Here is a 52400-nt window from a genome sequence, read left to right as displayed (position 1 = left end):
ACATCAAAATGGATTCCGGCTTTCGCCGGAATGACGGGGTGGGAGTTTCGGGTCTTCGGGGGAGTTCGGCGGAGCTGCGTCGCTTCGGTTGGTCGCGACTTGCGTCGCTCCTACAGGGAACTCCGGCAAGCTTCGTGTCCGACTGTAGGAGCGGCGCAAGCCGCGACCGCGACAAGCAGCCAAGACGAACGCTCCGCCGCAGCCGCAATCCCCTCAAGAGCGCACCGCCCCAAGCCCTCAGTACGCAAACTCCCGAAACACCCGATCCACATTCCCGTCCCACTCGCCGTGGAACAACTCGAGCTTGCGCTCCGCCGGACTCTTACCCATCGCCACGAACTCCATCAACGGCTCCAGATAGATCGACTCATCCGCCCCATTACCGTTCAAACGCCCACGCCGCTTCAACCCGTGCGCAGAAATCTCCAGCGCGCGCCGCGCCAGCTCTAGCACCTTGCCGTCGCGGAACGGCAGCTGGAACCCATGCCGCGGCACGCCGTCGCGCAGCGCATGACGCTCTTCGGGCGTGAAGTCGAGCACCAGATCCCAAGCCGCATCCAGCGCCTCGGCGTCGTACAACAGCCCGACCCAGAACGCCGACAGCGCACAGATCCGATTCCACGGGCCCGAATCGGCGCCGCGCATTTCCAGATACTTCTTCAAGCGCACTTCCGGGAACGCGGTGGTGCTGTGGTCGGCCCAGTCCTTCAAGGTCGGGCGCTGGTCCGGATACGCCGGCAGGCGGCCGTCCATGAAATCGCGGAACGACTGGCCGCTGGCGTCGATGTAGCGGCCGTCGCGGTAGACGAAGTACATCGGCACGTCGAGCAGGTAATCGACGTAGCGCTCGTAACCGAAGCCGTCTTCGAACACGAAATCGAGCAGACCGGTGCGGTCCGCATCGGTGTCGGTCCAGATGTGCGAGCGGTACGACAGATAACCGTTGGGCCGGCCTTCCAGGAACGGCGAATCGGCAAACAGCGCGGTCGCGATCGGCTGCAGCGCCAGCGAGACGCGGAACTTCTTGACCATGTCCGCTTCGTCGCGCACGTCGAGGTTGACCTGCACGGTGCTGGTGCGGGTCATCATGTCCAGGCCGAGCTGGCCGACCTTGGGCATGTAGTCGCGCATGATCTTGTAGCGGCCCTTGGGCATCCACGGCATGTCCTCGCGCCGCCACTTGGGCTGGAAGCCCATGCCGAGGAAGCCCAGGCCCATCGGCTCGGCCACCGTGCGCACTTCACGCAGGTGGGTGGCCGCTTCCACGCAGGTGTCGTGCAGCGTCGCCAGCGGCGCGCCGGACAGTTCCAGCTGGCCGGCCGGCTCCAGCGAGACCGACGCCTGGTCGCGGGTCAGCGCGATCACCCGGCCGTTCTCTTCCACCGGCGCCCAGCCGAACTGGACCAGGCCCTTGAGCAAGGCCTCGATGCCGCGCTCGCCGTCGAAGGTCGGCGGGCGCAGGTCGTCGGTGCGGAAGCCGAACTTCTCGTGCTCGGTGCCGATCTTCCAATCCGATTCCGGGCGCGCGCCCGAAGCCAGGTAGTCGATCAGCACGGCGCGACCGCCGCCCTTGACGTCGGGAATCTCGAGATCCTTCACCTGGCTGGGACCGGACACATCCACCTCGCTTCGTAAACCTTGGGTCGTCGTCGGGACCGCTCGCACCGTCGCGCGGAGCGCGGCCAGCGCGCGCGGCCGGCCTCCCCCGAGGGGAAGCCGGCGCGGCGGCACGGTCCTACCTTGCAGCATTTCAGAGTCTGGATATGCGGCGGCTCGCCTACAATCGCAAGACCCCAGGCAGTGTAGAGCCCGTCTTGCCGCGCACAACGTCCGTCCTGCAACGCTATGGTTCGGCCCTGCTACTGGCGCTGGCGATGCCGGCCGTGCCTGCCCAGCCGGCGCACGCGGCCGCAGCGCAGCTCGAACGCGGCAACGGGCCCGAGCCGAGCACGCTGGACGCGCACCGCTGCCAGGAGGTCGCCTGCGGCAACGTGCTGCGCGATCTGTACGAAGGCCTGGTGACCGAAGACGCGCAAGGCCGGCTGGTGCCGGGCCTGGCCGAGCGCTGGACGGTGTCGGCCGACGGCCGCACCTGGACCTTCGCCCTGCGCCCCGGCCTGCGCTGGAGCAACGGCGAAGCGCTCGACGCGGCGCAGGTGGTGGCCAGCTTCCGCCGCGCCTTCGCCCCGGCCACCGCCGCGCCGTTCGGCGAATTGTTCGACGCGCTCGACGGCGCCCAGGCGGTGCAGGCCGGCGATCTGCCGCCCGAGCGCCTGGGCGTGAGCGCGCCGGACCCGCGCACCGTGGTGTTCCGGCTGACCCGCAGCGCCTCGCTGCCGGCGCTGCTGACCTTGCCGATCGCGTTCCCGGTGTACCTGCCGGCGGTGCAGAACTACGGCGCCCAGCACACCCAGCCCGGGCGGCTGGTGTCGAACGGCGCCTACCGCCTGGCCGCGTGGACGCCGCAGGCGAACCTGGTGGTGGAGAAGAACCCGCACTTCCACGACGCCGCCCGCGTCGCGCTGGCGCGGGTGCGCTTCCACGTCACCGAGGACGCCGCCGCCGAACTGCAGCGCTTCGCCGCCGGCGACCTGCACATCACCGAGGTGGTGCCGCCGCAGCCGCTGGCCGCGCTGCGCGAGCGCTTCGGCGAACAGTTGCGGCTGTCGCCGTACCTGGGCGCGTTCTGGTTCGGCCTCAACACCACCCAGCCGCCGTTCCGCCCCGCCTGCGCCAGCGCGCGCTGCCGCGAGCAGGCGCTGGCGCTGCGCCGCGCGCTGACGATGGCGATCGACCGCGACAAGCTCACCCGCTATGTCACCGGCCTGGGCGAAACCCCGGCCTACGGCATCGTGCCGCCGGGCATCGCCGGTTATGCGCCGGCGGCGATGCCGTGGGCGTCGTGGCCGCAGGCGCAACGCGAAGCGCACGCGCGCGCGTTGTATCGGCATGCGGGTTACTCGCTCGAACATCCGTTGGTGCTGGAGCTGCGCTACAACACCTCCACCCCGCACCGCCGGCTGGCGCTGGCGGTGGCGGCGATGTGGAAGCAGACCCTCGGCGTGCAGGTACGGCTGCGCAACGAGGAATGGAAAGTGTTCGTGCAAAACCGCAAGCAGCGCGCGATCACCCAGGCCTTCCGCGGCGGCTGGATCGGCGATCTGCCCGATGCGCGCAACTTCCTCGCCGCGTTCGCCAACGACGGCCCGTTGAACTGGATGGGCTACGACGACGCCGGTTATCGCGAGCGCCTGGCCCGCGCCGACGCCGCGGCCACGCAAGCCGCGCGCAACGCCTGGCTGCGCGCGGCCGAGCAGCGCCTGCTCAACGACAACGCGGCGATTCCCTTGTACTTCTATACCTCCAAGCACCTGGTGTCGCGGCGCGTGCGCGGGTTCGAGCCCAACGCGCTGGACCGCCACGCCAGCCGCTGGCTGAGCCTGACGCCATGACCACGCAACCCGCGCCGTCCCCGCCCGCCCGGCCGCGCGCGCACGCGCGCAGCCGCCACCTTGAGGCGCACCGCTCCGAACGCGTGGGCTGGCTGCGCGCGGCGGTGCTCGGCGCCAACGACGGCATCGTCTCGGTCGCAGGGCTGGTGGTCGGCGTCGCCGCCAGCGGCGCCGACGCCGGCGCGATCCTGACCTCGGGCATCGCCGGCACGGTGGCCGGGGCGATGTCGATGGCCGCCGGCGAATACGTGTCGGTGCGCTCGCAGGCCGACACCGAGCGCGCCGACATCGCGGTGGAAAAGCGCGAACTGGCCGAGAACCCGCACGCCGAACTGGAAGAGCTGGCGCACATCTACGTGCAGCGCGGGCTCACGCCGGAACTGGCGCGCGAGGTCGCGCGCCAGCTCAGCGAACACGACGCGCTCGCCAGCCATGCGCGCGACGAACTCGGCATCACCGACACCTTGCGCGCGCGTCCGGTGCAGGCGGCGCTGGCCTCAGCCGGCGCCTTCGTCAGCGGCGCGGCGCTGCCGATCGCCGCGGTGGTGCTGGCGCCGCACGCGCAAGTGCAGCCGGCGGCGATCGCCACCACGCTGGCGGCGTTGTCGGTATCCGGCGCGCTCGCGGCCTGGGCCGGCGGCGCACCGGTGCTGCGCGGCGCGCTGCGGGTGATGTTCTGGGGCGCGCTGGCGATGGCCGCGGCGACCGCGGTCGGGCATCTGTTCGGCGTGCAGGTCTGATGCGTCCGCACCCGCGCCTGCTGCGCCTGGGCGGCCGCCTGCTGGAAGCGGCGATCACCTTGTGGCTGCTGGGCACGCTGTGCTTCGCCCTGCTGCGCGCCGCGCCCGGCGGCCCGTTCGACACCGAAAAAGCCGCGCCGCCGGAAGTGCAGGCGGTGCTCGATGCGCAGTACCGGCTCGATCAATCGCTGCCGATGCAATACCTGGGCTGGCTCGGCGATGCGCTGCGCGGCGATCTCGGCCCGTCGTTCCAGTATCCCGACTACACCGTCAACCAGCTCATCGCCAACGCGCTGCCGGTGTCCGCGCTCAACGGCGGATTGGCGCTGCTGCTGGCGCTGCTGTGCGGGGTGGCGCTGGGCGCGTGGGCGGCGTTGCGCGCCGGCGGCTGGAGCGACCGCGCGCTGATGTTCCTGGCCGGGCTGGGCCTGGCGATCCCGAAGTTCGTGGTCGCCCCGCTGCTGGTGCTGCTGTTCGCGGTGACCCTGCACTGGCTGCCGGCCGGCGGCTGGGGCGAATGGGACAACGTGGTGCTGCCGGTGATCGCGCTGGCCCTGCCCAACATCGCCTACTGCGCGCGGCTGACCCGCGCCTCGCTGCTGGACACGCTGTCGGCCGACTACCTGCGCGCCGCGCGCGCGCGCGGTCTGTCGGAAACCCGGCTGCTGTTCGCCCACGCGCTCAAGCCGGCGCTGCTGCCGGTGGCGGCATGGCTGTCGCCGGCGCTGATCAACGTGGTCACCGGCTCGGCGGTGGTCGAGCAGGTGTTCGGCATTCCCGGCATGGGCCGCTACTTCGTGCAAGGCGCGTTGAATCGCGATTACACCCTGGTGCTGGGCGTGGTGCTGGTGATCGGCGCGCTGATCGTGGCGATCAACGTGGCGGTGGACGCGCTGCGCGGCTGGATGGATCCGCGGCTGGAACAAGACTGAGCGCTACTCACCCACCGTCATTCCCGCGAAGGCGGGAATCCGGAGCGCTGTACATTCCCGCCCACGAGCCCGCCGTTCCGACTCGATGGATCCGCGGCTGGAACAAGACCGAGCGCTACTCACCCACCGTCATTCCCGCGAAGGCGGGAATCCAGAGCGCTGTACATTCCAACCCGCAGGCCCGCCGTTCCGACTTGATGGATCCGCGGCTGGAGCAAGACCCAGCGCTACTCACCCGCCGTCATTCCCGCAAAGGCGGGAATGACGGTGGGTGAGAGGCGTTGGGTCGGGTCGGGTCGCCGACGTAGACGCAGCCGCAGCGCCGGGCCTTCCGGCCCGGGCGCCGCCCGCCCCGACCCCGCTACACTGCGGCCCATGCGCAAAAAGACCAAAGCCACCTCGGTCGACATCGCCCACCTGGCCGGCGTCTCCCAGGCCACGGTCTCGCGCGTGCTCAGCGGCAGCCCGCTGGTCAACGCCGAGACGCGCAAGCGGGTCGAGGCGGTGGTGCGCGAGCTCAACTACAAGGTCGACCGCCACGCCTCCAGCCTGCGCCGGCAGCGCTCGGGCACGCTGGCGCTGCTGCTGTTCGAGGATCCGACCCCGGACGAGTCGCACATCAACCCGTTCTTCCTGTCCATGCTCGGCTCGATCACCCGCGCCTGCGCGCGCCACGGCCAGGACTTGCTGATCTCGTTCCAGCAGTTGTCCGACGACTGGGCCGCCGACTACGAGGACAGCATGAAGGCCGACGGCCTGATCCTGCTCGGCTACGGCGATTACCTGGCCTACCAGGGCAAGCTGCAGCGGCTGGTCGAACAGGGCACCCGCTTCGTGCGCTGGGGCGCGGTGCTGCCGGATCAGCCGGGGCTGTCGATCGGCTGCGAGAACCTCGGCGGCGGACGCCAGGCCGGCGCGCATCTGGTCGCGCTCGGGCGCCGGCGGGTGGCGTTTCTCGGCGACGCGTCCAGCCATTACCCCGAATTCCTCGACCGCTTCCTCGGCTGCGAGCAGGCCTTGCATGAGGCCGGGCTCGCGCTGGACCGCGCGCTGCAGGTCGATGCGGAAAGCTCCGAAGACGCCGGCCACGCCGCCGCGCTGGCGCTGCTCGCGCGCGGGCTGCCGTTCGACGCGGTGTTCGCCGCCAGCGATCTGATCGCGATCGGCGCGATGCGCGCGCTGACCGAACGCGGCCTGCGCGTGCCCGAAGACGTGTCGGTGATCGGCTTCGACGATCTGCCGACCGCGCGCTTCGCCCATCCGCCGCTGACCACGGTGTTCCAGGACACCAAGCAGGCCGGCGAGTTGCTGGTGGAGGCTTTGATGCGGCTGATCCGCGGCGAGCCGGCGCAGAGCCAGCGCTTGCCGACGACGCTGGTGGTACGCAAGTCCTGCGGCGGCTGAGGCGAGTCGAGGCGCGTTTTCGAGCCGCTGTTTCAGCGCAGACCGGAATCCCGTCATCCGGGCGAAAGCCAGGGGCCTACCACTTCGTCATTCCGGCGAAAGCCGGAATCCATTTTGACCTTGCTTCTTCGCTGGGTACGAGAGGCAAATGCAACGGCAAAATGGATTCCGGCTTTCGCCGGAATGACGGGGTCGGGGATTGGGGTTTCGGTGTGGGTTCGGCAGGGCTACGCGGCTTCGGTTGGTCGCGGCTCGCGCCGCTCCTACAGGGGGCGACCGGTCAGCGCTTGCGTGCGTGGGCCATCGCCTGGTCCAGCGCGGCCGCGAGGTCGGCGCGCCGCACCGGCGCATCGAGCAGATACACCTCGACGCCGTGCGCCGGCACCGACGCGCGCAATGTCCCGCCCTCGCCCATCACGATCTCGCCGCCGCCCAGCGCGGCGCGCCAGCGCCCGGCCTGCAAGTACTCGCTCACCGCGAACGGCGCCGGCGCATCGCCCTTGTTGAGCAGCACCAGGGCGATCTGCGCCGTGTCGCCGTGTTCGTACACGCGATAGAACGCGGCGCGCTCGCCTTGCAACGACACGTTCAATTGCAGGCCGCGCTGCAAGGCCGGCGACTGCCTGCGGACCTCGGCGATGCGCCTGAGCGCGATCCGGATCGGATGCGAGCGCGCGGCATCGACGCGCGGCTGGCCGAAGTAGTTGCGGTTGCCCGCGTGCTCGGCGCGTCCGCGCTCGAAGCCCACCTCGGAGCCGTAATAGATCACCGGAATCCCGCGCGCGGTGAACAGCCAGTTGTGTGCGTCGATGAAACCATCGTCGCTGGCGTCCAGCCGCGGCATGTCGTGGTTGTCGTAGAAGGTCATCAGCTCATACGGGTTGGCGTACGGGCCGTCTTGCAAATATAGGCGCTCGTCCAGCCGCGCGTAGTCGGCGCGGTTGCGCCCGAACACTTCGGCCAGTCGCTCCTTGAGCGGAAAATCCAGCACGCTGACGCCGCCGTTTTCGGCCCAGGTGAACGGCGCGATGTTCTCCGCCTTGTAATCGAAGGCCTCGCCGAACATGAAGAAGCCCGGCCGCTTGGCGCGGATGCGCTCGGCGAACCCGCGCCAGAACGCCAGCGGCATGTGGCGAATGGTGTCGATGCGGAAGGCGTCGGCGCCCTGGTCGATCCACTGCGAATAGGCGCCGACGAAGTACTCCATCACCTCGGGATTGGTGTCGTCGATGTTCGACAGCTGCACCAGGTCGCGTTCGTTATGGAAGAAGCGGTGCAGCGGGTTGTGCGCCGGATCGAGCCGTTCCGGCGGCAGGTTCTGGTGATCGGCCACCAGCACGCCGTCGCGATAGATTTGCCCGTATTTCGGCTGCGGCTTGCGCATCGTGAACGAGGGCGAGCCGTGGTTGGCGACGATGTCGAGCACGGTCTTGAGCCCGTGCTGCTTCAGCCCGCGGGTCAGCCCGGCGAAATCCAGGCCCGGACTCGGCAGATGCTCGTCGAGGCGATAGAAGTCCACGCCCCAGTAACCGTGGTAGCCGGTCTTGCCGCGATCCTGGAACGCGCCGCCCCAGGTCACCGCATCGCCGCCGGTGAAGGCCTGGTCGGGGTTGTCGACGATCGGCGTCAGCCACACCGCGCCGAAGCCCATGTCGCGGATGTAGCCGGCGTTGTCGAGCAGGCCTTTGAAGTCGCCGCCCAGGTAGCCGATGTTGTCGCTCTCGCCCGGCGGGCCGCCCGGCACCGGGCGGTCGAAGCTGCGCGTGTCCGGGTCCGGCCCGCCCTGTGCGCGCTGGTCGTTGCCGGGGTCGCCGTTGACGAAGCGGTCGGTGACCACGAAGTACACCGCCTCGCTCGCCATCGGCTCCAGCGTGCCGTAGTAGTCGCGCCGCGCCGCCGCTTCGCGCGCGGCGCCGCCGTGCACGCACGCGGCCAGGGTCAGGCTCAGCGCGGCCAGCGCCAGCGCCCTCATGCGCGCACCTGCGCGTCGGGCTCGCGCACCCACAAGGTGCAGGCGCCGGCGACGAACAGGCTGACGCCGCCGATCACCAGCGCCGCGACCGGATGGCCGCCGAACAGATGCCGGACCAGGAAGCCGAGCAGGCTCGCCGCGACCAACTGCGGAATGACGATGAAGAAATTGAAGATGCCCATGAACACGCCCATCTTCGCCGCCGGCACCGAGTCGGACAGCATCGCGTACGGCAGCGACAGGATCGAGGCCCAGGCGAAGCCGATGCCGACCATCGACAGCAGCAGCATCTGCGGATCGCGCACCAGCGCCACCGAAATCAACCCGGCGCCGCCGAGCGTCAGATTGAACAGATGGCTGCGGCGCAGCCCCCAGCGCCGCGCCATCGGCGCGATCGCGATCGCCGCCAGCGCGGCGAAGCCGTTGTAGGCGGCGAACAGCACGCCGACCCAGTTGGCGCCTTCGTTGTAGGCGGCCGAAGCGACATCGCTGGTGTGGTAGTGCAGCTGGGTGACCGCCGGCGTGGTGTAGATCCACATCGAAAACAGGGCGAACCAGGAGAAGAACTGGACCACCGCCAGCCGCGTCATCGCCGCCGGCATCGCGCCCAGGTCGTCCATCACCGTGGCGAAGCCGCCGCCGTCGCGGACGATGCCGCGCGCCAGCAGCGCGACGCCGAACGCGGCGATCAATGCGGCCAGCACGTACAGCTGGCGGTCGAGCCGGAGCATCGAGATCGCAGTCGCGCAGATGCCGCCGATCACCATCCACGAGGCGCCGAACAGCAGGCAGCGCACTCGGTCGCGCTCGGGCGAGGGCTCGATCGGCGGCGCCTCGTCGTAGGCCTGCAATTGCTGCGGCGGGTATTCGCGGCTGCGCAGCACGGTCCAGCCGACCGACAGCAACAGCACCGCGCCGCCGAAATAGAACGAGTAACGCACGGTGTCGGGCACCTCGCCGGCGGCGGCGGTGTTGCCGACGCCGAAGTGCGCCAGCAGGTACGGCAGCAGGCTCGCCACCACCGAGCCCACGCCGATGAAGAAGCTCTGCATGGCGTAGCCGGCGGCGCGCTGCTGCTGCGGCAGCTGGTCGCCGACGAAGGCGCGGAACGGCTCCATCGATACGTTGATCGAGGCGTCGAGCATCCACAGCAGGCCAGCGGCGATCCACAGCGTCGGCGAGTTCGGCATCGCGATCAGCGCCAGCGTGGCCAGGATCGCGCCGACCAAGAAGTAAGGCCGGCGCCGCCCCAGTCCCGTCCAGGTCCGGTCGGACAAATACCCCACGATCGGCTGCACGATCAGCCCGGTCAGCGGCGCGGCGATCCACAGCATCGGGATATCGTCGATCGGCGCGCCCAGGGTCTGGAAGATCCGGCTGACGTTGGCGTTCTGCAGGGCGAAGCCGAACTGGATGCCGAGAAAGCCGAAGCACATGTTCCAGATCTGCCAGAACGTCAGCGTCGGCTTGCGGGGCGTGGCGTCGGGGCGATCGGTCATGGCAGGGAGTCTGTCACGAAGCGCGCGCGGGGGATTGGCGATGCGGCCGCGAAACGGCGCGCCCGCCGCCGCGCGGCCTCAGGGGCGATAACGGCTGCGGCCCCGCTTCTGCGCGAGAAGACGGGGCCGCGCGACGGTCAGAACTGCGAAGCGAAGCGGATCCCGTACATCCGCGGCGTATTCAAGTAACGGATGTTGGTCGCGTTGTTGACGAAGCCCTTGCCCGAATACACCTCGTCGGTGAGGTTGGAGACGAAGCCGTCGACGCGGAACTGGTTCTCGCTGCCGAAGTTCAGGCCGGCGGATACGTTGACGGTGAAGAAGCCGTCCACGTCGTCGCGCATCGCCAGCCCGTTGGCCGGGCCGCCGCCGGCGGCCGGGTTGGAGCCGTTGTTGAACGCCATGTCCTTGAGCGGGATCTCGATCACTTTGCCGTTCGCATCCAGGCCGAAGCCGCGGCTGTTGAACGCGGTCAGGTAGTAGTCGGAGCGGTAAGTCAGGTTGATCGTCCAGTCGAACGAGTTCAGCGCGCCGCGGCCGATGTCGATGGTCTGCGACAGGCTGACGTTGGCGTTGTACTTGGACGTGTTCGGCAGGCGGTTGCCGTCCAGCGGCACGATCAGGCCCAGGCCGCCGGAGCGGGTGTCGAGCACCTTGGAATCGTCGAAGGTGGCGTCGAGGTAGGTGAAGTTGTAGCCGATGTCGAACCCGTGCGGCAGGCCGACCTTGCCTTCCAGCTCCAGGCCCAGCACGCTCGCATTCGCCGCGTTGTCGTTGAACACCTGGCGGCTGGTCGCGTTGGGATTGGTCGGCGTCGGCGCCGGCACGTCGATCAGGTTCTGCAGCACCTTGTTCTTGTAGTCGTAGTAGAACACCGACGCGTTCAGGCGCACCGGGGTCTCGCCCCAGACGTAGTCGCCCTTGATGCCGGCCTCGTAGGCGGTCAGCTCTTCCGGCGCGAAGCTCGGCGCCAGCGCGCTGCCGTCGTTGAGGGTCAACGGGCGGTTGATGCCGCCGGCGCGGGTGCCGGTGGAGACCGTTCCGTACAGCATCACCTTCGCGGCGAGGTCGTACTCGAAACCCACGCGCCAGTCGACGTAGTTGTCCTTGTACACGTCTTCGCTGCGGCCGTTGGGGAAGTCCGAGCGCGCGATCACCTGGATCTGGTCGCGGTTCTTCTGCAGGAACTGCGCCCAGTTGTCGTTGGCGCCGAAGTTCTGGAAGCCGCCGAGGAAATAGTCGAGCGTGTTGCCGCCCGGCCCGCAGCGCAGATCGGCCGGCGACCAGCCGGTGCAGATGCTCGGATCGCCGCCGCGGCGGCGGCCCGGGCCGGCCAGCTGGAAGCCCGGCGAGCCCAGGATCAAGCCGGTGGTGTAGGGATTGGTCGCGGTGTTGATCGGCTGGCCGGTGAACTGCTGGAACAGTTCCTCGGGAATGATGAACTGGTATTTGACGTTGGATTCGCGCGCGATCTTCTTGTCGCGGGTGTAGCGGATGCCGCCGATCAGGCGTAGCGAATCGGTCGCGGCGAAGCTGAAATCGCCGTACACCGCGTTGGACTCGACCTTGGAATTGTCGCCGCGGTTCTCGCCGCCCAGGCCGTCCTGGTAACCGCAGACCGTGCCCGGCCGCCACCAGTCGCAGTCGCCGAAATAGCCGTTGCCGACGTCCCACGACACGTAGTCGTACTTTTCTTGGTAATTGAACAGGCCCGCCGACCAGATCAGCTTGCCGGTGTCGCCGAAGAAACGCAGCTCGTTGATGCGCGAGGACGACTTGTCGGCCTGATAGAACGTGTCGTACCAGTCCAGCCGCTCGGGATTGAAATAGGCTTCGCGGTCCGAGCCCGGATACACCGGGCCGAGCTGCCACTCGCGCGAGGCGTTGCGGTTGTAGAAGTCGTACTTGCGGTAGGAGGTGTTGAACTCCACCGACACCGCATCGTTGAACGCGTAGGTGAAGGTCGCAGCGATGCCTTCGATGTCGTTGGTGGTCTTGCCCTGGGTGCGGAAGTACTGCTTGAACGGGTCGTCCAGGTCCTTGATGTCGTAGCCCGCGGCCAGGCCGCGTTCGGCGAACAGGCCCGGGTCGCCGGTGCCGCGCTCGGTGACCTTGTCCAGCATCACGTAGGCGGAGAACTTGTCGTTGGGCTGCCACAGCGCCGACAGGCGCGCGGCCTGGTTGTCGAGCGCGCTCGGGCCTTCGGCGGAGAACAGCGACTTGGGGTAACCGTTGGTGATGTAGGACGAGCGCTCCTCGTCGAACAGCGCCGCGCGCAGGGCGAAGGTGTCGCCGATCGGCAGGTTCAGCACGCCCTCGGCGTTGGTGTAGTCGTAGTTGCCGGCGCCGATCTTGAGCCCGCCGCTGGTCACGCCCAGCTCGGGGCGCTTGGAGATCACGTTGATCGAGCCGCCGGTGGCGTTGCGGCCGCGCACCGTGCCTTGCGGGCCCTTGTTGACCTCGATGCGCTCGACGTCGAAGAACATCGGCCCGATCGAACGCGGGCGCGGCAGGTAGATGCCGTTGTAATAGGTCGCCACCGACGGGTCGGAGGAGAAGTCCGAGTCGGCCGCGCCGATGCCGCGCAGGAAGATTTCGTACTTGCCTTCCTGCTTGGTGATCTGCAGCCCCGGCACCACCGCCTGCAGGTTGCGGAAGTCGGTGTTGATGCCGAGCTTGGCGATGTCCTCGCCGCTGAAGGACTGGATGGTGCCGGCGTATTTCTGGATCGACTGCACGCGGCGGTTGCCGGTGACCTGGACCGCGTCGAGCTCGTGCGCGGTCTGCGGCGCCGCCGCTGCGGCGGGCGCCGGATCCTGCGGCGCGGGCGCGTCGGCGGCCCAGGCCGGGGCGAAGCCGCACAGGCCCAGCGCGGCCAGCGCCAGGGTCAACAGATGACGGTCGAGTTGCTTCGGCCCGCGTGCGGCCGGCTTGGAATGCGACATGGCTCCCCTCCAGAAGCGTTGTGTTCTGTGGCCGCGCGCGCACTGTCGGCGCGCTGCGTCCGCCGCGGCATCGGGGCCGCGGTCCGAGCGCATGTTAGGCATGCCCAACGCCTTGCAGCGGGTTCTGCATACGTATTCATGGGATGCAGTCGCATTCATGTCGCAGTTCCGGCCGCGCTTGCGCCATGAATACGTATGCAAGCTCCGCGGCCGTCGCGGACGGCGGCGGTAAGCTGGCGCGCATCGCCGCAGCGCAGCGCCGCCGCGCGCCGCGCCATCGAGCGGCTATACGAAGCCGCACTACAAAAACAGGGGTCGCACTTGTCCGCCGCCGTCTCTTCCCAGCCCGCGCAACGCGATCCCTCGTGGTGGCGCGGCGCGGTGATCTACCAGGTCTACCCGCGCAGCTTCCGCGACCTCGACGGCGACGGCGTCGGCGACCTGCCGGGCATCGTCGAGAAGCTCGGCTACATCGCCGACCTCGGCGTCGATGCGATCTGGATCTCGCCGTTCTTCAAGTCGCCGATGGCCGACTTCGGCTACGACATCGCCGACTACCGCGCGGTCGATCCGCTGTTCGGAAACATCGAGGATTTCGACCGCCTGCTGGCCAAGGCGCATGCGCTGGGCCTGAAGGTGATGATCGACCAGGTGCTCAGCCACACCTCCAACGAGCACGAGTGGTTCAAGCGCAGCCGCGAGAGCCGCGACAACGAGTTCGCCGACTGGTACGTATGGGCCGACGCGCGCGCCGACGGCACCGCGCCGAACAACTGGATGTCGCTGTTCGGCGGCGTGGCCTGGCGCTGGGAACCGCGCCGGCAGCAGTACTACCTGCACAACTTCCTGTCCGCCCAGCCCGACCTCAACTTCCACCATCCGGCGGTGCGCGCGGCGGTGCTGGACAACGTGCGCTTCTGGCTCGAGCGCGGCGTCGACGGGCTGCGCCTGGATGCGATCAACTTCTGCTTCCACGACGCGCAACTGCGCGACAACCCGCCCAAGCCGCCGGCGCAGCGCGTGGGCCGCGGCTTCAGCCCGGACAACCCGTACGCGTTCCAGTACCACCACTACAACAACACCCAGCCGGAAAACCTGGCCTTCCTCGGCGAGCTGCGCGCGCTGCTGGACCGCTATCCGGGCGCGGTGGCGCTGGGCGAGATCTCCTCGGAGGACTCGCTGGCGACGATGGACGAATACACCCGCAACGGTCGCCTGCACATGGGCTACAGCTTCGAGCTGCTGACCGAGGACTACAACGTCGAGCATATCCGCGGCACCGTGCAGCGGGTCGAGGCGAGCATGCGCGAAGGCTGGCCGTGCTGGGCGATCTCCAACCACGACGTGCAGCGCGTGGTCACGCGCTGGGGCCGGGGCGAGGCGCCGAAGCATTTCGCCACCTTGGTCAGCGCGCTGGCGTGCTCGCTGCGCGGCTCGGTGTGCGTGTACCAGGGCGAGGAACTCGGTCTGCCCGAGGCCGAGGTACCGTTCGAGGCGCTGCAGGATCCTTACGGCAAGACCTTCTGGCCGAACTTCAAGGGCCGCGACGGTTGCCGCACGCCGCTGCCGTGGGACGACAGCGAGGGCGCGGGTTTCAGCCGCGGCCGGCCGTGGCTGCCGATTCCGGCCGAACACCGCGCGCTCAACGTCGCCGCGCAGCAGGACGACCCGGCCTCGCCGCTCAACGGCTTCCGCGGTTTTCTGGGCTGGCGCAAGCGCCACCGCGCCCTGCTCGACGGCACCATCGCCTTCCTGCCCAGCGCCGAGCCGGTGATCGCGTTCGTGCGCGGCGAAGGCGCCGATGCGCTGCTGATGGCGTTCAACCTCGGCCCCGGCGAAGCGACGCTGGCGTTGGGCGAGCGCGCCGGCTGGATCGCCGACCGCGGCCACGGCCTGCCGTCGGGCGCAGTCGAAGGCGGCCGCCTGCATCTGCCGGGCCACGCCGCCTACGCCGCACGGCCGGCCGCGTAGCCGCAGCGGCGGCAGGCTGCTCGGGCATACTCCGCCCAAAGGGGAGCCCGCATGCAGATCGTTTACCAGGCCGCGCATTCGGCCGACGCGCAACTCGTGCGCGGCCTGCTGGCGCAGGAAGGCATCCGTTCGTTCGTGTTCGGCGGCGCGCTGGAAGGCGGCGCCGGGCTGCTGCCGGTCGGCGGCTCGGTGCGGGTGGAAGTCGCCGACGAGGACGTCGAGCGCGCCCGCGCGATCATCGACGAATGGCAGGCCGCCGAGGTGCCGCAGTCGGACGACGACGACGAACCCGACCGCGATTACGGCGACGACGCCACGCCCGAGCATGTCGAGGACGCTAACCTCTACCGCCCCTTGAACGCGCGCAAGCCGGCCGCGGGCGGTTTCGGCATGGCCGGCATCGTGTTCGCCCTGGTCGTCGGCGCGCTCGCCGGCGCGCTGGCCACCGGCGCCGCGCTGCAGCCCACCGCCAGCGTGGAGAACGTCGACTACGACGCCGACGGCATCGCCGACGAGCGCCTGAGCTACGAAGACGAACGTCTGGTGCGCAGCGACAGCGACCGCAACACCGACGGCAACGTCGACCTGGTGACGATGTACGACGGCAACGGCCTGCCGGCCTCGATCGAGGAAGACCAGGACTTCAACGGCGTGCGCGAAACCGTCTCCGCCCTGGCCAAGGGCCTGCTGGCGACGCGCAGCGCCGACTACGACGGCGACGGCGTGCCCGAGCGGCAGGAGAACTACCTGCGCGGCGTGCTGCACACCGTGGAATGGCTGGACAAGCAGGGCCGCGTGATCAAACGCGACACCTACACCGGCGGGCGCCTGAGCGGCGGCGAGATCGACCGCGACGGCGACGGCGCGCTGGACACCGCACGCGTGTACGACGAACGCGGCGAGGTCCGCCACAGCGAACCCCTATCCGCGAACTAAGCCTCGCCCGCCCCCTGTAGGAGCGGCGCAAGCCGCGACCGCGACATCGCGCTTACGACGCAAGTGCGGTTTCGCGGTCGCGGCTTGCGCCGCTCCTACACAAAGCGAACGCGGCTAACGCTGCGGCAGGCGCACCTCGCGCTGCGGCCGCTCGCGCAACTCCGGCCGCAGCGCCGCGCCCGGCGCCGGCGCGGTCTCGCGCACCGGCAGCGCCAAAGTCTGCAGCCGCTTCTTCGCGCCTTCGTTGCCCAGGTCCGCGGCCTTGCGCAGCAGCACCTTGGCCTCGTCGATGCGGCCCTGGCCGACGTAGATCTCGCCCAGCCCGCTCAGCGCCGCGCTCTTGGCGCCGTGGTCGGCGGCCGGCGCATCCTTCACCGCCTGGGTCAGAGTGGTCTCGGCGCTCGCCAACTCGCCGTTGGACAACTGCTTCCAGCCGCACAAAGTGGCGTCGCCACCGCTCGCGCACGGGTCCTGCCCGGCGCTGTCGGCCGCGGCGATGCGCTCGCCCAGTTCCTTCGGCTGCCCCGCCAACGCCGCGCTGCCCAGCGCGCTGCGCAGTTGCTGGTTGTTCTGCTGCAGCCCTTTGACCTTCTCGATGATCGCGTCGACCGAGATGTTGATGCTGCTCTGGTCGCTGACCCGGATCGGCGCGCTGAGCTTCAGCGCCTGGCCGCGGTACTCCACCGCCGGCTCGGGCAGGCCCACGGCGGAGAACTTCGGCGAGAACGCCAGGAACACGTCGGGCTGGGCGCGCGCGCCGCCGATCTGCTGCTTGAACGCGTCGAAGCCGATCATCGACAGCGCCACCACCGCGCCGATGCCCAGGTACCAGCGCACGTTCTTGCTCTGCTCGGCGCTCTTGGCCTTGAGCAGCGCGTAGCCGCCGTAGGCGAAGAACAGCAGCGCGGTGCCGTAGGCGCCGGCGGCGAGGATGGTGCTGGGATCGGCGATCGCGTCCATGGCGAAGGGCTCCTGAGGGCGTACCCAGGAGATAACGCGAACGGCGGGCCGCGGGCGGCCAGTGCCGGGGCGAACGGAGCTTGAGGGAGGAACTTGAGGTGTGGGAGGGACTTCAGTCCCGACGCTTTCGGCTCCGGCGAGGCTGGCCTTGCGGGTAAGTCTTGCCCGGGCGGACCGGAAAGCCTCGGGACTGAAGTCCCTCCCACAAGAATCCGCCCGACGTCCGCTGCGCGAGCCCTACTTCGCCGCGCCCAGCTCCAGCCAGCCGCCGACCACCGCGCGCGCCTCGTCGACGCCCTGCTTGGACTCGCCCGAGAAGGTCTGCACGCTGACGGTGTCGCCGTAGCTGGCGTGCAGATCCTTGCGCACCGCCATCAGCGCCTGCTGCTGCTGGCCGCGGCCGAACTTGTCGGCCTTGGTCAGCAGCGCGTGCGCCGGCAGGCCGCGGTTGACCGCGTAGGCGATCATCTGCCGGTCGTAGTCCTTGAGCGGATGGCGGATGTCCATCACCACCACCAGCCCGCGCAGCGCCTGGCGGGTCTGGAAATAGCGGTCGAGGAAGGCCTGCCAGTGCGCCTGCAGGTCCTGCGGCACCTTGGCGTAGCCGTAGCCGGGCAGGTCGACCAGGAAGCGGTCCGGCTCCGGCGCCGGCTCGGGGCCGCGGTGCAGCGGGCTGACGTCGAAGAACACCAGCTGCTGGGTCCGGCCGGGCGTCTTGGACACGCGCGCCAGCGCGTTTTGCTGGCACAGCGCATTGAGCGCGCTGGACTTGCCGGCGTTGGAGCGGCCGGCGAAGGCCACTTCGAAGCCGCCGTCGGGCGGCAGCTGTTTGACGTTGTGCGCCGACAACAGGTAACGGGCGCGGGCGAGGGGATTGCTCATGCCCATAGGATCGCACGGCGCCGGCCCGGACCCGTGCACGCCGCGTGCGCGCAGGCGGTCGCGGCGGCGCCGGCGGGCGTTCCGCGACCGCGGGCACCTGAACCCGCGTTGACCCCGTCCGGGCCGGCGATGATAATTCCGAGGTTCCGGCGCCGTGCGCGGCCGGCCAAAGCCAGACCGAGTTCCTACCCGTCCTCGCCTTCCAGCAAGCCCGCCTTACGCACGCAGTTCGGAGCCCAGCTACATGAGCCAAGCCCGCGTCCTGAGCCTCGTCGGTCTCGCCGTCTTCGCGGTCGCCGCCGTCGCATACGCCCAGACCACGGTCACGCCGATCCCGGATAAAGAACCGGTGCAGACCGCACCGTTGAACGCCGGGCCGCAAAGCAAGTGGGGCGACGTCAAGGCCGGCGCCACCAAGGCCGGCACCTGCGCGGCCTGCCACGGCCTCGACGGCAACCCGACCGACCCGCAATACCCGCGCCTGGCCGGCCAGAGCGAGCGCTACATCGCCCACCAGATCGCCCTGTTCAAGAGCGGCGAGCGCAACACCGGCATGGCCGCGGCGATGAAGCCCTTCGCCGACGCGCTCAGCGAGCAGGACGCGCGCGACCTGGGCGCCTACTTCGCCACCCAGAAGTCCGGCGCCGGCGTGGCCGACGACACCGTCGTCGCCTCCGGCCCGAACAAGGACAAGAAGTTCTACCAGGTCGGCGAAGACCTGTTCCGCCGCGGCGACAAGGCCCGCGGCATCCCCGCGTGCATGGCCTGCCACGGCCCGGGCGGCGCCGGCAATCCCGGCCCGGCCTATCCGCACCTGGCCGGCCAGCAGGCCGCCTACTCGCAGCGCCGCCTGGAGGAGTACCGCGCCGGTACCACCACCCAGAAGGACCCGCACCTGTTCAACGTGATGGCCGGCGTGGCCAAGCAGCTCACCGACGAAGAGATCGGTTCGCTGGCCAGCTACCTGCAGGGCCTGCACGAGCGCGCCGACGACATCGCCGCGGCCGGCGCCCCGGCGCCGGCGGCCAAGCCCGCCGCCGCACCTGCGGCCGCCCCGGCGCCCGCGCCGAAGCCGGCCGGCGCGCCGGCGACGCCCGCCAAGGGCTGAGCGCGCACGACACCAACGAAAACGCCGGCCTCGCGCCGGCGTTTTTGTTTGTAACCACAGCAGGTGCCCAAGCCCCCTGTAGGAGCGGCGCAAGCCGCGACCGCGACAACGCAACCACCGCGAAAGCAGCGCCGCCGCTGCGTCGCCGCAGTCGCGGTGCGCGTCGTTCCCACGCAAAGCCCACCGCCGCCTGCGTAAAAGTGACGCACCTCACACCGCCCGGCCGCGCGGGAACTCCGCTACCGTCGACCGGTCCCACCCCGCACTCCTGGTTGCCCGCGCCCGCCGCTATCCTTGGCGACGCGATTTCGCTTTCCCTGCCCGCTCCACCGGCGCGACGCGCAGCCGGCCCCACTTCGACGAGACCCTTTCCGATGAACCGACGCCTCGCCACCTTGCTGCTGCTCGCCGTGATTCCCTTCGCCGCGGCCGCCGCGCCCAAGGCCGCCGCCCCGGCCGGCCCCGCGCCCGAACCCGGCGTGGACTACGTCGAGATCCCCGGCGGCAAGCCGTTCGCCACGCCGGCCGGCAAGGTCGAGGTGGTCGAAGTGTTCGGCTACACCTGCCCGCACTGCGCGCACTTCGAGCCGCTGGTGTCGAAGTGGAAGGCCAAGCTGCCGGCCGACGTCAACTTCGTCCCGCTGGCCGCGCCGTGGGGCGGTTACTGGACCCCGTACGCGCAGGCCTTCTACACCGCGCAGTCGCTCAAGCTGCTGCCCAAGACCCACGAGGCCGTGTTCAAGGCCCTGCACGAAGACAAGAGCCTGCCGATCCAGAACGCCAGCACCCAGGAAATCGCCGGCTTCTACGCCAAGTTCGGCGCCGACCCGAGCACCTTCGCCGCGACCATGACCGGCAAGGCCACCGAGCAGGCGATGAAGCGCGCCACCGACTTCATCATGGCCTCCGGCGTCGACGGCACCCCCGGCATGGTGGTCGCGGGCAAGTACCGCATCACCACCCAGAAGGGCTTCGACGACATGCTGCGCGTGGCCGATCACCTGATCGCGCGCGAGCGGGCCAAGACCAAGCGCTGAGGCGCCCTACACTCCCCGTTAAGTCGCCCGCCCGCTATGCTGGCGGGCCTCGCGGACGGCACCGCCGCCGCAACCGCCATTCCCTGCTTTTTCTGCGGAGATCCCGATGAATTCGCGTATCGCCACCCTGTCCCGTTACCCGCTGGTGTTCAGCGCGCTGTTCGCGCTGGCCGCGTGCGGCAAGACCGAGGCGCCGAGCGCGCCCGCCGCCGAGGGCACGCCCGCCCCGGCCGCCGGCGACACCGCGCCGGCCGCCAACGCGCCGGCCCAGGGCGAAACCCCGGCCCCGGCCGAGACCGCACCGGCCGAACCGGCGATCGTCCCGGCCGCCACCGCCACTCCGCCGGCCGGCGCGGCGCCGGTCGCGGGCACCGACTACAACGAAATCCCCGGCGGCCAGCCGTTCGAGCCGGTCGCCGGCAAGATCGAAGTGGCGGAAATCTTCAGCTACACCTGCCCGCACTGCGCCCAGTTCGAGCCGATCCTGCTCGACTGGCGCAAGAAGCAGACCGCCGACGTCAAGTTCACCCCGATCGCCGGCCCGTTCGGCGGCAATCCGATCCCGTTCGAGAAGGCCTTCTACGCCGCCCAGACCTTGGGCCTGGTCGACAAGAGCCACGAAGCGATGTTCCGCGCCGTGCACATCGACCAGTCGATCGACTTCCGCACCGTCACCGACGCGACGTTCGGCGAGTTCTACGCCAAGTACGGCGTCAAGCCGGCCGACTTCATCGGCACCATGAACAGCTTCGCGATCACCGCCAAGGGCAAGCGCGCCGAGCAGTTCATGCAGCGCTCCGGGGTCAGCGCGAGCCCGAGCATCGTGATCAACGGCAAGTACCTGGTCACCACCGCCAAGGGCTTCGACGATATGCTGCGCGTCAGCGATCACCTGATCGCGCGCGAGCGCGCCGCCCTGGCCGCTGCGCCCGCTGCCGCGCCCGCGGCGACGCCCGCGCCGGCCGCCGCGGCCGAGCCGGCCAAGAAGAACTGATCGGTTCCGCGTCTTACCCGGACCAGGCATGACCACTCGCCGGCTGCGCTTGCTCAGCGCGAACATCCAGGCCGGTTCCAGCACGCGTCGCTATAGCGATTACGCGACGCGCAGCTGGTCGCACGTGCTGCCCGCCGGCAACAAGCGCGGCAGCCTCGACACCATCGCGCAGTTGGCCGGCGAGCACGACATCGTCGGCCTCAACGAAAGCGATCCGGGCAGCCTGCGCTCGGGCTTCACCAACCAGACCCACTACCTGGCCCAGCGCGCCGGCTTCGATTACTGGAGCCACCAGCCGAACCGGCGCGTCGGCAACGTCGCCTCCAGCGCCAACGGCCTGCTCAGCCGGCTGGAGCCGCGCGAAGTGGTCGACCACCCGCTGCCCGGCCGCATCTCCGGCCGCGGCGTGCTGATCGCGCACTATGGCAGCGGCGACGACGGCCTCACCGTCGCCGTCGCCCACCTCTCGCTGGGCGCCGGCTCACGCGCCTCGCAGCTGGCCTTCATCGCCGAACTGCTGCACGACCACCCGCACGCGGTGCTGATGGGCGACTTCAACTGCTCCGCCGACAGCCCCGAAATGCAGGCGCTGTTCCGCGACACCCGCCTGCAGCGCCCCGCCGACACCCTGCCGACCTTCCCCAGCTGGCGCCCGCAGCGCGCCATCGACCACATCCTGCTCGGCGACGGCCTGGGCTACATCGCCGCCAAGGCGCTGCCGGCGGCGCAGTCGGATCATCTGGCGCTGTCGCTGGAGCTGGACGTTCCGGATCAGGCGTTGCGCTGAGGCGACGTTCGCCGCTCGGCCGTGCCGGCGGCTGCCGGCGCGCTGCGAAGCTGGCCGAGCCGCAATCCTTTCGGCCACGTCCGGCTGGCGCAGACCAACCGACGCTCGCTTCCTTCAGCGCAGCGTCCCGCGCGCGAACCGCCCATCCCCCGACCGACGCGCCCAGGTCGCGTTGACGCCCAAGCCGGCTTCGCCGACGCTGCGCTGCCGTCCCAGCGCGACGCAAGCGCCATGCCCACCCTGATTCTCACGCCTCGCCACAGCGACGACTCGCAAGCGCTGTGGAAAACCGCCGCACGCCAAGGCTGGTCGATCGAGCGGCTACACGGCTGGCGCGTACCCGAGCATCTGCGCGCACTCGAGGAACCGGTGTTCTACGGCGAAGCCTTGTTCGCCCCCGAACTCGGCGCCGCGCTCGGCCTGCGCCTGGACAATCCACCGGAAGACTGGCTGCCGACGCTGCCATACGAATACCGCCTGCGCGAGATCGCCCTCAGCACGCTCGGCGCCCAGCGCGCGCGGACCGAGCCGGCGTTCGTCAAGCCGCCCAACGACAAGAGCTTTCCCGCGAACGTCTACAACGGCGTCGGCCTGCCGCAAGGCTACGACGAAGACATGCCGGTGCTCGTCGCCGAAGTCGTGCGCTGGCGCTGCGAACTGCGCTGCTTCGTGCTCGACCGCACACTGCGCACGTGGTCGCTGTATTCGCGCCACGGCGAGCTCGCGCGCGACAGCGGTTTTGCCAGCAGCGAAGAAGAGGATGCGCAAGCCACCGCGTTCCTGCAGCGCATGCTCGACGACGCGCAAGTGAACCTGCCGCGCGCCTGCGTGATCGACGTGGGCTACATCGAGGGTCGCGGTTGGGCCTGCGTGGAACAGAACGCGGCCTGGGGCGCGGGTTTGTACGCCTGCGATGCGCAGCTCGCACTGGACGTGATCCGGCACGCGTCGGTGCGCGAGCGATAGGCAGGTTTCGCCGCAATCGCATTGCCGCGGTCGCAGCTCGCGCAGCTCCTACAGGACACGAAACTTGACGAAGCCCTTGGAGCGGCTCAAGCCGCGACCAACCGAAGCAACGCAGCCCCGCCGCAACCGCCGAAGCCCCGCAACCTTAATCCCCACTTCCGGCGAAAGCCGGAATCCATATCGCTGTTGCCGTTGCTCTCCGCTCCCCCCGCCGCCCCGAACTCGCCACAGGCAACCGCAGACCCGAAGGGCGGCGCGCAGGACGCGCGCCGTGCGCCACCCAGGCCAGGGATGGCCTGTGTGGCGCATCCCCGCGAACGCACCGAACGATAGTGGCTCTTGATCCGAAAACAAGGAAAGCGCCTTTCTTTGGTTACTTTCTTTGGCAAGACAAAGAAAGTGACCCGGCCGCTTGCGGACGGAAGCTGTTGATGTTCGCTTGTCGTCAGGCGTAACCAACGGACTTAGGCGAAGTTCGTCGTGGTTGCGTTGTCGCGGTCGCGGCTCGCGCCGCTCCTACAGGGAACCCCGGCAAGTACGTATCCGACTGTAGGAGCGGCGCAAGCCGCGACCGCGACAACCCGACAACGACGAAAGCAGCCCCGCACCCGCGAATCCCACAAACAAAAACGGCCGGCGCCTCGCAGCGCCGGCCGTCGTTTCACGTTGTCGCGTTACCCCTGGATCAGAACCGCAGATCCGCCCGCACGTAGAAGAACCGACCGCCCGGGATGTCGTAGGTCGACGCGTCGTAACCGTTGAGCGAGCACGACAGGCACACCGGCGGATCCTTGTCGAACACGTTGTTGACGCCACCGGTGACCTGCAGACCCTTGAGCAGCTCGAAGCGATAGCCCAACTGCAGATCGTGATAGGTCGTCGGCGACAGCTTGTTCTCGCCGGTGACGTGGTTGTCGCAGTACGGCGAATCCAGCGCCGAGGCCTGGCAGGTCTCGGTCAGCTCGGAAATGTGGCGGATCGTCCACGAACCGTTCCAGGCGTTGCGCTTCCACGACAGGGTCGCGTTCGAGGTCCACTCCGGAATCGCGCTGTCGTTGACTTCCACGCCCGGCCGGCGCGGCTGCACCTGGCCGGCGGCGCCGAGCGCGTCGTACTGGGTCACCCAGGTGTTCTGCCAGGCCAGCTTGAACTGGCCGAGCGAGGTTTCCGGCAGGGTCCAGAAGAAGTCCACGTCCCAGCCGGAGGTCTTGATCGAACCCAGGTTGGTCAGCTTGTTCTCGAAGCTGGAGATGCCGCCCACGCTGGAGCGGGTGATGCCGCCGCAGTACAGCGGGTCGAGCGTCTGCACGCACAGGTTGAGCTGGGTCTGCGCGTCGATCGCCTGCACCGCGCCTTCCAGCGAATGGCGGTAGTAGGTGACTTCGAAGTCGAACTTCTCCGACCACGGCACGCCCGCGGCCCAGGCCGGGCTGTAGACGAAGCCGGCGGTGAAGCTGCGCGCGGTTTCCGGGTCCAGGTCCTTGTTGCCGCCGGTCTGCACCGAGATCTGGCTGTTGGCCTGGGCGGCGCCGGCCGGCACGCCGAGCGCGGCGCAGTTGGCGCGGTTGCCGGTCGGCGGCGCGCCGGTGATCGAGATCAGGCACGGATCGCTGAGCTGCAGGTCGGCGCGGCTGGCCGAGCCGTACAACTCGCCGATCGACGGCGCGCGGAAGCCTTCGGCGTAGGTGGTGCGCAGCAGGAACTCGTCGGCGACTTGCCAGCGCAGGCCGTACTTGGGCGTGAACTGGCCGCCGAAGGTCGAGTAATCCGAGTAGCGGCCGGCCAGGCTCAGATCCAGGCTCTTGCCGAACGAACCTTCCTTGATCAGCGGCAGGTTGAGCTCGACATAGGCTTCGTTGACGTCGTAGGAACCGCTGGTCGGCAACGACTGGGTGCCGTTGTAGTAGCCGGCCACGGTGATCGGATCGGGCGAGTAGGAACCTTCGTACTTGCGGTACTCGTAACCGGCGGCGAACGACAGCGGGCCCGCCCACAGGTTGAACAGGTCGCCGGAGAAGTTGGCGGTGAAGGTCTTGAGCTTCTGCTCGCTGCGGTCGCGCACGACCGGGCTGATCCAGCTCAGCATCTGCGGGGTGATCGTGCCCGGGCCGCCGAACAGGTTCAGCGGCACGCAGCCCGGGGTCGCCGCGCACACCGCCGGATCGCCGAGCGCGATGTTGATGTTGCGGATGTTGTAGCTGCCGCGGTTGGTCTGGTCGGCCTTGTTGCGGCTGTAGGCAGCGTTGACGTCCCAGAAGAAGGTGCGGTCGCCCGCGTCGAAGCTGCCTTCCAAACCGCCGGCCACGTACTGGGTGTCGACCTTCTGTTCGAAGATGCGCGGGCCGCCTTCGACCGGGCGCCGGGCCAGGGTGATCAGGTTCGGGTTGGCGCCTTCGGAGGTCAGGTCGATGCCGAAGGGGTTGTACGGGTTCAGGCGCGAAATGGTGACGCGCTCGGACCACGGATTGCCGGTGCCGGCGTCGAGGCCGAGGAAGATCGGCTCCGGCGCGGCCTGGTTGACCGACTCGCGGCGGTTGTACAGCGCCTTGACGTAGCCCTGCACGTTGTCGGTGAAGTGATAGCGGAACTGGCCGAACGCGCCGGTGCGCTTGGACGGCGTCAGCAGCATGTTCTCGCGGGCGAAGTTGTAGCGGTTCGCGCCGGTGAAGGGGATGAAGTCCTGCGGGTAGCGCACGCCGTTGGGATAGCTGGTGCCGTTGGGCGTGGTGAGGTTGCAGGTGCCGCCGGCGCAACGCGGGTCGGTGAAGATGAAGCGGCCGTTCGGCGTGGCCGAGCTGCCGGTCTCCACGCCCAGCCCCGGCACCGGGAACGCGGCGACGCCGCGATCGCGCGAGTACACCGGATCCTGGTCGACGTAGCTCAGGCCCAGGAACAGGTTGGCGCGGTCGGTGTTGAAGCCCCAGGCCAGGTCCACGCCCTGCAGCTGGCCGTCGCCCTTGCCGTACTGGCCGTAGTTGAGGCTGATCTGGCCGCCGTCGAAGTTGCGGCGGGTGATGATGTTGACCACGCCGGCGATGGCGTCGGAGCCGTACAGCGAGGACGCGCCGTCTTCGAGGATTTCGATGCGCTCGACGATGGCCAGCGGAATGGTGTTGAGGTCGGTCGCCGCGCCCACGCCCGAAGCCGAGGACTCGTTGACCCAACGCATGCCGTCGACCAGGACCAGCACGCGCTTGGGGCCGAGGTGGCGCAGGTCGACCTGGGCCGAACCGGCGCCGATGCCGTCGCCGTTGGGCGAGAAGCCGAAGTTGCCCGAGGAATTGAACTTGGTGTTGAGCGCGGAACCGGCGCCGGTGAGCTCCTGGACGATGTCGGCCAGCGAGGTCAGGCCGGTGCGTTCGATGTCGTCGCGGCTGAGGGTCTGGACCGGAACCTGGCTTTCGATCTCGGCCTTCTTGATGCGGGTGCCGGTGACCTGGACCGTGTCGAGCGTGGTGGCGTCCTTGCGCGGTGCGGCGTCCTGCGCGGCGGCGAGGCCGGGCAGCGCGACCAGCAGGGACAATTGGATGGCTTTCGCCAGGGCATGGCGACGCGACGGCTTCATTAACTCTCTCCCTCTAATTGGCGTGGCTAGCTCTGATGGCTATTGGCGTGCCGGCCGGACCGTGCCGGAGGCAACCGAAAGGTTGTACACAATCCGTGAATCCGCCACAAGGCGCAAAATAGGAGTACTTGCCAAACCGGTCGCACTTTTGTTTGGCCTGCGACCAGGCCCGGCATAAACGGCGGATGCGGCATAGCCGATACCGCCCGTTCAGGCCGCAAGAGCCTCGGCCGCGGAGTGCGCTGGCAAAGCGTGATTGAGGTCGCGGAATCGCTTTGGCGGAGCCGACTTCGGCGGAAGCGGGCTCTGGCGGACGCAGGCCTTGCTCGAATCGAGCGCCGTTGGAATCAGCCGCCGAGCAACAGGCTCAGCGCGACCAGGATCAGGAACGCCGCGAACACCCGCTTCAAGGTGTCGCCATGCAGGCGATGCGCCAAGCGTGTGCCATAGGGCGCGGCGATCACCGAAGCCACGGCCACGCCGATCGCCGCGGGCAGGTACACATAACCGATCGCGTACTGCGGCAACGCGCCCGGCGGCGCGTTGAAGGCGTAGCCGATCGCGCTGGCCAGGCCGATGGCGACGCCGCAGGCCGAGGACGTACCGACCGCGCGCACCGGCGCCACGCCGCGCCAGACCAGCAACGGCACGGTCATGCTGCCGCCGCCGATACCGACCACCGCCGACACCGCGCCGATGCCCACGCCCGCGCCCGACATCGCCGCGCCCTGCGGCGGCGGCGCGTCCTCGCCGAGCGCGGCGCGCGTCTTGCCGAACAACAGCTGCGCCGCGGCGATGAGGCAGTAGCCGGCGACGATCCAGCGCAGCCATTCGCCGTCGATGCGCACCGCGACCCAACTGCCGAGCCAGCCGCCGACCAGCAACCCGGGCACCATCCAGCGCACCGTCGGCCACAGCACGCTGCCGCGCTTGGCATGCGCGCGCGCCGAGGCGGTGGCGGTGAGCACGATGCTGGCCAGCGAACTGGCCAACGCGGTATGCATGGCCGCTTCCTGCGGAATGCCGAACGCCGGCGCGATCCAGGCCAGCGCCGCCACCAGCACCAAGCCGCCGCCGACGCCGAGCAGCCCGGCGAGCACGCCGGCGATGACGCCGAGGACGAGGAAGACCAGCCAGATCGCCATGCGGATACTCCTGCAGCGCAGCGGCACCGAGCGCTGCCAGGCGTTCGATTCTGCACTACTGTGCGGACGCGGGTGCGGGCATGGGTACGGGTGCGGGCGATCGCGATGGATGGTTTCGGCGTGTCGCTCTCAAACAGTCATCCCCGCACGCCCACGCCGTCATCCCCGCGAAAGCGGGGATCCAGAGACTTCAGAGCCTGTCGCGGTGAAGCCCTGGATGCCCGCCTGCGCGGGCATGACGATAGGTAGGTTTCGCCGCGCCTCTTTCCAGCCGTCATCCCCGCGAAGGCGGGGATCCAGAGACTTCAGAGCCGTGTCGCGATAAAGCCCTGGATGCCCGCCTTCGCGGGCATGACGACAATTGGGTTACGCAGCCGCTCTCTCCCGCAACACACGCGACCGCGTTCGCGCTTCGCCCTCATCCACGCTGCGTTCACATAAGACATTCATGCGCGCTCGGCTATAGTCCGGCGATGCTCCCGCGCCCTCTTCCCCTGCTCGCCGCCGCGCTGATCGCGGCCATCGCCACCACCGCCTGCGCCCAGACCACCGCGTCGACGCCGGCGCAGCCCGCGGCCAGGCCGCCGGCCTTGCGCGCGCCGCCGGCGCCCAACGTCGATCCGCAGTTGCCGCGCGTGCGCGCGGCGCTGGACGCGGCCGAACGCGCCGGCTTCGACGCCGGCCAGTACGCCGACATCGCCCGCCATCCGCTGTACGGCTGGGTCGAGTACGCCGCGCTCCGCCGCACCATCGACAACGTCAACGACGGCCAGGCCCAGGAGTTCCTCGCCCGCCGCGGCAACGAGGCCTCCGGCGAAGCGTTCCGCGAGGTCTGGCTGGCCGCGGCCGCGCGGCGCGAAGACTGGAACGCCTTCCTCGCCGCGTGGACGCCGAAGAACCGCGCCGGCAAGGACCGCGGCGCGCAGTTGCGCTGCGCCGAATTGAACGCGCGCCAAGCGCTGGGCCGCGCCGACGCGCAATGGACCAAGGACGCCCAGGCGATCTGGCGCAGCAGCGGCAAGTCGCTGCCCGACGCCTGCGACGCGCCGTTCGCGGTGCTGGCCGCGCAGGGCGGGCTGACCCCGGAACTGCGCTGGGAACGCATCGATGCCGCCGCCGCCGAATGGCAGCCGGCGGTGATGCGCGCCGCGGCGCGCGGGTTGCCGGCCGATCAGTTGGCGCAGGCGAACGACTACGCGGCGTTCCTGGACAACGTCAACGAACGCGCGCTCGCCTGGCCCAAGACCGAACGCAGCCGCAAGATCGCCAGCTTCGGCCTGGCCAAGCTGGCCAAGGCGCAGCCGGCCAGCGCCGAGGCGCAGCTGCCCAAGTACGCCAACGCGCTGGGCTTCAGCGACGAAGACCGCGGCCGCGTGCTGTACCAGACGGCGCTGTGGTCGGTGGCCTCCTACGACGCCGAATCGGCGCGCCGGCTCAACGCCGTGCCCGAGGTCGCCTATGACGAACGCCTGCACGAGTGGCGCGCACGCGAAGCGATGGCGCGCTCGGACTGGAACGCGGCGCTGGCGGCGATCCGCAAGATGGGCGCCAAGCAGCGCGGCGAATCGCGCTGGGAGTATTTCGAAGCGCGCCTGTCCGAACGCGCCGGCGACAAGGCCACCGCCAACCGGCTGTACCGCGAGGCGGCCAAGAACGCCGACTTCCACGGCTTCCTGTCCGCCGACAAGCTCGGCGCGCCGTACACGCTGTGCCCGCTGCAGCCGGCCGACGCGCCGGCCGCGCGCGCGCAGGTGGCGCGCGATCCGGCGCTGGTTCGGGCGATGGGCCTGTTCCAGATCGAGCGCACAGCGTGGGCGATCCGCGAATGGGACGACGCGCTGAGCCGCTTCGACGACACCCAGCGGCGCCTGGCGATCGAGATCGCCCAGGGCTACAACTGGTTCGACCGCGCGGTGTTCTCGCTCAACAAGACCCCGCAGGAGCAGCGCCTGTACTACCTGCGCTTCCCGCTGCACCACGGCGAGACCATCCGCCGCGAATCGCTCAAGAACGGGCTCGACCCGGCCTGGGTCGCGGCCGAGATCCGCGCCGAGAGCGTGTTCAACCCGACCGCGCGCTCCGGCGCCAACGCCATGGGCCTGATGCAAGTGCTGCCCGGTACCGGCGCGCAGGTGGCCAAGAGCCTGGGCCTGCCCTGGGGCGGCGCGGCCAGCCTGTACGACTCGGACACCAACATCGTCCTGGGCACCGCCTACCTGCGCCAACTGCACGACAAGTACGGCGGCCAGCCGCATTTCGCCATGGCCGGCTACAACGCCGGCCCGGCGCCGCTGGCGCGCTGGCAGTCGCAGCGCCCAGGCATGGAACCGGACTTCTGGATCGAGACCATCAGCTACAAGGAAACCCGCGAGTACGTCGCCCGCGTGCTGGCCTTCAGCGTGCTCTACGATTGGCGCATGAACGGCGACGCGCTCAGCGTCAGCGACCGCCTGCGCGGCGTCACCGACGCCAAGCGCAAGCCCTTCGTCTGCTCGGCCACCGCCGCCACGGCCAGCGCGCCGCTGCCGGCGGAAACCGAGTGAGGCCGCCGCCGTGGCCCGTCGTCACGTCCTGATCCTGGGCGGCACCGGTTTCGTCGGCCGCCACCTCGTCGCCCATCTGCTGCGCGAGCGCTACCGCGTCACCGTGCTCAGCCGCGGCGTGGATCCGTCGAAGAAGAAAAAGCTCAGCCGCGACGCCAGCATCATCGAAGGCGACGTGGCCAACCCGGATTTCCTGCGCGCGGTGCTCGACGACGTCGACGCGGTGGTCAATCTGGTCGGCATCCTCAACGAACAGGGCGACACCGGCCGCGGCTTCGAGCACGTCTACGTCGAACTGCTGGAGGCGCTGCTCGACGCCATGCGCGACATGGGCGTGCGCCGGCTGCTGCAGATGAGCGCGCTCAACGCCGGCACCGGCCAAAGCCATTACCTGGAAGCGCGCGGCCGCGCCGAGCAGAAGGTGCGCGCGTCCAAGCTCGACTGGACATTGTTCCGCCCGTCGGTGATCGCCGGCCCCGGCGACGGCCTGTTCTGCCGCTTCGACGCGCTGCTGCGCTACGCCCCGGCGCTGCCGATCGGCCGCGCCAACGCGCGCTTCCAGCCGGTGTGGGTGGGCGATGTGACCCAGGCCTTCGTCAACGCGCTGGCCGACGACGCCCACGTGCAGCGCAGCTACAACCTGGTCGGGCCGCAGGTCATGACCCTGGGCGAGATCGTGCGCGCCAGCGCGCACGGCCGCGGCCGCCTGCGCGCGGTGCTGCCGCTGCCGGACGCGCTGGGCAAGCTGCAGGCCGAGATCGGCGAGCACCTGCCGGGCAAGCCGATCAGCCGCGACAACTGGCGTTCGCTGCAGACCGATTCGACCAGCGTCGAGAACGGCTTGCTCAAGCTCGGCATCGAACCGACGCCGGTGCTGTCGCGCCTGCCGGAAATCCTCAGCGCCTGACTGCAGGTGCGGCGCGAGCCGCGACCAACCGCAGCGACGTACGAAAGCGGCCCATCCGAGGTTCGGATAGTCGGCTGCTTTCTGAGGGGCGAGCGCCGGATTGCCGGGCTTCGGCACGAACGCTTTCGTACATCGCTGCGGTTGGCCGCAGCTTGCGCCGCTCCTACAGGGGTTCTTCCCACTGCGCTAGGATGCGCAGCACACCTCACGCGAAAGGAATACGCCATGGGCCTGCTCGACACCCTGCTCGGCCACGCCGGCGCCAAGTCCGCCGACAAGATCAACCAGGACTTCGGCGCGCTGCTGGCGCCGGGCGAGACCGTGCAGCGCGCCTTCGGCGAGATCCGCGACCTGATCGTGTTCACCGACCGCCGCCTGATCCTGGTCGACAAGCAGGGCGTGACCGGACGCAAGACCGAATTCCTCAGCCTGCCCTACCGCAGCATCGTCATGTTCTCGCTGGAAACCGCGGGCCATTTCGACCTGGAAGCCGAACTGCGGCTGTGGGTATCGGGCCAGCCCAATCCGATCGTGCGCCACCTGGGCCGCAGCGCCGGCGCCGAAGACATCATCGCGTTGCTGGCGCAGAACGCGCCGCGCTGAAGCGCGGCGGCATCGGGACTTCGCAGGCGACGAGGACGGCGACGCCGCTTCGTTCCGATACGCGGCCAAGCGGAACGGATCCGCATCGGCAAAGATCGCCTCGCGGTTCCACGGAGAAAACGCAATGAAGACTTATCTCGTCGGCGGCGCGGTCCGCGACAGCCTGCTCGGCCTGCCGGCGGGCGATCGCGACTACGTGGTCGTCGGCGAAACCCCCGAGGCGATGCTCGCCGCCGGCTTCAAGGCCGTGGGCAAGGATTTCCCGGTGTTCCTGCACCCCGACACCGGCGAGGAGTACGCGCTGGCGCGCACCGAGCGCAAGTCCGGCCGCGGCTACCGCGGCTTCGTCGTCGACGCCGATCCGGCGGTGACGCTGGAGGACGACCTGGGCCGGCGCGACTTCACCATCAACGCCATCGCCCGCGACGAAGCCGACGGCCGCCTGGTCGATCCCTACGGCGGCGCGCGCGATCTCGAAGCCAAAGTGCTGCGCCATGTCGGCGAGGCGTTCGTCGAGGACCCGCTGCGGGTGCTGCGCGCGGCGCGCTTCATGGCCCGCTTCGCCGCGCACGGCTTCCGCGTGGCGCCGGAAACGATGGCGCTGATGCGGCGCATGGCCGAATCGGGCGAACTGGGCGATCTGGTCGCCGAACGCGTGTGGCAGGAACTGCGCCGCGCGCTGCGCTGCGAAAAGCCGTCGGCGTTCCTGCGCACATTGCACGAGGCCGGCGCGCTCGGCGTCGTGCTGCCGGAAGTCGAAGCGCTGTACGGCGTGCCGCAGCGGCCGGAGTACCACCCGGAAGTCGATACCGGCGTCCACACCGAAATGGTCGTGGACATGGCGGCCAGGCTCGCGCCCGGCGACGACCTGATCGGCTTCGCCGCGCTGACGCACGACCTGGGCAAGGCGCGCACGCCGGCCGAGTTGCTGCCGCGCCATCACAACCACGAGCACAACGGCCTGGAGCCGCTGGCGCAGCTGTGCGCGCGGCTGAAAGTGCCGACCGAGCATCGCCTGTTGGCCGAGGCGGTGTGCCGCGAACACCTCAACGTGCATCGCCTCGGCGAGATGCGCCCGCGCAGCGTGTACGAGCTGATCGCGCGCTGCGACGGTTGGCGCAACCCGCAGCGCATCGAGCAGATGGCGCTGGTGTGCGAGGCCGACAAGCGCGGCCGGCTGGGACTGGAAGACGGCGATTACCCGTCGCGGCAGGCGCTGGTCGATGCGCTGCACGCGGCACTGAAGGTGCGCGCGAGCGATCTGCCGCCGGGCCTGAGCGGCCCCGCCATCGGCGAGGCGATGCGGCGCGCGCGGATCGCGGCGATCGCGGCGCGACGCAAGCAGCAAGACTGAAGCGATGGTGCGTATCTACCTGTAGGAGCGGCGCAAGCCGCGACCGCGACAACGCAACCATGACGCCAGCTTCGGCGTAGTTGCGTTGTCGCGGTCGCGGCTCGCGCCGCTCCTACAGGGATGCTGCGAACCGCCGCGGCGAGGCCGCGACGGTTCGCATGCGGTCAGAAGCGGTAATCCGCCCGAATGTAGTAGCTGCCGCCGTTCATGCCGAACGGCAGCGTCTCCCAGCCGTACTTGAAGCCCAGCTCCGGGAACGGCGCGCCGCTGACCCGATCCCACTTGTCCGGATAGGTGTCGAAGATGTTGTTGCCGCCGACGGTGAAGCTGATCTGCTCGTTGAGCTTGTAGCGCACCGAGAAATCGGCCAGCCACTTGCCGCTCCAGGTCTGCTTGATCCCCGGGGTGAAGCCTTCGCCGGTGACCGGGCCGTAGTAGTTGGCGCGGCCGGTGAACTCCCACGGGCCGGTTTCGTACACGCCTTGCAGCACGTGGTGCTGGCGCGGCTGGCCCTTCTCGATCAGGGTCACCTGGGTGTCGTCGAACAGCACGTTCGGCGGCAGGATCGTCGACTGCGAGCGGCGCGCCTTCACTTCGGTTTTGTTGAAGTGCACCAGCGCAGTCAGGGTCAGCTTGGAACCTGCGGCGAATTCGGTGTTGTGGTTGGCCACCAGGTCCACGCCGGTGGTCTGGGTGTCGATGGCGTTGGTGAAGAACAGCACCTGGCCGACGCCGATCGGATCCAGGATCGCGCGGATCGGGCAGTTGCCGTTGCCCGGCGCGCACGGCTGGCCGTTGGTGCCGACGCTTTCGGGCTGGATGTTGCTGGAGAAGATGATGCGGTCGTCGATGTCGATGCGGAACACGTCCATCGTCAACGAGAAGCGGTCGGTCGGCTTGAGCACGAAGCCGATCGAGCCGCTCTTGGAGGTTTCCTCCTTCAGCGGCTCGATCCCGAACGCGCGCGTCACCGCGCTGTTCTGGCGCGCGGTCAGGGTGTCGGTGAGCTCGCCGGCGGCGTTGAGGTTGGTCGAGCGCTGGCTGTAGAACAGCTGCTGCACGCCCGGCGCGCGGAAGCCGGTGGACACGGTGCCGCGCAGGGCGAACTTCTCGTTGGCGTCGAAGCGCGCCGACAGCTTGCCGGTGGTGGTGTTGCCGAAGTCGGAGTAATCCTCGTAACGCACCGCCGCGCCGAGCAGGAAGCGGTCGCTGAGGTTGGTTTCCAGGTCCAGGTACGCCGCGTAGTTGTGGCGGCCGTCGTCGATCGCCTCGTTCGGCGAGAAGCCCGGGAAGCCCTGCATGCCCGGCTGCGCGGTGTCGCCAGTCTGGCCGACGATGTTGATCGCGCGGTTGTTGGTGCGGCCGTAGGTGTAGGTCACCGGCGCGCCGGCGCGGATCTGGTATTCGTCCTTGCGGTACTCAAGGCCGGTGCCCAGGTACAGCGGGCGGTCGTTGAAGCCCTTGAGCGTGCCGCGGAAATCCAGGTTCAACGTGGTCTGGTCGAACTGCAGCGTGCCGGTGTCGGCCTTGGTCGGCGATTCGGCGTAGATGCCGCCGCCGGGCTTGGGCTCGTACCACCAGCTGACGTTGACCGAGTCGGCTTCCTCGAAGCCGAACTTGCTGCGGCCGCGGTTGACCGACACGTCCCAATCCCAGTTGTCGTTGATCGGCGCCTTGTAGCCGACCGCGAGCGAGGTGTCGTCGACCTTGGTGCGGATGTTGGGCAGGAAGCCGTTGGGGTACAGCGCCGGCACCGTGCGGTTGTCGCCCGGGCTGCGGAAGAAGCCGTAGGAATCGCCCTTGCGCTTGGACAGGCCGCCGAACCAGTACAGCTCGCCGCGGCCGACCGGCAGGCCGCCGTTGAACCAGAAGTAGGCGTCGGTCGCGTCCGCGTCGCCCAGGCGCTGGGTCACCCGCGGCGGGCTCACGCGCAGGCTGTCGGGGCCGGCGCGGTTGGTCGCGCCGCGGTCGCGGTACTCGAACGACAGGTTGAGGAAGCCGTCGCTGCCGAGCTTGACCCCGGTGTTGACCGAGGCCGAGTAGTTCTCGCCGTCGCCGGCGTAGTTCTGCCCGGCCTGCACCGAGACCTGGGTCTCGTTGGTCTGCTTCTTGAGGATGATGTTGATCACGCCGGAGATCGCGTCGGAACCGTACTGCGCGGCGGCGCCGTCGCGCAGCACTTCGATGCGCTCGATCGCCGACAGCGGGATCGCGTTGATGTCGGTGCCGGCCGAACCGCGGCCGATGGTCTGCTGCACGTTGACCAGCGCCTGCTGGTGGCGGCGCTTGCCGTTGACCAGCACCAGCACCTGGTCGGGGCCGAGCGAGCGCAGCGTGGCCGGGCGCAGGATGTCGGTGCCGTCGCTGACGAAGGTGCGCGAGAAATTGAACGAGGGCTCCAGCATCTGCAGGATCTGGCCGACCTCGGTGGCGCCGGTCGCCGTCAGTTCCTCCTTGCCGATCACGTCCACCGGCGCCGCGGTGTCCTCGGCGGCGCGGCCGCGCGCGCGCGAACCGGTCACTTGCACCGCGTCGAGCGTGGTCGCATCGCGGCTGGCCGGCGCCGCCGGCTGCTGTGCGGACGCGGCGGGAACGACGGCGATCGCGGCGATGGCGGCGGCGACGGCCAACGCCAGTCGGTGGCGGTACTGCGCTGGGGACATGAGTCGGTTCCTTGCGAAGGTAGAGGCGGGCGCCCGTGGCCCGCGCTGGAGCCTCACGGCTTCTTAACCTTTTCGCAATACGCCGCGTGACTGTGCCGACTTTGCCTTTGTGACGCTTTTCCTACTACGACGAATCGGCTAGCCAGCGTTCAGACCCGAATGGGTTGCGCGTCACCGAATGAGGGAAGGCGTAAAGGTGGCGGGATCGCACCGCACAGGCACGCCGCCGACGCATTCATGAATTCGCTGAAGCGCACGGCACGGGTGCGCGCAGCGGACGCCGCCGCGCAGGCCGCGGCGCCGCGATCAGCGCCGCGCCAGTGCCCGGTCCAGGCGCTGCAGCCACACGCCCGCCGGCGTGCGCGCCAGCCACAGGCCGGCCAAGGCGCCGAGGCTGTTGGCCAGCGCATCGGCCGCATCGCCGCTGCGCGAATCGGTGAGCTTGGCCTGGGCGAACTCCAGCGCCACGCCCAGCGCGATCAGGCCCGCCGTCGCCAGCGCCTGCGCGCGCACCCGCGCGAACAGCATGCCGGCGTACAGCGACAGCAGCAGATAGGCGGTGAAGTGCTCGACCTTGTCGAAGCTGTCGAACGGCGTCGGCGGCAGATCCTTGGCCGGCATCAGGCAGGTGGCGATCACCGTGGCGATCATCGCCAGCCACAGCGCGATCCACAGCGCCGGGCGATGGAACTCGCGCAGCGTCTTGGACGCGGTCACAGGCGGTGGCTCAGGTCGCCGGCCATGAACGCCACGCCGAACGCCACGTCCTTCTCCAGCCCCATGACCTGGAAACGCTCGCCCATTTCGCTGGGCAGGGTCAGCTTCTTGACCTCGTTGAGGCGGCGCTGCTTCTCGACCGGATCGGCGATGGTCTCGATGCGCTTGAGCACTTCGTCCAGGCCGTTGCCGAGCAGGAAGCTGGCCTGCGAGCAGTAGCCGGCCAGGTCGAAACCGGCGCCGACGCCGGCCTCGACCAGCGCGGTGAAGTCCACCGACGCGGTGAGGTCCTGCAGGCCGGGCCACAGCAACGGTTCGGCGTGAACGCGATGGCGGTAATAGGCGCGCAGGGTGCCGTCGTCGCGTTCGGGCGCGTAGAACTCGCTGCGCGCGTAGCCGTAATCGACGAACAACAGCGCGCCGCGGCGCAGGCCGCCGGACACGGCCTGGATCCAGTACGGCAGCTGCGGCAGCACTTCGGAGCGATAACCGTCGGCGAAGCGCTGCTCCAGCCCGCGCTGCACATGCAGCACGGCGTTGGCGAGAAAGCTGTCGGCCGGGCGCAGCTCGCGCTTGAAGCCGTCGCCGTCGCTGGCGACGTGTTCCTCATAGACTTCGCCCTCGCGCACGGCGAAGCGCGGCGTCGGCAGCGCGTCGATCACTTCGTTGGCGAACACCACGCCGTCCCACTCGTCGCCGAACGGACCGTCGAGCCATTCCACCAGTTCGAACAGCGGCGGCGTCAGCCGCTGCATCAGGCGTTCGCGCTGGCGTTCGCGCAGCTGCGCGCTGGGTTCGAGGATGGCGTAGCGGTCGGGCAGCGCGTCGAGTTCGAGCAGGCGCTTGAGCGCGACCTCGGCGAACGCGCCGGTGCCGCCGCCCAGTTCCAGCAGCCGCGCCTGCGCGCCGATCTGCTGCAGCACCGGCGCCAGCGCCTGCGCCGTGCACGCGGCGAACACCGGGCCGAGTTCGGGCGCGGTGACGAAATCGCCTTCGTCGCCGAACTTGCTCGCGCCGGCGCTGTAGTAGCCCAGGCCCGGCGCGTACAGCACCAGCTCCATGAAGCGCGAGAACGCGATCGCGCCGCCGTTCGCGGCGATCTGGTCGTGGATGAGGCGGGTCAGGCGCGCGCTGTGGGCGAGCGCGTCGGCATCGGGGAGCGGCAGGTCGAGAGCGGTCACGGGCACGGCGGTGGCGAGCGGGCGCCCAGGATAAAGCAGCGCGGCTTTGCGGACCCGGGCGGCGCGCCGCGCGCCGGCAGCGGCCATACTCGCCGCCACGCCCGCGCCCGAAGGACCGCCGCCATGAGCACCGTCGACCCCGCCCTCGCCCGCCGCCGCCAGCGCCTGCAGGCGGGCGCGCCGGCGCGGCCCGGCTGGCGCGCCTGGCTGCTGGTCGCCGCCTGCGCCGGGTTGTGGGCGATGTTCGGCTACGGCGTCGGCGACGTGGCGACCTATCCCATCGCCACCGGCTACCTGGCCCCGGAGCTGCAACCGCCGAACGCAACGCCCGGGCTGCTGTGGATGCTGTTCGTCGGCGTGTTCGGCGCGATGATCCTGGGCTTCGGCGTCGACGCCGTGCTCAGCGCCGCGCTCGGCGGCATCGGCGGCACCCTGGCCGCGTTCGCGGTCAATCTCGCGGCGATCGCGCTGGGGCTGTGGCGCGGCGCCGCCGACCGCTGGGTGGCGCCGCCGCGGCCGGGCTTCTTCGACCCTGCCGCCGCCCTGCCCTGGGGCGCGGGCGGCTGGCTGTCGTGGACCGCGCAGTATTGGGCGCCGGCGCTGCTGGCTGCGCTGGCCGCGTTGCTGGCCTGGGCCGCGCTGGCCGCGCGCCGCCGCCATCTGCGCCAGCAACGGCGCATGCGCGAGACCCTGGCCCAAGGCCAGCGCACCACCGGCTTGGTCACCGAAACCCAGCACACCGGGGTGGAAGTCGGCAACGAACCGCGCATCCGCTTCGTCGCTCGCTTCACCGACCACCTGGGCGCCGAGCGCTGGGTCACCAAGACCGGCCAGTTCGACGCCAGCCGGGTGCCGCGGGTCGGCGACGAGGTGCAGGTGTGGTTCCTGCGCGAGGCGCCCGGCGACGAGGACCGCATCGTGGTCGGCTTCGGCAGCGCCGAGGACGCGCAGATCGAAGAGCGGCTGGCCGCGCAGTGAGCCTAACTGGCTGAACAGGGCTGTCCCGTGGCCGTGCCGGGGCCGCCGCCGACCTGCGCTGAACGCGGCGAAGCACGGGAAAAACGCACCGCGCCACTGCAAACGGCCATACCAGCCCACGGAAATTTGTGATTTAACTCACACTTTCTTCGCTTGTCGCATGCAACATGGCTCCCCGGTTCCGCATCGACAAGGACGCCTCGGCATGAGCAACCCCGTTGCCGCGATCGAGATCGAACACCGCGTGATCGAACACAGCCGGCTGCTGCCGCCGCCGGACCGCCTGCCGCCGCGGCTGTGGCTGCTGCTGGCGCTGTGCGCCGCCGGCTGGACCCTGTGCGGCTACGCGCTGGCCGGCGCGCTCGGCCAGCCGCCGCAGGCGATCGCCCCGGGCGCGCCGCTGCAGGCGCTGCTGTGGTCGCTGCTGGCCGGCGGCTTCGCCGGGCTGATCTTCGGCGTATTCGTCAACGCCGACCTGGGCGCGCGCTTCGGCCTGGCGGTGGCGCTGCAGACCGGCCTGGCGCTGGCCGTGGCCGCGCTCGCCGCCGGCTTCGCCCTGGCCCGGGCCTGGCCCTGGCATCCGCAGGCGGCCCTGACCGGCTTGGCCGCGGGCTGGCCGCAGTGGCTGTTCGGCGACGCCCCGCGCTCGCTGCCCGCCTCCTTCGCCCTGATCGCGCTGTTGTTGACCCTCGGCGCGATGGTGTGCCTGCGCCGCTATCGCGAACGCGACCGCCGCGTGCGCGAACTGCTCGCCCACGGCGTGCGCGTGGCCGGTACCGTCGTGCACACCGAACACGTCGGCACCGAGGTCTATAACCCGTCGCGGGTGCGGGTGGTGGTGCGCTTCGACGACCACGCCGGCACCGAACGGCGCGTGGCCAAGATCGGCGATTTCGACCCGCGCGCGCTGCCGCGCGCCGGCGAACGCGTGCTGGTGTGGTTCTATCCGCACGCCGCCGACGACGACCACCGCATCGTGGTCGGTTTCGGCGAGCGGCCACAGTTGTCGCAGGCCTTGGGCTGAGCGCGCGCCTAAGCGCATAAGCGCGAAGGCCGCCCTCGCAGGCGGCCTTCGTCGTTTCCCGCGGCGGGCGAACGCCGCTCAGCGCTGCGGCGATTCCAGCGCCAGGCCTTCGAACCCGGCCGGCACTTCGCCGTCGGTGGCGTAGCGGTACAGCGCGGCCGAATACACCCCGCCCAGCGCGCTCTGATACACCGCAAGCCCAAGCAGGGCGAGCACGGTGATCGCGCCGATCAGCACCGCCAGCGCGCTCGAGGCCGTGCCTAGCAGCCAGGCCAGGCCGAAGCCGATCACGGCCACGCCCACCATCGCCGCGCCGCAGGCCAGACCGATGCCGACCATGCCGGCCGCGCTCTCGCCCCAGGTGCGCTTGAACATCGCCACCGAGCGCTTGATCGCGTCCATCGGGCCGACGTCCTCGGCCACCAGCACCGGCACCACCAGGAAGGTCGCCATGGTCCAGGCCGCGCCGAGCGCGCCGCCGATCAGGCGCACGATGATGTTGTTGTCGCGGTCCTTGAGCGCGTTGAGGATCATGCCGACGGTGGCGGCGATGGCGGCGTAGCCGGCGATCGTGCCGATCCGCGCGGTCGCCGCGCGCAGCCCGTCGCGCAGGGTCGGGTCGCCGCCTTCCAGCCGGATCATCGCCGCGCTGACCAGCGCGCAGTTGCAGAACACGATGACGAAGTACTGGCAGAAGTAGAACGCGAAGGCGAACGCGATCGTGCCCGGGCCGTAACCGTCGCGGAACAGGTCCAGCGCCAGCGCCGGCACCAGGAAGGTCGCCAGCACCACCAGCACGCAGGCGGCGGAAATCACCGGAAACACCAGCAGTTCGCGGTCGGAATGCAGGACCGAGGCGCTGGCCTTGGCCAGCTCCCAACTGCGCTTGATCTTGTCGAACATCGTCTCTCCCCAGAGCTTGATGACGGCGCATCGTCGGCGCTGCGGCGGCGCGGCGCAAGTGGGGAACGTCGTCGCCCGGCGCGGGCGGCGGCGATGCGCCGCGGTGCGGACCGGCGCGGGGAACGCGGAGGCGGGTTGCAACCGCGGTCGAGCCGCAGCCGGACGCGCCTCAGCCCGGCGCGCGCTCGCGCTCGATGCGCACGCCGACGCCGCGCGCGTTGCGGATCGCGCCGGGCTTGGTCAGCTTGAGCGCCACCCGGCGCACGCCGAATTCCTCGATCACCAGCGCCGCGACCCGCTCGGCCAAGGTCTCGACCAGGCCGAAGCGCGAGGCGGCGACGAACGCGCTGATGCGCGCGCACACCGCCGAATAATCCAGGGTGTGCTCGATCGCATCGCTGGCCGCGGGCGCGCGGTTGTCGAACTCCATCTCCAGATCGAACACCAGCGGCTGGCGGATCTCGCGCTCCCAGTCGTAGATGCCGATGACGGCCTCGATTTCCAGGCCTTCGATGAATACGTGGTCCATGAGCGTGTGCGCGGGCCGGTGCAGTCGAGGATGCGGCGCAATGTACCTGAGCGCGGCGAGGCTTGTCGCCGATGCGGCGACGGTGCGGCGGTACGGGGAGCTTCGTCGTGGTTTCGTCGTCGCGGTCGCGGCTCGCGCCGCTCCTACAGTCGGATACGAAACTCGCCGCAGCCCCTGTAGGAGCGGCGCAAGCCGCGACCGCGACCCCGCGCCTACGACGAACGCCCCACCTCGGCCGCGACGCCGCCAGCGCCGATCACACCGCTTCCAGCAACGCCATATCCCACCGCGGCGTCACCCGCACCGACGCATCCGCGCGCTGCCCCGCCTGCAAACGTAGCGCGCCGGCGTAGGCGATCATCGCGCCGTTGTCGGTGCAGAACATCGGCCGCGGGAACGCGACCCGGCCGCCGCGCTTGCCTGTCATCGCCGCGAGCTTGACGCGCAAACGCTTGTTGGCGCCGACGCCGCCGGCCACCACCAAGGTGTCGCAGCCGGCCGCGTCGAGCGCGCGTTCGCACTTGATCGCCAGGGTGTCGACCACCGCGTCCTCGAACGCGCGGGCGATGTCGGCGCGGGTCTGCTCGCTCTTGTCGCTGTTCTGCCAGGCCAGCAGCACCTGGGTCTTCAAACCGCTGAAGCTGAAATCAAGGCCGGGCCGGTCGGTCATCGGCCGGGCGAACTTGAACTTGCCCGGCACGCCGAGCTCGGCCTGCGCGGCCAGTTGCGGGCCGCCGGGGTACGGCAGGCCCATCAGCTTGGCGGTCTTGTCGAAGGCTTCGCCGGCGGCGTCGTCGAGGGTTTCGCCGAGCAGCCGGTACTCGCCGATGCGGTCGACCGCGACCAGTTGGGTGTGGCCGCCGGACACCAGCAAGGCCACGAACGGCGGCTCGGGCCGGCCCAGCGGGTCGTCCTCCATCAGCGGCGCCAGCAGATGGCCTTCCATGTGGTGCACGCCGATCGCCGGCACGTCCAGGGCCCAGGCCAGGGCGCGGGCGACGCCGGCGCCGACCAGCAGCGCGCCGACCAGGCCGGGGCCGGCGGTGTAGGCCACCCCGTCGATTTCGTCGGTGCGCAGGCCGGCCTCGGCCAGGGTCTGGCGGATCAGCGGCAGCAGCTTGCGCACGTGGTCGCGGCTGGCCAGCTCGGGCACCACCCCGCCGTACTGCGCGTGCAGGGCGATCTGGCTGTAGAGGGCGTGGGCGCGCAGGCCGGTATCGGTGTCGTAGACGGCCACCCCGGTCTCGTCGCAGCTGGTTTCGATACCCAGGACGTTCATCGGGCCGGGCCCTCCAGGCGGCCGCGGAGCCCCGTGGGGGCTGGCGCGGCGGCCGATTTCTGGGAGAATGTCGCGTTCATACCGCCTATGTTGCACCTTCCGTCCGAGCACCGCTATAATGCGCGGCTCTTCTCCCGGCCTGCCCGGGCTGGTCCTTTAACGAGAAAACGTATGCCCAGCGTCAAAGTCCGCGAAAACGAGCCTTTCGAGTTTGCCCTGCGCCGCTTCAAGCGCACCTGCGAGAAGGCCGGCGTCCTGGCCGAGACCCGCAAGCGCGAGTTCTACGAAAAGCCGACGCAGGAACGCAAGCGCAAGGCCGCTGCCGCGGTGAAGCGTCAGGCCCGTCGCGCTTCGCGCGATGTGACCAAGCGCCAGCGCCTGTACTGATCGCGCTTTCCGCGCTGCACCGGCTTCGCGGCCGGCGCTTGCGAGGAACGACCATCGAGCCGGCTGCGCCTCGTGCGCTGCCGGCTCTTTGCGTTTGCGGTTCGGCGAACCCCGGCCGCGGCGGCCCGCCCACCGGGCCCGGCGGCCGCGTTCTGCGCCCCCTTCTTTCCCCCTACCCCGGATTCGTCCCATGAGCCTCAAGCAACGCCTCACCGAAGACATGAAGGCCGCGATGAAGAGCGGCGACAAGCATTCCCTGGGCGTGATCCGCCTGATCAACGCCGCGATCAAGCAGAAGGAAGTCGACGAGCGCATCGAGCTCGACGACACCGCGGTGATCGCCGTGCTCGACAAGATGGTCAAGCAGCGCCGCGATTCGGTGACCCAGTTCGAAGCCGCCCAGCGCGACGACCTGGCCCAGATCGAGCGCGAAGAGGTCGTGGTGATCGAGCGCTACCTGCCTGCCAAGATGGGCGAGGCCGAGATCCTGGAAGTGCTTGAGGCCACCATCGCCGAAGTCGGCGCGACCGGCCCGGCCGACCTGGGCAAGCTGATGGGCCCGCTCAAGGCCAAGCTCGGCGGCAAGGCCGACATGGGCCAGGTCTCGGCGCTGGCCAAGAAGCGTCTGGCGGGCTGAGGCTTCTCAGGTCCGCTCCAGCCCGCCGCCGGATGCGGCGGGCCCGATGTTCCCCGGACGCGGCCTGGGCCGCGCCCGGTTTTCGACGCCCGCAAGGGCCGCACACCTGGAGGTGCACCATGCAACGCCATCGTTTCGCTACCGACTGCTTTTACTCCGCCTGATCCGCAGGCCGTCAACGGTCCGCCGGACCGTATCGAGGACGCACCGCTCGATCCGCGCGAGGACGCGCTTCTCCACAGCATCCCGCCGACCGATACGTCCGACGAAACGGCGCTCGGCGCCGGCGCGTCGGTCGAGATCACCCGCAAACGCCGCAAGGGCTATCCCTCCGAGAGCCGCGTCAAGCGCGGCCGCCGCTTCGTGCATGGCGACAAGGAACTGGTCGAGAAGCTCGGCCGCAACGATCCCTGCCCGTGCGGCTCGACCCGGAGGTTCAAGGCGTTGCTGCCTGAGCGGCGGACGTTTTGAGGGCGTGCTGCGGGGCGATTACTTCCGCGAGTAAGACTTGAGCCGGCGCGGCGTGAAGCTGCGCCGGCTTTTTCGTGTTCGGCCTGGGGCGCAGCCGGAGGCTTTCCCGGCTTCGCGGCGACGCGACGCGGCGCGGCGGGCCGGGTTGCGCGGTCGCGGCTCGCGCCGCTCCTACAGGGTCTTCGGCCGGCTTCGGATCCGACTGGGGCCGCGGCGCGAGCCGCGACCGCGAGATCGCAACCACGATGCGACCATCGAACCGCGCGCCTAACGCCGCGCCAACACACGCCTAACCGGCTTGTCGGATACTGAACGCGACGCCGTCCGGCGCCGCCGCCTTCGCCGCATGCCTTCGAACGATATCCGCCGATCCGATCAGGTTTCGCCCGTCGATGCCGACGCCCCCGGCCGCGACGGCGAGCGCTCGGCCGCCGCCGGGCTCGCCCACGACGCCTTGCAGCGCGTCCAGTCGCTGCAGACCCGGCTGGAGCAGAGCTGGCCGGGCAAGTTCGTCCAGCGCTTCGTCGATTACGACATCCTCGCCCTGGCCGCGGCGTTGTCGTTCTACACCCTGCTGTCGCTGGCGCCGTTGGTGCTGATGGTGCTGTGGCTGAGCACGGCGCTGTACCCGTCGGCGCAGGAGGAATTCTTCCGCCAGATGGGCCTGCTGGCCGGCAACGAGGTCGAGAACACCGCGCGGCTGATCGTCGCCAACGCCCAGCACCGCCCCGGTACCGGCTCGATGGCCGCGCTGCTCGGCACGCTGGCGCTGCTGGTCGGCGCCTCGGCCGTGTTCGGGCAACTGCAGGCCGCGCTGAACCGGGTGTTCCGCAGCGACGCCAAGCGCCTGGGCGGGCTGGCGGTGTGGCTGCGCAAGCGGCTGCTGTCGTTCGGCATGGTCATCAGCGTGGGCTTCCTGCTGGTGGTGTCGATGGCGGCCCAGGCGGCGCTGCAGTTGCTGATCGCCTACGTGCCCGACCTGCTGCCGGCGTTCGCCGCGGCGTTCTCGTTCCTGCTGTACGCGGCGGTGTTCGCGGCCATGTACCGCTGGCTGCCGGACCGGCCGGTGACGCGCCGGCGCGCGCTGTTCGGCGGCGCGCTGACCGCGGGCATGTTCATGCTCGGGCGCAGCGCGATCGGCCTGTACCTGGGCCAGGCCAGCCTGGGCACCGCCTACGGCCCGGCCGGCGGATTGGTGGTCATGCTGGTGTGGATGTACTACTGCGCGGTGGTGTTCCTGGTCGGCGCGCTGATCACCGCGATGCTCGACGAGCACGCGCGGGTGCGCCGGCGCCTGGCCGAGGAGCGCGCCGCGGCCGGCCTGGACGCGGCCTGAGCCGGCGCGCGGGGCCAACCGCCCGCCGCGGTCGCGGCCGCTGCGCCCCGCCCGTGGCATCCTAGTCGCCGCTTCCTTCCAGACTCCGCCGCCCGCCCGGGCGGCCCCGGCATGGCCCGCATCCCCGACGGCTTCATCGACGACCTCCTCGCCCGCACCGACATCGTCGAGGTGATCGGCGCGCGCGTGCCGTTGAAGCGCCAGGGCAAGGAGTACTCGGCGCGCTGCCCGTTCCACGACGAGCGCTCGCCGTCGTTCTGGGTCTCGCCGACCAAGCAGTTCTATCACTGCTTCGGTTGCGGCGCGCACGGCACCGCGATCAGCTTCCTGATGAACTACGACCGCCTCGAGTTTCTCGACGCGGTCGACGAGTTGGCCAAGCGCGTTGGCGTGGAAGTGCCGCGCGACACCCGCGCGCGCAACGAGAACTCCGACACCCAGGATTTGATCCACGCGCTGGAAGCCGCGCAGCGCTTCTTCCTGCGCCAGTATTCGACCAGCGGCAAGGCCCAGGGCTATCTGGACAACCGCGGCGTCAGCATCGACATCCGCGACCGCTTCGGCATCGGCTACGCGCCCGACGGCTTCAACGGCTTGCGCGACGCGCTGGGCACCGACGAGCGCCGGCTCAAACTGCTCGACCGCGCCGGCCTGCTGTCGAAGAACGACAGCGGCCGCGTCTACGACAAGTTCCGCGACCGGGTGATGTTCCCGATCCACGACCGCCGCGGCCGGGTGATCGCCTTCGGCGGGCGCGTGCTGGACAAGGACGACGGCCCGAAATACCTCAACTCGCCGGAAACCCCGCTGTTCCACAAGGGCCGCGAGTTGTACGGGCTGTGGCAGGTGCGCCAGACCCACAACAAGATCCCGCGGCTGATCGTGGTCGAGGGCTATATGGACGTGATCGCGCTGTTCCAGCACGGCGTCGACACCGCGGTGGCCACGCTCGGCACCGCGACCACGCCCGATCACGCCGAGCTGCTGTTCCGCAACGCCGCCGATGTCTACTTCTGCTTCGACGGCGACCGCGCCGGCCGCGGCGCGGCGTGGAAAGCGGTGGAATCGGTGCTGCCGCGGATGAAGGACGGGCGCCAGGCGTTCTTCCTGTTCCTGCCCGAGGGCGAGGATCCGGACACGCTGGTGCGGCAGGAAGGCGCCGACGGCTTCGACCGCCGCTTGCAGGAGGCGATGCCGCTGTCGCAGTTCCTGTTCGACAGCCTCGCCGCCGACGTCAACCTGCACACGCTCGAAGGCAAGGGCCGCCTGGCCGAGCGCGCCAAGCCGCTGCTCACGCAGATTCCCGACGGCGCCTTCGCCGACCTGATGCAGCAGCGCCTGACCGAACTGACCGGCGTCGGCGCGCGCGCGGCCTCGCCGCAGACCCACGTGCCGGCGCAGCGCGCCAGCGCCGCGCAGCGGCCGGCGGCGACGCCCAAGCGCTCGCTGGTGCGCAGCGCGATCGCATTGCTGCTGCAAAAGCCGGCGCTGGCCGCAGCGCTGGAACCGCCGTACGGATTCGCCCGGCTCAACCAACCGGGCGTGGACTTGCTGGTCGAGATCGTCGATGTGGTGCAGCAACGCCCGGAAATCAGCACCGGCGCGCTGCTGGAGCATTTCGCCGAGCACGCGCAGATCGGCGCGCTGCAGAAACTGGCCAGCCAGAGCCTGCCGGGCAACGAGGAGCATCTGCAACGCGAGTTTCTCGATGCGATCGAGCAGTTGCAGAAGCAGACCGTGGTGCAGCGGTTGGACGAGTTGCAGGCGCAGCAGCGCGATGGCGGGCTCGGGGATGCGGAAAAGCGCGAGTTGCTGGCGTTGTTGCAGATGCGTGCGGGATTGCAGCGGGCGCAGTAGGCCTGTGCATGGCTGCACAAGCCGGCGGTAAGCGCTGCGACCGCGACATCGCGCTTGCGACGCGAGCGGTTACCCCGCGGTCGCAGCTTGCGCAGCTCCTACAGGTCGGACTTCGGGCTGAGCGGCGATCTTGCTACGTCGCTGCGGCCGCTCCCTGTAGGAGCGGCGCGAGCCGCGACCGCGACACCTCGCTTGCGACGCGAGCGGCTACCCCGCGGTCGCGGCTCGCGCAGCTCCTACAGCCGCGCTTCGGGCATTCGCCTCAGCCCCATACCTCGTTCATCACCCGCGCGAAGTTCCCGCCGAGGATCTTGCCGATGCGCGCGTCGCTGTGGCCGCGCGCGGACAGCAGCGCGGCCAGGGTTTCGAACCGGCGCGGAGCGTTGAGGCCTTCGACGTAGAGATACACCGTCTCGCTCTCGCCCGGTGCGGAAATGCCGAGCTTGCGCCGTTCGCGGATCGATTCGGCGTGGTCGCGCTTGTAGCTTTCGGTCAGCGCCACCGCCGAGACCAGGTTATCGGTGCCGATGCCGACGTGGTCTTCGCCGCAGACGTCGAGCGCGTGCTCGAGGTGGCGGATCACGTCGGCCGCGCCGGGCTGGCCGCTCTCGCGCAGGAACGGCATCAGGTAGATGCCGACCACGCCGCCGCGCTGGGCGCAGGCGCGCAGTTCGGCGTCGGTCTTGTTGCGCGGGCGCTCGACCAGGGCCGCGCAGCCGGTGTGGCTGATCAGCACCGGCGATTTCGAGGCCGCGATCGCCTCCAGCGCGGTGCGGCGGCCGCTGTGGGCCAGGTCGACCAGGATCCGGCGCTCGTTGAGCCTCTCGACCAGGCTGTGGCCGAACTTGCTCAGGCCGGCGTCGCCGGGCTCCAGGCAGCCGTCGCCGGCGAGATTGCGCACGTTGTAGGTCAGCTGCACCGTGCGCAGGCCGAGCCGGTGGTAGTCGTCGATGCGCTCGAGCTTCTCGCCGATCGGCGCGCTGTCCTGGAACTGGTAGACCACGCCGAGCTTCTTCTCGCGACGTGCGCGTTCCAGGTCGGCGCCGCTGCGCACCGCCAGAAAGGTGTCGGGATGCAGGGCGATCTCGTTTTCCCAGGCGGCGATGTCGCGCACGGTCGCTTCGAACGCGCCTTCGTACTGCGCCACCGGGCCGACCGTGGTCTGCAACACGCGCAGGCCGCTCTCGCGCGCCTCGGCGAGCAGCTTCGGCGACAGCAGGTCGCCGGGCTTGGCCTCGTCGCTGCCGATGAAGCCGCAGGCATCGACCACCATCGCCTCGGCGTACGGCGCCCAGCGCAGCGGCGGCGCGGCCGCGCGCAACGCGCCGGCCCAGCCGCCGGCGAGCGCGCCTGCGCCGGCCAGCGCGCTGTGGATCAGGAAACTTCTGCGATCGGGCATTTCATTGCACTCCCCAGTTGAGATGCCATCGCGCGCGCCCCAGCGCGGGCGATGGGAAACAGGCCGCGTCGAACCGATGCTTACGCAACGCGAGCGCTGCGAACGAACGTGCTTCTCGCGCACGCGCTGCGATCGGATCGAATCGGCACGATTGCAGACAACGCACTCTAGGCGGAACGCCGGCCTAGGTAAGCCGTGACTTTCGGGAGGGATCGCCGCGGCGCCGGCGCGCTAAGCTCGGGCTTCCTGCGCCGCTCCCGCGGCGCGCCTTGGCCTGCGCGTCGCGCACGGCCGTCCCGGGGAGACCGCCGATGAGCCTGCGCCGCCTGCTGCCCAGCACCACGTTCCTGACCGCCACCGCGCTGGCGCTGGCCTGCGCCGGCGCCGCCCACGCGCAAGCCGCCGCGCCGGTCGAACGCCTGCACCAGGGCAACCGCACCAGCGAGAACGTGCCGGTGGTTCCGGCCGAACTGCTGGAACGCCTCAACCGCTACCAGAACACCCGCGGCGCCAATTTCGCCGGCTGGACCCAGGACGGCTGCCTGCTGATCTCCACCCGCTTCGCCGAAACCTCGCAGGCCCACCGCGTGTGCGCGCCGCTGGGCATGCGCGAGCAGCTCACCTTCTATCCCGAACCGGTCAACGCGCTGACCGTGGCGCCGGGCGCCGCCGACGGCTTCGTGTTCGGCAAGGACGTCGGCGGCAACGAGTTCTGGCAACTGCACTGGTTCGACCTGGCCACGCGCCAGACCCGCCTGCTCACCGACGGCAAGTCGCGCAATCAATCGCCGCTGTTCTCGCACGACGGCAAGCAGCTGGCGTACAGCAGCACCCGCCGCAACGGCAAGGACACCGATGTGTGGGTCGGCGGCTTCCCCGACGGCCAGGCGCGCGCGGTGGTGACCGAGGGCGGCCAGTGGAGCGCGCAGGATTTCTCGCCCGACGGCAAGCAACTGCTGGTGATCAAGTACGTGTCGGCCAGCGAGTCGTACCCGGGCCTGGTCGATCTGGCCAGCGGCAAGCTGAGCCTGTTCCCGGTCGACGGCGGCAAGGCCTCGATCAGCGACTTCCGTTTCTCGCGCGACGGCCGCTCGGTCTATTACGTCTCCGATGAGATCGTCGCCGGCAAGCCGCAGGAATTCCGCACTCTGCGCCGGCACGAGCCGGCCAGCGGCAAGTTCGAACTGCTCAGCGACAAGATTCCGTGGGACGTGGACCGGGTCGCGTTGTCCGAAGACGGCAGCCGCCTGCTGTTCGTCAGCAACGAGGACGGCATCGGCAAGCTGCATGTGCTGTCGCTGCCCGAGCACAAGGAAATCGCGCTGCCGGCGCTGCCGGCCGGCGCCATCGGCGGCGTGGATTTCTCGCCCGACGGCAAGCGCATCGCGCTGTCGATCAATTCGGCGACCTCGCCCAGCGACGTCTACGTGATCGACCTGCAGGCGCGCCAGCTGGCGCGCTGGACCCGCAGCGAAGTCGGCGGGCTGGATTCGTCCAAGTTCGTTGCGCCGACGCTGGTGCGCTATCCCACCTTCGACAAGGTCGACGGTAAGCCGCGCACGATTCCGGCGTTCTACTACCGGCCCGCCGGCGCCGCCGCGGGCAAGCAGCTGCCGGTGCTGATCCAAATCCACGGCGGCCCGGAAGCGCAGGCGCTGCCGACCTTCAACGCCGCCGCGCAGTTCCTCGCCAACGAACTCGGCGTGGCCGTGCTGGTGCCGAACGTGCGCGGCTCGGCCGGCTATGGCCGCACTTACCTGGGCCTGGACAACGCGGAGAAGCGCGAGGATTCGGTCAAGGACATCGGCGCGCTGCTGGACTGGGTCGGCAAGCAGCCCGAACTCGACGCCAAGCGCGTGGGCGTGTACGGCGGCAGCTACGGCGGCTACATGGTGCTGGCCTCGCTGATGCACTACAGCGACCGCATCCGCGCCGGCGTCGACGTGGTCGGCATCTCCGACTTCACCACCTTCCTCAACAACACCGAGAGCTACCGCCGCGACCTGCGCCGCGCCGAGTACGGCGACGAGCGCGTCCCGGAGATGAAGGCGGTGTTCGACCGCATCTCGCCGCTGAAGAACGCCGGCAAGATCCGCTCGCCGCTGTTCGTCGCGCAAGGCAAGAACGACCCGCGCGTGCCCTACACCGAGGCCGAGCAGATCGTGAAAGCGGTGCGCGCCAACGGCCAGCCGGTGTGGTTCCTGATGTTCGACGACGAGGGCCACGGCTTCCAGAAGAAGGCCAACTCGGATTACTTCAGCGCGGCGATGATGCTGTTCCTGCAGCAGCATCTGATCGGCGAAGGCGCTGCGACGCAGCGCTGAGGCAGATGCGCCCTCGCGCTTGTGCGCGAGGGCGATTCATTGATGCCGGCCGCTGCCGGCAATCCCCCTGTAGGAGCGGCGCGAGCCGCGACCGCGACAATGCAGCTGCGACGCAGGTTTCGTCGTGGTTGCGATGTCGCAGTCGCGGCTCGCGCCGCTCCTGCAAAAAGCGGGTCGTGCGGTTTGCGGGCTTCGGGGTGAGGCGCTTTCGTGCGTTGCTTCGGTTGGTCGCGGCTCGCGCCGCTCCTACAGTCGGGATCGCGGCATCGGCCGATCTCGCCGATGCCGGATGGGGTCGACCCTACCCCGCCCAGGCCGAAGTCTTTGAATTGAAACAACTCTCTGGGGTTTTCCCTACTGGGGTTCAGGTCGGTTTCTAGCTAGTTTGTGCTGCAACGCAAGCGCCTGCAGGCACACTATGAGCGAACCGATCCGCGCCGGCCTTGCCGCCTCTGCGCCGCCGTTGCCGGCCGACGAAGCCGCGCAAACGCTGCAGCGCGCGACGCCGGAGCAGGCGCGCGCCCAGGTCGATGCGCTCGACGACGAGGGCCTGCGCGCGCTGGGCGAACAAGTGCGCGCGCTGCCGCTGGCCGAGCGCGAAACGCTGGCCAACGAACTGGCGGGCAAGCTCGACGCGCCGCAGCTGCAGAAGCTGGAAACCGCATTCGGCCGCGAAGCCATCGGTGAAGCGGTAGAGCGACGCGGCGGGCCGCAGCTGCGCGAGGCCTACGCCGCGCTGCCGCGCGAGGACGGCGCGGTCGCACGCTTCGTCGATGGGCTCAAGCAAGGGCTCGCGTTGTCCACGGACGAACTGCCCGTCGATCATGCCGATCCCGGCAAGACCCGCGACATCTCCGCCCAGGTCGTCAATCCCGACGGCGGCGAAATCAACGACGCCACCTGGACCGTCGACGACCGCGGCCGGCCGATTCACGCCGAAGGCACCCTGCGCACCGTGTTCAGCGACCTCGACCGCGGCGACGCGGAAACCGCCGCGCAACGCACCGCCGCCGACCGCGGCGTCGACGGCGATCAGGGCGGCCACCTGCTCGGCCACCGCTTCGTCACCGACCAGGGCCTGAAGAACCTGTTCCCGCAGAACGGCAACTTCAACATGGGCGCCTACAAGACCCTGGAGAACGAGTGGGCGGCGTGGATCGACAAAGGCATGGAGGTGCGCGTGAGCATCGACCTGAGCCCGCGCGAGGCCGACCGACCGGACCGGGTTCGCATTTCCTATGAGGTCCTCGACCCCGCCGACGGCCACAGGGTTTACGATCAGCGCGTGAGCTTCGACAACCGCGCCGGCCAGCGCTACGACCGCGTCGATGCGGGCGAGATGGACGGACTGATCGCGGCCAGCTGACCGCAAGGACCACAAGCACGACATGAACAGAGACGAATTGCTCGGCGAAATCGCGCGCCTGATCGTGGTCGACCCCAAGGTCGGCGAGCGTCCGTGGGACGGCTACGCGCTGATCGCCTGGTACGGCGAAGGCATCAGCCGCTTCAACGGCTTCCGCTACGACAAGGGCCAGCCCGGCGAAGCGCTGACGCCGTCGGGCGTGGAGATCGAGAACCGGCTGGAGGAACTGCGCCGGGTCACCCAGAAACCCGGCGAATCGCCGTGGCGGGTGTGCATCATGCGCATCAACCGCGAAGCCGCCGAGGTGGCGATCGATTTCGAATACGAAGAACCGGGCAAGTGGTACGTCACGCCCGACAGCGCGGCGGAGATCGCCGAGCGCGTGCGGCCTTGTTGAGCGGTTGGAGTTAACTGCGGGCGTCGTGCCCGCGAAGGCGGGCTGTCGGGGCTTCGGACCCACACCACCGTCATGCCCGCGAAGGCGGGCATCCAGGGCCTCATCGCGACATGGCTCTGAAGTCTCTGGATCCCCGCGTTCGCGGGGATGACGGATTGAGAGAGGCGCTGCGAAGTCCATAGGCCGCGCCCGCGAATCCCACACGACCGTCATGCCCGCGAATGCGGGCATCCAGGGCTTCACCGCGACA

40 protein-coding genes are annotated in these 52400 nt (G+C 69.7%); 25 read left to right on the top strand and 15 right to left on the bottom strand.

The genetic code is table 11. From position 1 onward, the window contains the following. Positions 1–237: 237 nt before the first annotated feature. Positions 238–1617, bottom strand: coding sequence for a glutamate--cysteine ligase (locus BLU84_RS23095; RefSeq protein WP_074872748.1), 1380 nt, complete (start codon positions 1615–1617; stop codon positions 238–240). A 257-nt stretch (positions 1618–1874) separates the two neighbouring features. Here BLU84_RS23095 and BLU84_RS23090 point away from each other — a divergent pair, with 257 nt between their 5' ends. The 4 genes from BLU84_RS23090 to BLU84_RS23075 all read left to right on the top strand — a co-directional run bounded on the left by BLU84_RS23090 (position 1875) and on the right by BLU84_RS23075 (position 6528). Beyond that, positions 1875–3452, top strand: a complete 1578-nt coding sequence (locus BLU84_RS23090; protein WP_074872744.1) for a peptide ABC transporter substrate-binding protein — start codon at positions 1875–1877, stop codon at positions 3450–3452. Continuing rightward, complete coding sequence (locus BLU84_RS23085; protein ID WP_074872635.1) at positions 3449–4192, top strand: VIT1/CCC1 transporter family protein; 744 nt, start codon at positions 3449–3451, stop codon at positions 4190–4192. The genes BLU84_RS23090 and BLU84_RS23085 overlap by 4 nt, the downstream gene beginning before the upstream one ends. Then, a complete protein-coding gene (locus tag BLU84_RS23080) occupies positions 4192–5124 on the top strand; it encodes an ABC transporter permease subunit (RefSeq protein ID WP_074872631.1) in 933 nt (310 codons plus the stop codon). The genes BLU84_RS23085 and BLU84_RS23080 overlap by 1 nt, the downstream gene beginning before the upstream one ends. A gap of 375 nt (positions 5125–5499) precedes the next feature. After that, positions 5500–6528: a LacI family DNA-binding transcriptional regulator gene (locus tag BLU84_RS23075; protein WP_074872628.1), complete on the top strand. Its 1029-nt coding sequence runs from the start codon at positions 5500–5502 to the stop codon at positions 6526–6528. Positions 6529–6808: 280 nt separating this feature from the next. Here the strand turns inward: BLU84_RS23075 and BLU84_RS23070 are convergent, their stop codons facing one another. From BLU84_RS23070 to BLU84_RS23060, 3 genes are all read right to left on the bottom strand, one after another. Beyond that, a complete protein-coding gene (locus tag BLU84_RS23070; RefSeq protein WP_074872624.1) occupies positions 6809–8500 on the bottom strand; it encodes an alpha-amylase family glycosyl hydrolase in 1692 nt (563 codons plus the stop codon). After that, a complete protein-coding gene (locus BLU84_RS23065) occupies positions 8497–9999 on the bottom strand; it encodes an MFS transporter (protein WP_074872622.1) in 1503 nt (500 codons plus the stop codon). Before BLU84_RS23065 ends, BLU84_RS23070 begins: the two co-directional genes overlap by 4 nt. 137 nt (positions 10000–10136) lie before the next feature. Further along, a complete protein-coding gene (locus BLU84_RS23060; protein WP_074872620.1) occupies positions 10137–12944 on the bottom strand; it encodes a TonB-dependent receptor in 2808 nt (935 codons plus the stop codon). Positions 12945–13265: 321 nt separating this feature from the next. On the opposite strand from BLU84_RS23060, the gene BLU84_RS23055 reads away from it, so the two are divergent. Together BLU84_RS23055 and BLU84_RS23050 are read left to right on the top strand one after the other, a co-directional pair. Further along, a complete protein-coding gene (locus tag BLU84_RS23055) occupies positions 13266–14915 on the top strand; it encodes an alpha-amylase family glycosyl hydrolase (protein WP_074872617.1) in 1650 nt (549 codons plus the stop codon). Positions 14916–14966: 51 nt separating this feature from the next. Continuing rightward, positions 14967–15851, top strand: a complete 885-nt coding sequence (locus BLU84_RS23050; RefSeq protein WP_074872615.1) for a putative signal transducing protein — start codon at positions 14967–14969, stop codon at positions 15849–15851. A 114-nt stretch (positions 15852–15965) separates the two neighbouring features. Here BLU84_RS23050 and BLU84_RS23045 read toward each other — a convergent pair whose 3' ends face one another. After that, entirely contained in the window at positions 15966–16811 is an 846-nt protein-coding gene (locus tag BLU84_RS23045; RefSeq protein WP_074872613.1) for a hypothetical protein, read from the bottom strand. 237 nt (positions 16812–17048) lie between these two features. Beyond that, positions 17049–17693, bottom strand: a complete 645-nt coding sequence (yihA, locus tag BLU84_RS23040; protein ID WP_074872741.1) for a ribosome biogenesis GTP-binding protein YihA/YsxC — start codon at positions 17691–17693, stop codon at positions 17049–17051. A 244-nt stretch (positions 17694–17937) separates the two neighbouring features. Here yihA and BLU84_RS23035 point away from each other — a divergent pair, with 244 nt between their 5' ends. From BLU84_RS23035 to BLU84_RS23015, 5 genes are all read left to right on the top strand, one after another. After that, entirely contained in the window at positions 17938–18801 is an 864-nt protein-coding gene (locus BLU84_RS23035) for a c-type cytochrome (RefSeq protein ID WP_074872611.1), read from the top strand. Positions 18802–19175: 374 nt separating this feature from the next. Further along, positions 19176–19838, top strand: coding sequence for a thiol:disulfide interchange protein DsbA/DsbL (locus tag BLU84_RS23030; protein ID WP_074872609.1), 663 nt, complete (start codon positions 19176–19178; stop codon positions 19836–19838). Between the two features lie 106 nt (positions 19839–19944). Beyond that, positions 19945–20832, top strand: a complete 888-nt coding sequence (locus BLU84_RS23025; protein WP_074872607.1) for a thiol:disulfide interchange protein DsbA/DsbL — start codon at positions 19945–19947, stop codon at positions 20830–20832. A 28-nt stretch (positions 20833–20860) separates the two neighbouring features. Further along, complete coding sequence (locus tag BLU84_RS23020) at positions 20861–21619, top strand: endonuclease/exonuclease/phosphatase family protein (protein WP_074872605.1); 759 nt, start codon at positions 20861–20863, stop codon at positions 21617–21619. A gap of 231 nt (positions 21620–21850) precedes the next feature. Then, on the top strand, positions 21851–22585 hold the full coding sequence (locus BLU84_RS23015; protein ID WP_074872603.1) for an ATP-grasp domain-containing protein: 735 nt from the start codon (positions 21851–21853) through the stop codon (positions 22583–22585). Between the two features lie 685 nt (positions 22586–23270). Here the strand turns inward: BLU84_RS23015 and BLU84_RS23010 are convergent. Together BLU84_RS23010 and BLU84_RS23005 are read right to left on the bottom strand one after the other, a co-directional pair. Further along, on the bottom strand, positions 23271–26150 hold the full coding sequence (locus tag BLU84_RS23010; RefSeq protein ID WP_074872600.1) for a TonB-dependent receptor plug domain-containing protein: 2880 nt from the start codon (positions 26148–26150) through the stop codon (positions 23271–23273). A gap of 347 nt (positions 26151–26497) precedes the next feature. After that, positions 26498–27295, bottom strand: coding sequence for a sulfite exporter TauE/SafE family protein (locus BLU84_RS23005; protein ID WP_232518366.1), 798 nt, complete (start codon positions 27293–27295; stop codon positions 26498–26500). Positions 27296–27768: 473 nt separating this feature from the next. On the opposite strand from BLU84_RS23005, the gene BLU84_RS23000 reads away from it, so the two are divergent. From BLU84_RS23000 to BLU84_RS22985, 4 genes are all read left to right on the top strand, one after another. Continuing rightward, entirely contained in the window at positions 27769–29838 is a 2070-nt protein-coding gene (locus tag BLU84_RS23000) for a lytic transglycosylase domain-containing protein (RefSeq protein ID WP_083383043.1), read from the top strand. 10 nt (positions 29839–29848) lie between these two features. After that, on the top strand, positions 29849–30745 hold the full coding sequence (locus BLU84_RS22995; RefSeq protein WP_074872598.1) for a complex I NDUFA9 subunit family protein: 897 nt from the start codon (positions 29849–29851) through the stop codon (positions 30743–30745). A 225-nt stretch (positions 30746–30970) separates the two neighbouring features. Next, entirely contained in the window at positions 30971–31348 is a 378-nt protein-coding gene (locus BLU84_RS22990) for a PH domain-containing protein (RefSeq protein ID WP_074872597.1), read from the top strand. Positions 31349–31472: 124 nt separating this feature from the next. Continuing rightward, positions 31473–32702, top strand: coding sequence for a multifunctional CCA addition/repair protein (locus BLU84_RS22985; RefSeq protein ID WP_074872595.1), 1230 nt, complete (start codon positions 31473–31475; stop codon positions 32700–32702). A 164-nt stretch (positions 32703–32866) separates the two neighbouring features. On the opposite strand, the gene BLU84_RS22980 is transcribed toward BLU84_RS22985, so the two are convergent. The 3 genes from BLU84_RS22980 to BLU84_RS22970 all read right to left on the bottom strand — a co-directional run bounded on the left by BLU84_RS22980 (position 32867) and on the right by BLU84_RS22970 (position 37263). Then, a complete protein-coding gene (locus BLU84_RS22980; protein WP_074872592.1) occupies positions 32867–35365 on the bottom strand; it encodes a TonB-dependent receptor plug domain-containing protein in 2499 nt (832 codons plus the stop codon). A gap of 306 nt (positions 35366–35671) precedes the next feature. Further along, positions 35672–36082 carry a VanZ family protein gene (locus BLU84_RS22975; RefSeq protein ID WP_425479441.1) on the bottom strand — a complete coding sequence of 137 codons (411 nt, stop codon included), beginning with the start codon at positions 36080–36082 and terminating at the stop codon, positions 35672–35674. Then, positions 36079–37263, bottom strand: coding sequence for a class I SAM-dependent methyltransferase (locus BLU84_RS22970; protein ID WP_324610491.1), 1185 nt, complete (start codon positions 37261–37263; stop codon positions 36079–36081). Before BLU84_RS22970 ends, BLU84_RS22975 begins: the two co-directional genes overlap by 4 nt. Before the next feature lie 123 nt (positions 37264–37386). Between BLU84_RS22970 and BLU84_RS22965 the strand changes: the two genes are divergently transcribed. Then, entirely contained in the window at positions 37387–38241 is an 855-nt protein-coding gene (locus tag BLU84_RS22965; protein WP_074872590.1) for a DUF3592 domain-containing protein, read from the top strand. Positions 38242–38446: 205 nt separating this feature from the next. Continuing rightward, positions 38447–39265 (top strand): DUF3592 domain-containing protein, encoded by an 819-nt coding sequence (locus BLU84_RS22960; protein WP_074872588.1) that lies wholly within the window; start codon positions 38447–38449, stop codon positions 39263–39265. A gap of 78 nt (positions 39266–39343) precedes the next feature. Here BLU84_RS22960 and BLU84_RS22955 read toward each other — a convergent pair whose 3' ends face one another. From BLU84_RS22955 to tsaD, 3 genes are all read right to left on the bottom strand, one after another. Then, a complete protein-coding gene (locus BLU84_RS22955; RefSeq protein ID WP_074872586.1) occupies positions 39344–40168 on the bottom strand; it encodes a DUF6159 family protein in 825 nt (274 codons plus the stop codon). 169 nt (positions 40169–40337) lie between these two features. Then, on the bottom strand, positions 40338–40697 hold the full coding sequence (gene folB / locus BLU84_RS22950) for a dihydroneopterin aldolase (RefSeq protein WP_074872584.1): 360 nt from the start codon (positions 40695–40697) through the stop codon (positions 40338–40340). A 256-nt stretch (positions 40698–40953) separates the two neighbouring features. Then, on the bottom strand, positions 40954–41976 hold the full coding sequence (gene tsaD, locus BLU84_RS22945; protein ID WP_074872581.1) for a tRNA (adenosine(37)-N6)-threonylcarbamoyltransferase complex transferase subunit TsaD: 1023 nt from the start codon (positions 41974–41976) through the stop codon (positions 40954–40956). A gap of 171 nt (positions 41977–42147) precedes the next feature. On the opposite strand from tsaD, the gene rpsU reads away from it, so the two are divergent. The 5 genes from rpsU to dnaG all read left to right on the top strand — a co-directional run bounded on the left by rpsU (position 42148) and on the right by dnaG (position 46664). Beyond that, positions 42148–42363: a 30S ribosomal protein S21 gene (gene rpsU / locus BLU84_RS22940; protein WP_031371286.1), complete on the top strand. Its 216-nt coding sequence runs from the start codon at positions 42148–42150 to the stop codon at positions 42361–42363. 190 nt (positions 42364–42553) lie between these two features. After that, positions 42554–43000: a GatB/YqeY domain-containing protein gene (locus tag BLU84_RS22935; protein ID WP_074872579.1), complete on the top strand. Its 447-nt coding sequence runs from the start codon at positions 42554–42556 to the stop codon at positions 42998–43000. 363 nt (positions 43001–43363) lie between these two features. After that, positions 43364–43471 carry an SEC-C metal-binding domain-containing protein gene (locus tag BLU84_RS28935; protein ID WP_198419997.1) on the top strand — a complete coding sequence of 36 codons (108 nt, stop codon included), beginning with the start codon at positions 43364–43366 and terminating at the stop codon, positions 43469–43471. A 346-nt stretch (positions 43472–43817) separates the two neighbouring features. Continuing rightward, positions 43818–44807 (top strand): YihY/virulence factor BrkB family protein, encoded by a 990-nt coding sequence (locus tag BLU84_RS22925; protein ID WP_083383041.1) that lies wholly within the window; start codon positions 43818–43820, stop codon positions 44805–44807. 111 nt (positions 44808–44918) lie between these two features. Continuing rightward, a complete protein-coding gene (dnaG, locus tag BLU84_RS22920; RefSeq protein WP_074872575.1) occupies positions 44919–46664 on the top strand; it encodes a DNA primase in 1746 nt (581 codons plus the stop codon). A gap of 262 nt (positions 46665–46926) precedes the next feature. On the opposite strand, the gene BLU84_RS22915 is transcribed toward dnaG, so the two are convergent. Further along, entirely contained in the window at positions 46927–48063 is a 1137-nt protein-coding gene (locus BLU84_RS22915; RefSeq protein ID WP_074872573.1) for a dipeptidase, read from the bottom strand. Between the two features lie 311 nt (positions 48064–48374). Between BLU84_RS22915 and BLU84_RS22910 the strand changes: the two genes are divergently transcribed. The 3 genes from BLU84_RS22910 to BLU84_RS22900 all read left to right on the top strand — a co-directional run bounded on the left by BLU84_RS22910 (position 48375) and on the right by BLU84_RS22900 (position 52150). Beyond that, entirely contained in the window at positions 48375–50387 is a 2013-nt protein-coding gene (locus tag BLU84_RS22910) for a S9 family peptidase (RefSeq protein WP_083383040.1), read from the top strand. A gap of 418 nt (positions 50388–50805) precedes the next feature. Then, positions 50806–51753, top strand: a complete 948-nt coding sequence (locus BLU84_RS22905; protein WP_074872571.1) for a DNA/RNA non-specific endonuclease — start codon at positions 50806–50808, stop codon at positions 51751–51753. 22 nt (positions 51754–51775) lie between these two features. After that, complete coding sequence (locus tag BLU84_RS22900; RefSeq protein ID WP_074872569.1) at positions 51776–52150, top strand: hypothetical protein; 375 nt, start codon at positions 51776–51778, stop codon at positions 52148–52150. Positions 52151–52400 lie beyond the last annotated feature (250 nt).

It is taken from the genome of Lysobacter enzymogenes, from assembly GCF_900106525.1.
Taxonomy (GTDB): domain Bacteria; phylum Pseudomonadota; class Gammaproteobacteria; order Xanthomonadales; family Xanthomonadaceae; genus Lysobacter; species Lysobacter enzymogenes.
The sequence above is the reverse complement of the archived record's forward strand: the minus strand, read 5'-3'. Positions and strand labels throughout refer to the sequence as shown.

What these genes read in the sequence shown, in the direction of transcription:
- dnaG (WP_074872575.1), top strand. Translation starts at nt 44,919, where the DNA reads ATGGCCCGCATCCCCGACGGCTTCATCGACGACCTCCTCGCCCGCACC.
- BLU84_RS22915 (WP_074872573.1), bottom strand. Translation starts at nt 48,063, where the DNA reads ATGCCCGATCGCAGAAGTTTCCTGATCCACAGCGCGCTGGCCGGCGCA.
- BLU84_RS23085 (WP_074872635.1), top strand. Translation starts at nt 3,449, where the DNA reads ATGACCACGCAACCCGCGCCGTCCCCGCCCGCCCGGCCGCGCGCGCAC.
- BLU84_RS23065 (WP_074872622.1), bottom strand. Translation starts at nt 9,999, where the DNA reads ATGACCGATCGCCCCGACGCCACGCCCCGCAAGCCGACGCTGACGTTC.
- BLU84_RS23080 (WP_074872631.1), top strand. Translation starts at nt 4,192, where the DNA reads ATGCGTCCGCACCCGCGCCTGCTGCGCCTGGGCGGCCGCCTGCTGGAA.
- BLU84_RS22960 (WP_074872588.1), top strand. Translation starts at nt 38,447, where the DNA reads ATGAGCAACCCCGTTGCCGCGATCGAGATCGAACACCGCGTGATCGAA.
- BLU84_RS23010 (WP_074872600.1), bottom strand. Translation starts at nt 26,150, where the DNA reads ATGAAGCCGTCGCGTCGCCATGCCCTGGCGAAAGCCATCCAATTGTCC.
- rpsU (WP_031371286.1), top strand. Translation starts at nt 42,148, where the DNA reads ATGCCCAGCGTCAAAGTCCGCGAAAACGAGCCTTTCGAGTTTGCCCTG.
- BLU84_RS22965 (WP_074872590.1), top strand. Translation starts at nt 37,387, where the DNA reads ATGAGCACCGTCGACCCCGCCCTCGCCCGCCGCCGCCAGCGCCTGCAG.
- BLU84_RS23090 (WP_074872744.1), top strand. Translation starts at nt 1,875, where the DNA reads ATGCCGGCCGTGCCTGCCCAGCCGGCGCACGCGGCCGCAGCGCAGCTC.
- yihA (WP_074872741.1), bottom strand. Translation starts at nt 17,693, where the DNA reads ATGAGCAATCCCCTCGCCCGCGCCCGTTACCTGTTGTCGGCGCACAAC.
- BLU84_RS23015 (WP_074872603.1), top strand. Translation starts at nt 21,851, where the DNA reads ATGCCCACCCTGATTCTCACGCCTCGCCACAGCGACGACTCGCAAGCG.
- BLU84_RS23035 (WP_074872611.1), top strand. Translation starts at nt 17,938, where the DNA reads ATGAGCCAAGCCCGCGTCCTGAGCCTCGTCGGTCTCGCCGTCTTCGCG.
- BLU84_RS22905 (WP_074872571.1), top strand. Translation starts at nt 50,806, where the DNA reads ATGAGCGAACCGATCCGCGCCGGCCTTGCCGCCTCTGCGCCGCCGTTG.
- BLU84_RS22980 (WP_074872592.1), bottom strand. Translation starts at nt 35,365, where the DNA reads ATGTCCCCAGCGCAGTACCGCCACCGACTGGCGTTGGCCGTCGCCGCC.
- BLU84_RS23025 (WP_074872607.1), top strand. Translation starts at nt 19,945, where the DNA reads ATGAATTCGCGTATCGCCACCCTGTCCCGTTACCCGCTGGTGTTCAGC.
- BLU84_RS22900 (WP_074872569.1), top strand. Translation starts at nt 51,776, where the DNA reads ATGAACAGAGACGAATTGCTCGGCGAAATCGCGCGCCTGATCGTGGTC.
- BLU84_RS23075 (WP_074872628.1), top strand. Translation starts at nt 5,500, where the DNA reads ATGCGCAAAAAGACCAAAGCCACCTCGGTCGACATCGCCCACCTGGCC.
- BLU84_RS22990 (WP_074872597.1), top strand. Translation starts at nt 30,971, where the DNA reads ATGGGCCTGCTCGACACCCTGCTCGGCCACGCCGGCGCCAAGTCCGCC.
- BLU84_RS23050 (WP_074872615.1), top strand. Translation starts at nt 14,967, where the DNA reads ATGCAGATCGTTTACCAGGCCGCGCATTCGGCCGACGCGCAACTCGTG.
- BLU84_RS23000 (WP_083383043.1), top strand. Translation starts at nt 27,769, where the DNA reads ATGCTCCCGCGCCCTCTTCCCCTGCTCGCCGCCGCGCTGATCGCGGCC.
- BLU84_RS22910 (WP_083383040.1), top strand. Translation starts at nt 48,375, where the DNA reads ATGAGCCTGCGCCGCCTGCTGCCCAGCACCACGTTCCTGACCGCCACC.
- BLU84_RS22935 (WP_074872579.1), top strand. Translation starts at nt 42,554, where the DNA reads ATGAGCCTCAAGCAACGCCTCACCGAAGACATGAAGGCCGCGATGAAG.
- BLU84_RS22955 (WP_074872586.1), bottom strand. Translation starts at nt 40,168, where the DNA reads ATGTTCGACAAGATCAAGCGCAGTTGGGAGCTGGCCAAGGCCAGCGCC.
- BLU84_RS23060 (WP_074872620.1), bottom strand. Translation starts at nt 12,944, where the DNA reads ATGTCGCATTCCAAGCCGGCCGCACGCGGGCCGAAGCAACTCGACCGT.
- BLU84_RS23070 (WP_074872624.1), bottom strand. Translation starts at nt 8,500, where the DNA reads ATGAGGGCGCTGGCGCTGGCCGCGCTGAGCCTGACCCTGGCCGCGTGC.
- BLU84_RS23030 (WP_074872609.1), top strand. Translation starts at nt 19,176, where the DNA reads ATGAACCGACGCCTCGCCACCTTGCTGCTGCTCGCCGTGATTCCCTTC.
- BLU84_RS22985 (WP_074872595.1), top strand. Translation starts at nt 31,473, where the DNA reads ATGAAGACTTATCTCGTCGGCGGCGCGGTCCGCGACAGCCTGCTCGGC.
- tsaD (WP_074872581.1), bottom strand. Translation starts at nt 41,976, where the DNA reads ATGAACGTCCTGGGTATCGAAACCAGCTGCGACGAGACCGGGGTGGCC.
- BLU84_RS23045 (WP_074872613.1), bottom strand. Translation starts at nt 16,811, where the DNA reads ATGGACGCGATCGCCGATCCCAGCACCATCCTCGCCGCCGGCGCCTAC.
- BLU84_RS22925 (WP_083383041.1), top strand. Translation starts at nt 43,818, where the DNA reads ATGCCTTCGAACGATATCCGCCGATCCGATCAGGTTTCGCCCGTCGAT.
- folB (WP_074872584.1), bottom strand. Translation starts at nt 40,697, where the DNA reads ATGGACCACGTATTCATCGAAGGCCTGGAAATCGAGGCCGTCATCGGC.
- BLU84_RS23020 (WP_074872605.1), top strand. Translation starts at nt 20,861, where the DNA reads ATGACCACTCGCCGGCTGCGCTTGCTCAGCGCGAACATCCAGGCCGGT.
- BLU84_RS23005 (WP_232518366.1), bottom strand. Translation starts at nt 27,295, where the DNA reads ATGGCGATCTGGCTGGTCTTCCTCGTCCTCGGCGTCATCGCCGGCGTG.